Below are 56282 nucleotides of genomic sequence, written 5' to 3'. Positions count from 1 at the left end.
CGGCATCTCTTTTTGTTCGAGTGCGTCAGCCGTATCGAGGGATTCGCTATCCTGCTTTTCCTGGGTATCAATTTCGTCGTGAAGATCGGTTTGCTCGAGCAGTGGGTTACTTTCCAGCGCTTGCTGAAGTTCTTGCTGAAGTTCCAGCGTGGACAACTGCAACAGACGGATAGCCTGTTGTAGCTGAGGCGTCATCGCCAGTTGTTGGCTAAGCCTGAGTTGCAAACCTTGCTTCATGTTCAGAGTTGTTGTCTCCTGCGGTGACGTGAAGTCTACTACCCTATCAGAGTCTGAAGTCTTCCCCAAGGTATACGCGTTTAACGTGCTCGTCCTGCAGGATTTCTGTCGGCGTACCGTGTGCGATCAGGTGTCCCTGGCTCACAATGTAGGCGCGCTCACAAACAGCCAGCGTTTCGCGCACGTTATGGTCGGTAATCAGCACGCCAAGCCCGCTGTCGCGCAGGTGTTCAATAATACGTTTGATGTCAATGACGGAAATCGGGTCAACACCGGCAAAGGGCTCATCCAACAGGATAAATTTGGGATTAGCTGCCAGTGCGCGGGCGATCTCCACACGGCGGCGTTCCCCACCGGAGAGTGCCTGTCCAAGGCTGTCACGCAGATGTTCGATATGGAATTCTTCCATCAGCTCATTGGCGCGATCTTCACGCTGCTCGCTGGAAAGATCGTCACGAATTTGCAGAACCGCCATCAGGTTATCAAATACACTCAGGCGACGAAAAATAGAGGCTTCCTGCGGTAAGTACCCGATACCGCGACGGGCACGCGCATGCAGAGGTAACAGACTGATATCTTCGTCATCAATGATAATGTTGCCAGCATCGCGCGGCACAATGCCGACTACCATGTAAAAGGTTGTGGTTTTGCCCGCACCGTTAGGACCGAGCAGACCGACGATCTCCCCGGAGTTGACGGTCAGGCTGACATCTTCCACCACACGACGGCCTTTGTAGGCTTTTGCAAGATTCTTTGCAGTTAATGTTGCCATAACGAATCAGTTACCTTTTTTCTCTGCCGGAGCCTTGGTCTTGTTTTTGTCCTGCAATTGCGACGGAACCAGAACGGTGGTGACGCGTTTGCCTTTCTCACTGAAGGCCTGCATTTTCTGTTCTTTTACCAGATAGGTGATCTTATCGCCCGTAATGTTGCTATCGAGCTGTTCCAGATAAGCCTTACCGGTAAGGACGACGAAATCTTTTGCCAGCTCATAGTGCATCTGTGAGGCGTGGCCTTTAACCGGTTTACCATTGTCCTGCATCTGGTAAAAGGTCGCCGGATTGCCATATCCATCAATCACTTCTTTACCGTCTTCACCGCCCGGACGCGTGACGACGACCTTATCGGCATTAATTTTGATCGTGCCCTGAGTCACGATGACATTGCCGGTAAACGTCACCACGTTGCCCTGCATATCCAGAGACTGCTGGTCCGATTCAATGTGAATCGGCTGCTCGGTATCGCCAGTGACGGCAAATGCCGGAATGCTGGCGGCCAGAAGTGAGCTGGCAAGCACAAGATTAAGGCTGAGTTTGTTTGTTTTGGATTTCATATGAGGTTCTAACCTTTTCAATCAGCTCGGCGTTCTTGCTGCGTAAGTTGCCGCGCATCTTCAGTCCGCTGGAGTTAAATGTTGTTCCATACAACGTGACCAGATCATCGGAAGTGACATCTTGCGTCACAAGGTTGATCTGCGCGTTATCGGTAGTAATTCTGCGTAGTTGAGAGTCAGGCACCAGCGCGTTAACCTCAACATGGCCATACAGGTACAGCATCCGATCGTTGGTCAACTTGGCCTTATCGGCCTTGATCGACCAGGTCGGTACTTTGTCCTTATCAAACGTGGTTAACACCGGTTGGGTGAACCACGAAACTGCTTGATCTGAATAATATTCAACGTGTTGCGCGATCAAATGATAGCTCAGCGCGCCCTCAGGGCTGTACACGACGGTGTCGGTATGCTCGCTCTTATAGGTTGGCTCGTTGTTATTAACGACAACCTGGGCGGTGTCGTCTTTGTCTGCCAGGTTAATACCAATCATCACAAGGACAGCCAGCGACAGTAGAATGATAACCCAACGTCTGGTTTTGCTCATATCGATTGCCCTTTGGCCTCATCCAGTTTGCCCTGCGCCAGGAGTAATAAGTCGCAGACTTCGCGCACTGCGCCGCGCCCCCCGTCGATACGGGTGACGTAATCGGCCCGCGGGATCAGCAACGGATGAGCATCCGCTACCGCGACGCTTAATCCCACTTTTGCCATCACCGGCCAGTCGATCAGGTCATCGCCGACATACGCCACATTCTCAGGCGCGATTGCCAGTTTGCTAAGCAGATCGCCAAAGGCAACCAGTTTGTCCGACTGCCCCTGATACAGATGTGTGATCCCTAATGTGGCACAGCGATCTTCTACAAGTTTAGCCTTTCGTCCGGTAATAATGGCAACCTCAATACCGGAAGTGAGCGCGCAGCGAATTCCGTAGCCATCGCGGACGTTAAACGCCTTCAGCTCTTCACCGTTGTTGCCCATATAAATCAGACCATCAGACAGCACGCCATCCACATCAAGGATCAGCAGACGGATGTTTTCTGCCCTGGTGATGACGTCAGTGCTGACGGGTCCATAACAGGTCGCAAGCGACGCACCTGCTTTACTCATTTTCTTTATCCTTGAGTTTCTTACACTACACCTGCACGCAGCAGATCATGCATATGTAACACACCCAGTAACTGGTCGCCATCAGCAACCATTACCGAGGTGATATGGCGGGACTGCATTAAGTTCAGGGCATCAACGGCAAGAATCCCTGGACGCACGCGAATGCCCCCTGGGGTCATCACATCGGCAATGCCTAACTGGCGTACATCAACGCCCATATCGAAGACACGACGTAAATCGCCATCCGTAAAGATGCCGTCAATCTTCATCGCGTCATCGCAAATGACGGTCATGCCGAGATTTTTCCGCGTGATCTCCAATAAGGCATCACGCAGACTGGCGCTTTTAGTCACATGCGGGATTTCGTCTCCCGTATGCATAATATCGTTTACGCGCAACAAAAGCTTACGCCCCAGTGCGCCACCAGGATGAGATAACGCAAAATCTTCTGCGGTGAAGCCGCGTGCTTTGAGTAACGCAACGGCAAGCGCATCGCCCATGACCAGCGTTGCGGTCGTACTGCTGGTCGGTGCCAGACCTAATGGGCAGGCTTCTTTGGGCACTTTAACACACAGATGGACATCTGCTGCACGCGCCATACTGCTTTCCGGACGACCCGTCATGCAAATAAGGGGGACGTGCAGGCGTTTTAACACCGGAATTAACGCTGCAATCTCATTAGATTCACCTGAGTTAGAAATGGCAATCACGACGTCCTGCGGTGACACCATACCCAGATCGCCGTGTGCGGCTTCGCCAGGATGCACAAAAAATGAGGGCGTGCCGGTACTGGCAAACGTGGCGGCCATCTTGCGCCCGATATGCCCTGATTTTCCCATTCCCATCACCACGACTTTACCCGGGCAACTGAAAATCTTTTCACAGGCGAGGGTAAAGTTCTGGTTGATGTACTGATCAAGCTCCGCCAGGCCTTCACGTTCAATTGTCAGGACTTCCTTGCCTGCTTGCTGAAAGTCAAAACCCGGTTGCAACTCTAAGTGCGACATAATGCGTTTCCAGTTATCCAACGAGAAGTGGCGATAACCAATACAGCATCGCCAGCCATATGATAAAACCGCTGGTCAGAAGCGCACCCGCGCCACGACCAATCTGGCGCGGACGTAGCCAGCAGAGTAATGCAAAAATAACGCTCACCAGCAGCATGACGCTATAGTCACGGATGAAGGCCATCGGGTTGACCTCGCCCGGTGTAATCAGTGCAGGTAACCCAAGAACGATAACTATATTAAAAATGTTCGCGCCGATGATGTTACCGACGGCAATATCGTTTTCACCTTTACGCAAACCTGCAATGGCGGTTGCCAGTTCTGGCAGGCTGGTACCAATGGCGACCACCGTCAGCCCGATGGTGAGTTCGCTCATGGCAAAGTAATTTGCCAGTACAGTGGCGTTATCAACCACCATACGCGTTGCCATTGGCATAATGATCAGCGCTATCCCCAACCATAAAAATGCGACAGGCAATCCGCCTTCGCGAGGCAGTTCCGCTACTTGCTCCCGGGTCAGGCTGTCATTGCCCTGGCGTTCTGCCAGACGGGCGATTTTAACAATGAATAGCAGCCATAGCACGGCCAGAAGCAGAAGAAAGAGGCCATCACTGCGGCTTAACTGCCCGTCATACAGCACGGACGCGGCCAAAATGCTTACCAGCAACATTAACGGTAATTCACGACGCAGAACATCGGAATGCACGGTAAAAGGATGAATGAGTGCTGACAGGCCTAAAATAAGAAGAATATTGGTGATGTTGGAGCCGATGGCGGTACCGACGGCTAAATCGAGCTGCCCATTCATTGATGCTGCAACAGAGACAATAATCTCTGGTAGGGATGTGCCGATGCTGACGACCGTCATTCCAATAATGATGGGGGGGATACCGAAGGTGCGGCATAAAATGGATGCAGCAAATACCAGACGGTCGGCACCGTAGACCACCAGAAGTAAACCAATTATTAACAGTGCCGTCGCTAAAAGCATCTAAAGTCCTTTCTTCAGGTATACTCGCCGGTCCACGTGAAGGATCTTCTGGAAGCCGTAACGAATTCTTAATTTTGACTTTATGCGGCTAAAAAGTAAAACAAATGCCAGCTTTCGCTAACCAGGACAGGCAATAATCTGTAAATATGTCGAGTTCAGGGCTAAATTGAGCGCCAACTCTTCGATCAACGAGGCAATAGTAAAGGATGAATCAATGGGTCAGTCTGTGGCGAATCTAGTCGATATGCGCGATGTCAGCTTTTCCCGAGGTGACCGCTGCATCTTTGATAATATTTCCCTGACGGTGCCGCGCGGTAAGGTGACGGCGATCATGGGGCCATCAGGCATCGGCAAAACGACGCTGTTACGTCTGATTGGCGGGCAGATCCCGCCAGATAAGGGCGAAATCCTGTTTGACGGCGAAAACGTCCCAGCCATGTCTCGTTCACGTTTGTACACCGTGCGTAAGCGCATGAGTATGCTGTTTCAGTCCGGGGCGCTGTTTACCGACATGAACGTGTTTGACAACGTCGCTTATCCACTGCGTGAGCATACGACGCTGCCCAAGGCGTTGCTCAAGAGCACGGTGATGATGAAACTGGAAGCTGTCGGCCTGCGTGGTGCGGCAAAACTCATGCCTTCTGAATTATCCGGTGGGATGGCGCGACGTGCGGCATTAGCACGCGCCATTGCGCTGGAGCCAGATCTCATCATGTTTGATGAACCGTTCGTCGGGCAGGATCCTATCACCATGGGCGTGCTGGTGAAGCTGATTTCAGAGCTGAATAACGCGCTGGGCGTCACCTGCGTGGTGGTCTCTCACGATGTGCCAGAGGTACTGAGTATTGCGGATTACGCCTATATTATGGCGGACAAAAAGATAGTGGCCTACGGTAGTGCTCAGGCACTACAAGAAAATGCCGATCCGCGCGTGCGTCAGTTCCTCGATGGTATTGCCGATGGGCCGGTTCCGTTTCGCTACCCGGCGGGCGATTACCATACCGATTTACTTAAAACAGGGAGTTAAGCCACCCATGTTGTTAAATGCGCTGGCATCACTCGGACATCGAGGGATAAAAACCCTCAGGACGTTCGGGCGAGCCGGATTAATGTTGTTCAATGCGGTAGTCGGCAAGCCGGAGTTTCGCAAACATGCGCCGCTGCTGATCCGCCAGCTCTATAATGTCGGTGTCCTGTCGATGCTGATCATTATCGTTTCTGGCGTGTTCATCGGGATGGTGCTGGGATTGCAGGGATACTTGGTCCTGACAACCTACAGCGCAGAAACCAGTCTCGGTATGCTGGTGGCGCTGTCTTTGCTGCGAGAACTGGGGCCGGTTGTTGCGGCGCTGCTGTTCGCCGGGCGAGCCGGATCGGCGTTAACCGCTGAAATCGGCCTGATGCGGGCAACCGAGCAGCTTTCCAGCCTGGAAATGATGGCGGTTGATCCTCTGCGTCGCGTGGTCTCTCCGCGTTTTTGGGCGGGTGTCATTTCATTACCGCTGCTGACGATTATTTTTGTCGCGGTTGGGATTTGGGGTGGCTCGCTGGTCGGCGTTAGCTGGAAGGGGATTGATGCAGGCTTTTTCTGGTCGGCTATGCAAAATGCCGTCGACTGGCGTCTGGATCTGGTCAACTGTTTGATTAAGAGCGTGGTGTTCGCCATTACGGTCACATGGATTGCATTGTTCAATGGTTATGATGCGATTCCGACCTCCGCCGGAATTAGCCGGGCTACGACACGCACCGTTGTGCACGCATCTCTTGCCGTTCTGGGGCTGGATTTTGTGCTGACCGCACTGATGTTTGGGAATTGAGTTCATGCAAACGAAAAAAAATGAAATTTGGGTCGGGGTATTCCTGCTGGTTGCGCTGCTGGCGGCGCTATTTGTCTGCCTGAAAGCGGCTAATGTGACCTCCATGCGTACTGAACCAACCTACACGGTTTATGCGACCTTTGATAATATCGGCGGCCTGAGAGAGCGCTCTCCAGTGCGGATTGGTGGGGTTGTTGTGGGGCGAGTTTCGGATATCTCGTTAGATCCCAAAACGTACCTGCCACGCGTAACGCTGGACATCGAATCGCGCTTTAACCATATCCCGGACACCAGCTCGCTGAGCATCCGCACCTCTGGTCTGCTGGGTGAGCAGTATCTGGCATTAAACGTGGGTTTTGAAGATCCTGAGCTGGGAACGTCTATCCTCAAAGATGGCAGTACGATTCAGGACACGAAATCCGCGATGGTGCTGGAAGATATGATTGGTCAATTCCTCTACAACAGTAACAGTAAAGGTGATGACAATAAGAATTCTGGCGATGCGCCAGCCGCAACTGAAGGCAATAATGAAGCCACTACGCCTGCAGGCGCAACGAAATAATCTCAGGAGAATCGACGTATGTTTAAACGATTGATGATGGTGGCTATGCTGGTCATTGCCCCCCTTAGCGCGGCAACCGCAGCGGACCAGACTAACCCGTATAAACTGATGAATGAGGCGGCGCAGAAAACTTTCGATCGTCTGAAAAACGAACAGCCGAAGATCCGTTCTAACCCGGATTATCTGCGTCAGGTGGTTGATCAGGAACTGCTGCCATATGTGCAGGTTAAGTATGCCGGTGCGCTGGTGCTGGGCCGTTACTACAAAGATGCGACACCGGCCCAGCGTGACGCCTATTTTGCCGCATTCCGCGAATATCTGAAGCAGGCTTACGGTCAGGCGCTGGCGATGTACCACGGTCAGACCTATCAGATTGCCCCTGAACAGCCGCTGGGTGATGCGACCATCGTTCCTATCCGCGTGACGATTATCGATCCAAACGGCCGTCCGCCAGTACGTCTGGATTTCCAGTGGCGTAAAAACTCCCAAACCGGTAACTGGCAGGCATATGACATGATTGCCGAAGGCGTAAGTATGATCACCACCAAACAGAATGAGTGGAGCGACCTGCTGCGCACGAAAGGTATCGATGGCCTGACGGCACAGCTGAAATCTATCTCTCAGCAGAAAATCACTCTGGAAGAGAAGAAATAATGACGCAGTCACTCACCTGGACGCGTGAAGGTGACAAGCTGATGCTCGCGGGAGAGCTGGATCAGGACGTGTTAAATCCGTTATGGGATGCACGCGTTGAGGCGATGAAAGGGGTAACCTGCATCGATCTGAGCCAGGTTTCCCGGGTTGATACCGGTGGTCTGGCATTGCTGTTGCACCTGGTTGACCAGGGCAAGCAACAGGGGAATCGCGTTTCGCTTACCGGTGTTAACGATAAGGTTTATACCCTGGCACAGCTTTACAATTTGCCTGACGACGTCCTTCCGCGTTAATTTTTCCAGGCTGGATAAGGCCTTGTGCCGCCATCCGGCAAAACTCCTGAAGGGGATCTGCCACCAAAGCCTTGTCTGATTTATCAGCGAGGCTTTTTGCTTATTTATGACAGCGCCACTTTGCTCTAAGATGTTGGGCTGTTTTCACTATCTGACGAATGAAGAGCCCATGGAAAATAATGAAATTCAGAGCGTGCTGATGAACGCACTCTCCCTCCAGGAAGTCCACGTTTCTGGTGACGGCAGTCACTTTCAGGTTATTGCCGTGGGTGAGATGTTTGACGGCATGAGCCGGGTCAAGAAGCAGCAATCGGTCTATGGCCCATTGATGGAGTATATTGCGGATAACCGCATTCATGCTGTATCGATTAAAGCGTTTACCCCAGCGGAATGGGCGCGCGATCGCAAACTTAACGGTTTTTGAGCTACGGGTGATATGCCGGTAGCGAAGATGAATTCTTAACAGAGAACAGAATAATGGATAAATTCCGTGTTCAGGGGCCAACCAAGCTCCAGGGCGAAGTCACTATTTCAGGCGCTAAAAACGCCGCACTGCCGATCCTTTTTGCGGCGCTGCTGGCTGAAGAACCTGTAGAAATTCAAAACGTCCCAAAACTGAAGGACGTAGATACCTCCATGAAGCTGCTGAGCCAGTTGGGGGCGAAAGTCGAGCGTAATGGGTCTGTGCACATTGATGCGCGTGACGTTAACGTCTTCTGTGCGCCGTACGATCTGGTGAAAACCATGCGTGCGTCTATCTGGGCATTGGGGCCACTGGTCGCTCGTTTTGGTCAGGGTCAGGTTTCTCTGCCGGGCGGCTGTACTATCGGCGCGCGCCCGGTTGACCTGCATATTACCGGTCTGGAGCAGTTAGGTGCCACCATCAAGCTGGAAGAAGGCTATGTGAAGGCGTCCGTAGAGGGACGTCTGAAAGGCGCACACATTGTCATGGACAAAGTGAGTGTCGGTGCGACGGTCACTATCATGTGCGCGGCAACGCTTGCAGAAGGTACCACCATCATCGAAAACGCCGCTCGTGAACCGGAAATTGTGGATACCGCTAATTTCCTGATTGCGCTGGGTGCGAAGATCACCGGGCAGGGTACCGATCGTATCACTATTGAAGGCGTTGAACGTCTCGGTGGCGGTGTGTATCGCGTTCTGCCTGATCGTATTGAAACCGGGACGTTCCTGGTGGCGGCGGCGATTTCTCGCGGCAAAATTATCTGCCGTAATGCGCAACCAGACACACTGGATGCTGTTCTGGCGAAGCTGCGTGATGCCGGTGCGGATATCGAAGTCGGTGAAGACTGGATTAGCCTCGACATGCACGGCAAACGTCCTAAAGCAGTGAATGTGCGCACTGCGCCACATCCGGCTTTCCCGACTGACATGCAGGCCCAGTTCACGCTGTTGAACCTGGTGGCCGAAGGGACAGGTTTCATTACGGAAACCGTGTTTGAGAACCGCTTTATGCACGTGCCTGAACTGAGCCGTATGGGGGCTCACGCGGAAATCGAAAGCAATACTGTGATTTGTCACGGCGTTGAAACGCTCTCCGGTGCACAGGTCATGGCGACCGATCTGCGCGCGTCAGCAAGTTTGGTATTAGCGGGATGTATCGCTGAAGGCACAACGGTCGTTGACCGTATTTATCACATCGATCGCGGCTATGAGCGCATCGAGGATAAATTGCGTGCGCTGGGCGCAAACATTGAGCGCATTAAAGGCGAGTAATCGCCAACGCGTCTTGTAACCCCCAGGATCGTTGATCCGGGGGTTGCTGCTTTACCGTTACTCAAGACTCTCTTTTTCTTTCCGTACTCTCATCATTCGCGTTCTGTCGATGAATTCATGCGTCCTGGCGTCATGGTAGCGTGACGGCCAAATTACCCACGGGTCTGTTCCCAGTGCTTTCGCGATAATCAATTCACCTTTCGGCCACGGTCGGGTTAACGCATTTGCCAGCGTTGATGAACTCAAGCCATTCTTACGTGACTCAGCGGCCATTGACGTGCCTTTCTTACGTAGCCCCGCGATGATGTCAGCCGGATGCCAGTCAATGAATTTGCTTTCCATAGTTCCACATCTCCTTTGGTTAACCAGTTACGGTTTCACAATCAGCCTGTGGAGTTACTATACGCCTCAAGAACAAATGTTCTAAAACGTTCTCGTAAGGTGCTTATATATTCAGAATATGCCAAGATTATGCGAGTGGGTTTGCTATTTTGTAGATCTTATTGGAATATATAAGAGCACCCCATGTACTGCACGGGGTGCTGGGAAGTGAGATGAGGGAAATTAACGGTCGCGCTGTACGGCGATATGCGCCAGGCCAATCAGGGCTTCTTTCCACGGAGTATCTGGAAGTACCTGAAGTGCCTCGATGGCTTTGTCAGCCTCTTCTTCGGCGCGTTGACGGGTCCATTCCAGTGACCCGCAAGCATTCATCGCTTCCAGAACCGGCTCCAGCAGGTGGCGACCATTACCTTGCTCAATCGCCTGGCGAATCATTTGCGCCTGCTCAGGGGTGCCGTGGCGCATCGCATGCAGCAGCGGTAGCGTAGGTTTACCTTCGTTGAGGTCATCACCCACGTTTTTACCCAACTGCTCGCCATCTGCGCTGTAATCCAGTAAATCGTCGATAAGCTGGAAAGCGGTACCGAGGTAACGGCCATAATCCTGCAGGCCTTTCTCTTGCTCATCGCTACAACCTGCAAGGATACCTGAGCATTGGGCCGCGGCTTCAAACAGACGAGCCGTCTTGCTGTAGATGACACGCATATAGTTTTCTTCGGTGATATCCGGGTCGTTGACGTTCATTAACTGCAGGACTTCGCCTTCAGCAATAACGTTGACCGCTTTAGACATCACTTCCAGCACTTTCAGGGAGCCGAGGCTGGTCATCATCTGAAAGGCGCGGGTATAGATAAAATCGCCGACCAGAACGCTGGCAGCATTGCCAAACGCTGCGTTTGCCGTGGCTTTCCCTCGGCGCATATCGGATTCATCCACTACATCGTCATGAAGCAGGGTCGCGGTGTGGATAAACTCGATTAAGGCAGCGATCGTGACGTGGGCATTTTCCTGATAACCAACGGCACGCGCCGCGAGTACGGCGATCATTGGGCGAATGCGTTTTCCGCCGCCGCTCACGATGTAGTACCCCAATTGATTGATCAACTGGACGTCGGAATTGAGCTGTTCAAGGATTGTCGCATTGACCCCCGCCATATCTTGCGCGGTTAACTCATTGATTTTTTCTAAATTCATCGCAAAAGCCGGGCTTCTCGCCCCGATTACCTCACTATTTGAGAAGGTAACGTCGGGTTTAGGGTTAGAAATATATGCTGATTGTACTGAAAAAACGCCGCAGATAAACGTTACGGTACACGTTGTGTTTTTTTTCTTCATGTATTGACGGTAGCACTTGTCAAAGGCTCGCGTTTTGCGTAATATTCGCGCCCTATTGTGAATATTTATAGCGCACTCTGAATCATCAAAAAGGTGTGCGCGGAAGCGGAGTTTTTTATGTACGCGGTTTTCCAAAGTGGTGGTAAACAACACCGAGTAAGCGAAGGTCAGACCGTTCGCCTGGAAAAGCTGGACATCGCAACTGGCGAATCTGTTGAATTCGCTGAAGTTCTGATGATCGCAAACGGTGAAGAAGTCAAAATCGGCGTTCCTTTCGTTGATGGCGGCGTTATCAAAGCTGAAGTCGTTGCTCACGGTCGTGGCGAGAAAGTTAAAATTGTTAAGTTTCGTCGTCGTAAACACTACCGTAAGCAGCAGGGCCATCGTCAGTGGTTCACTGATGTGAAAATCACTGGCATCAGCGCTTAAGTTAAGGGGAGCAGATTAAATGGCACATAAAAAGGCTGGCGGCTCGACTCGTAACGGTCGCGATTCAGAAGCTAAACGTCTGGGCGTAAAACGCTTCGGCGGTGAAACAGTTCTGGCTGGTAGCATCATCGTTCGTCAACGTGGTACTAAATTCCACGCTGGCTCCAACGTTGGTTGCGGCAAAGACCACACTCTGTTTGCTAAAGCAGACGGTAAAGTGAAATTTGAAGTGAAAGGCCCGAAAAACCGTAAATTCATCAGCATTGTTGCTGAATAAGTTTTTCGCGTCCCGGTAACGGATAAAAGCCCCGCAACACGTTGCGGGGCTTTTTACATTCGACGACCGGTAAATATGCTCGTCGCGCCGTGATAACCCGGAAACGAGCCCTTGCAGGGAATACGGCATGAAGCAGCAGGCAGGTATTGGTATTCTTTTAGCACTCACGACAGCTGTCTGTTGGGGGGCTTTACCAATAGCGATGAAGCAAGTGCTGGAGGTGATGGAACCTCCTACCGTCGTGTTCTACCGTTTTTTAATGGCAAGCATTGGCCTTGGCGCTATTCTTGCGGTTAAAAAAAAGCTCCCTCCATTGCGTATTTTTCGCAAAGCGCGTTGGCTGGTGCTGTTGGCTATTGCCACGGGTGGACTGTTCGGTAACTTCATTCTGTTTAGTTCGTCTTTGCAATATTTGAGCCCAACGGCTTCGCAGGTTATCGGTCAACTGTCACCTGTTGGCATGATGATCGCCAGCGTCTTTATCCTGAAGGAGAAGATGCGCGGCACGCAGATTATTGGCGCTATTATGCTTCTGAGCGGATTGGTGTTGTTTTTTAATACCAGTCTGATCGAAATTTTTACCCGGCTGACCGATTACACCTGGGGCGTGATCTTTGGTGTCGGTGCCGCGACGGTTTGGGTGTGTTATGGGGTCGCGCAAAAGGTGTTATTGCGCCGCCTGGCATCACCGCAGATCCTGTTTTTACTGTACACTTTATGTACGATAGCGTTGTTGCCGCTGGCTAAACCCGGTGTAATAACGCAACTCAGCGACTGGCAGCTTGCCTGCCTCGTGTTCTGCGGCCTGAATACACTGGTAGGATACGGTGCCCTTGCGGAAGCAATGGCTCGCTGGCAGGCGGCACAGGTGAGCGCCATAATTACGCTCACACCGCTGTTTACGTTGTTATTTTCAGATTTATTATCACTGGCCTGGCCCGATTTCTTCGCCAGACCGATGCTAAACCTTTTAGGTTATCTCGGTGCGTTTATCGTGGTTGCGGGCGCGATGTATTCCGCCATTGGTCATCGAATTTGGGGCGGTTTACGTAAGCATGAAACGGTGGTTTCGCAACCCCGCTCAGGCGAATGATTTACGGAGAGTAAAATGAAGTTTGTTGATGAAGCATCGATTCTGGTCGTTGCAGGCGATGGCGGTAACGGTTGTGTCAGCTTCCGCCGCGAAAAATACATCCCGAAAGGCGGTCCGGACGGTGGTGACGGTGGTGATGGCGGTGACGTCTGGCTGGAAGCCGACGAAAACCTGAACACGCTGATCGATTACCGTTTTGAAAAGTCATTCCGTGCGGAACGTGGTCAGAATGGCGCAAGCCGTGATTGCACCGGCAAGCGTGGTAAAGACGTTACCATCAAAGTGCCAGTAGGGACACGCGTCATCGACCAGGGTACGGGCGAAACGATGGGCGACATGACCAAACACGGTCAGCGTCTGATGGTCGCTAAAGGTGGTTGGCACGGCCTGGGTAACACCCGTTTTAAATCGTCGGTCAACCGTACCCCGCGTCAGAAAACGATGGGTACACCTGGCGATAAGCGTGACCTGATGCTGGAGCTGATGCTGTTAGCCGATGTCGGTATGCTGGGTATGCCAAACGCCGGTAAATCGACGTTTATCCGCGCGGTATCTGCGGCGAAACCGAAAGTGGCGGATTATCCGTTCACCACGCTGGTACCGAGCCTCGGCGTTGTGCGTATGGACAACGAAAAGAGCTTCGTGGTTGCTGACATCCCAGGTCTGATTGAAGGCGCTGCTGAAGGCGCTGGTCTCGGTATTCGCTTCCTGAAGCATCTGGAACGTTGCCGCGTACTGCTGCACCTCATTGATATCGATCCGATTGACGGTTCCGATCCGGTAGAAAACGCCCGTATCATTATTGGCGAACTGGAAAAATACAGTCAGGATCTGGCGTCTAAACCGCGCTGGTTAGTGTTCAACAAAATTGATTTGATGGACAAAGCTGAAGCGGAAGAAAAAGCGAAAGCCATCGCTGAAGCGCTGGGCTGGGAAGGTAAATATTACCTGATCTCTGCCGCCAGCCAGCTGGGTGTGAAGGATCTTTGCTGGGATGTGATGACCTTTATCATTGAGAACCCAATCGTTCAGGCTGAAGAAGCGAAACAGCCGGAGAAAGTTGAGTTCATGTGGGATGATTATCACCGTCAGCAGCTCGCTGAAGTCGAAGACGAAGCGGAAGATGACTGGGATGACGATTGGGACGAAGACGACGAAGAAGGCGTTGAGTTCATCTACAAGCGTTAATCTCGTAGCCGGATGGCGCTTACGCTTATCCGGCCTACAAAAGCCAACGGGCCGCATTTGCGGCCCGTTTTGTTATGTTCTTTGTAGGCCGGATAAGACGCGTTAGCGTCGCCATCCGGCAATAATGCACTCAGTTATTCTGATATATATCTTTGTACAACCGACTCTCGAAGCGTACCAGTGGAATACGGCGGTTGCGCTGGTCTGCAGGCTCTACCGCATAGCCAGACAGGTACTGCACGAAGGCCATGCGTTGCCCGCTGGCGGTGGTGATGAACCCCGCGAGGTTATATACCCCTTGCAGTGAGCCTGTTTTCGCGGAAACCTTGCCATCAACACCAGCCTGATGCAGGCCTGCACGGTATTGCAGGGAGCCATCGTGGCCAGCCAGTGGCAGCATCGTGATAAAGTTGAGCTCATTGTCATGCTGCGCGATGTATTGCAGCACCTGCATCATGGTGGCGGGGGCAATCAGGTTATGGCGAGAGAGGCCAGAGCCATCGGCAATAATCGTGTTGCCGATATCGACGCCCGCCTGCTGACGCAGGATCTGACGTACGGCATCTGAACCTGCCCGCCAGGTGCCAGGTACGTTAAATCGCGCATGGCCAATCATGCGAAAAACGGTGTCGGCAATCATGTTGTCTGATTTTTTCAGCATAATCTTAAGCAGATCATGCAATGGTGCTGATTGTTTGCTGGCGACGACGGTACCCGGCTCGTTGACCTGAGTCTGACGCAGCAGTGTGCCGCTGTAGGTAATACCCGCTTGTTTTAGCTCATCTTTAAGAATGGCTCCGGCATAGCTGGCACCGTCCTGAATAGCAAACGCCAGTGGCAACGGTTCGGCGCGCTGCGGCAGACACCCGGTCAGCGTAAAGCGGTTCAAATCACCGGGTACCACGTCCAGTTCACAATATTGCGCTTCCGCAGAACCACGTGCGAGGGTGCGAACCTGGCTGAACATAGTCACCGGGTAGTAAGAGGCCACGCGAATATACGCCAAATCGTTGGCTTTTTGTGCGCTGTAGAGCGATACAGAGAAGCAATTTCGGTCGACAATCGCCGCTGCTGGCGGAGCGCTAAAACATTGCGTCATGTCGTTCCAGGGCCAGCCGGGCGCTTTATCATGGCTGGCAAAAATGGAGGTGTCTATCAGGACATTTCCGGCAATTTGCGTCACCCCTGATTTTTTCAGAGTTGCTACCATATTGCGAATATCCTGACGTTTTAACGTCGGATCGGCACCAAATCTCGCAACTAAGTCACCTTTCAATATCCCATTTTCTACGTTGCCTTTTGTCTCAAGCGTCGTGGTGAAACGGAAATCAGGTCCGAGTTGAATCAATGCCGCCAGAGCGGTGATCACTTTCTGGGTACTGGCTGGGAGCGCCATCTGCTGGCTATGGTAATCAATCGTGGGCGCAGGCGCGCCAACCTTCTGTACCATAAGGGCGAGGTTGGCCCCGGCAGGAAGCTGGTTGATGTACTCGTCGACATTCGCAGCCTGAACGCTGAACGCTATACTGGCAGTTAATCCAATGGCAAATCTGGGAAATCGCATAATCTCGCGCTAACAACCTGGAAACAGGCCGTCATACTACGGCGCAACGCCCTAAAAAGTAAACGATGACCCATAGGGAACTCCAGGGTAAAATGAACATCAAATAGAGAATTGTAGCTGACCTGGGACCTCGTGCCCCGGGTCGGTATTTTTTTGCTTCTGACTCTGGCATGGCGTATGCCAGGGTGGGCTTAGCAGCCGGGGTGAGGACAACCACCCCCTACAGGAATGTTCAAGAGGTATAACAAATGCAAGCTATCCCGATGACCTTACGCGGTGCTGAAAAACTGCGCGAAGAACTGGATTTTCTCAAATCTGTGCGTCGCCCTGAAATTATTGCCGCGATCGCGGAAGCGCGTGAACACGGTGACCTGAAAGAGAACGCGGAGTATCACGCGGCTCGTGAACAGCAGGGATTCTGCGAAGGTCGCATTAAAGATATTGAAGCCAAACTGTCTAACGCGCAGGTTATTGACGTCACTAAAATGCCAAATAACGGCCGCGTTGTGTTCGGTGCGACGGTTACCGTTCTGAATCTTGATAACGATGAAGAGCAGACCTGGCGCATTGTGGGCGATGATGAGGCCGATTTTAAACAAAACCTGATTTCGGTGAACTCACCTATTGCTCGCGGCCTGATTGGTAAAGAGCAGGATGACGTGGTGGTTATCAAAACGCCGGGCGGTGAAGTTGAGTATGAAGTGACGAAGGTCGAATACCTGTAAGAATTTCCCAATACACACATCCTGGTTCACGTTGCATACGCGTTGGCTGTGCTCGAATTATTTAGTGTATCTGTAAGATGTTGATGTATTGTAAAGAAAGGAAAAAGGCCGCATAGCGGCCTTTTATCAACGAAGAGAGCGTGGCATTTTGCTCTCCTGCTAGCGGAAATTCCCGCGTTTTACACAAACTTCGTGTTCAACTTTGGGATATTCTTAGCGTGGCAGCGAGATTTTACGTTCTTTAGTCGGGCGATACAGTACCAGCGTTTTGCCGATGACCTGTACATTACAGGCGCCGGTTTCGCGTACGATAGCTTCCACGATCAAGGTTTTAGTATCGCGATCTTCCGAGGCGATTTTCACCTTGATAAGCTCATGGTGCTCTAACGCTTGTTCAATCTCGGCCAGTACCCCTTCGGTCAAACCATTATTGCCAAGCATAACTACAGGCTTGAGCGGATGTGCCAGACCTTTCAGGTGCTGTTTTTGTTTAGTACTCAGATTCATCGTATATTTTTGCTTACGTTGGGATTGAAAACGGGTCATTCTACCGCCATCTCCCATATATCGCCAAATAGCTGTGTAGATATTTACACCATTGGTTACGATGAACTGCCCGATGGGAAAGTGAAATGACAGGTAAAAAGCGTTCTGCCAGCTCGAGTCGCTGGCTTCAGGAACACTTTAGCGATAAATATGTTCAACAGGCACAGAAAAAGGGGTTACGTTCCCGCGCCTGGTTTAAACTTGATGAAATACAGCAAAGTGACAAAATTTTTAAACCGGGGATGACGATTGTTGACCTCGGCGCTGCACCCGGTGGCTGGTCGCAATATGCGGTTACGCAGATCGGAAACAGCGGCCGCATTATCGCTTGCGATCTTTTACCTATGGATCCAATCGTTGGTGTGGACTTCCTTCAGGGCGACTTTCGTGATGAATTAGTCCTGAAAGCGTTACTTGAGCGTGTAGGTGACAGTAAAGTACAAGTTGTCATGTCTGATATGGCGCCAAATATGTGTGGAACACCGGCGGTGGATATTCCCCGGGCCATGTATCTGGTTGAACTGGCACTTGGAATGGCTCGTGATGTATTAGCACCAGGTGGTAGTTTTGTAGTGAAGGTGTTCCAGGGCGAAGGCTTCGATGAGTATCTAAGAGACATTCGCTCCCTGTTTACGAAGGTCAAAGTTCGTAAGCCGGACTCTTCTCGCGCCCGTTCGCGTGAAGTGTACATTGTAGCGACCGGGCGTAAACCATAACCGGTAGATTTCAAACGAAAGTTTGAAAGACACTGGATATAGAGTATCCTGACGCTGTTTTTAACACAGTTGTAATATGAGGTTAATCCCTTGAGTGACATGGCGAAAAACCTAATACTCTGGCTGGTCATTGCCGTTGTGCTGATGTCAGTATTCCAGAGCTTTGGGCCCAGCGAGTCTAATGGCCGTAAGGTTGATTACTCTACCTTCCTGCAAGAGGTCAATCAGGACCAGGTTCGTGAAGCGCGTATCAACGGACGTGAGATTAACGTTACCAAGAAAGATAGTAACCGTTACACGACCTACATTCCGGTTAACGATCCGAAGCTGCTTGATAACCTGCTGACCAAAAACGTCAAGGTTGTTGGCGAGCCGCCTGAAGAGCCGAGCCTGCTGGCTTCTATCTTCATTTCCTGGTTCCCAATGCTGCTGCTGATTGGTGTCTGGATCTTCTTTATGCGTCAAATGCAGGGCGGTGGTGGCAAAGGTGCCATGTCGTTCGGTAAGAGCAAAGCGCGCATGTTGACCGAAGATCAGATCAAAACCACTTTTGCTGATGTCGCGGGTTGTGACGAAGCGAAAGAAGAGGTCGCTGAACTGGTTGAATACCTGCGCGAACCGAGCCGTTTCCAGAAACTGGGCGGTAAGATCCCGAAAGGCGTCCTGATGGTTGGTCCTCCGGGTACAGGTAAAACCCTGCTGGCAAAAGCTATCGCAGGTGAAGCGAAGGTTCCATTCTTCACAATTTCCGGTTCTGATTTCGTGGAAATGTTCGTCGGTGTGGGCGCATCTCGTGTGCGTGACATGTTCGAACAAGCCAAGAAAGCGGCACCGTGCATCATCTTCATCGATGAAATCGACGCCGTAGGTCGCCAGCGTGGCGCTGGTCTGGGTGGCGGTCACGATGAACGTGAACAGACGCTGAACCAGATGCTGGTTGAGATGGACGGCTTCGAAGGTAACGAAGGTATTATCGTTATCGCGGCAACTAACCGTCCTGACGTTCTTGACCCTGCGCTGCTGCGTCCAGGCCGTTTTGACCGTCAGGTTGTTGTTGGTCTGCCGGACGTTCGCGGTCGTGAACAGATTCTGAAAGTGCATATGCGTCGCGTACCGCTGTCTCCGGATATCGATGCGGCAATCATTGCTCGTGGTACGCCTGGTTTCTCAGGTGCGGACCTGGCGAACCTGGTGAACGAAGCGGCACTGTTTGCAGCGCGTGGCAACAAGCGTGTTGTATCGATGGTTGAGTTCGAGAAAGCGAAAGACAAAATCATGATGGGTGCGGAACGTCGCTCCATGGTGATGACGGAAGCGCAGAAAGAATCCACCGCGTACCACGAAGCTGGCCACGCGATTATCGGTCGCCTGGTACCGGAGCACGATCCGGTGCACAAAGTGACGATTATTCCGCGCGGTCGTGCGCTGGGTGTCACCTTCTTCCTGCCTGAAGGCGACGCAATTAGCGCCAGTCGTCAGAAACTGGAAAGTCAGATCTCCACGCTGTACGGCGGTCGTCTGGCAGAAGAGATCATCTACGGTGCTGAACATGTTTCTACCGGTGCGTCCAACGACATTAAAGTCGCGACGAACCTGGCGCGTAACATGGTCACTCAGTGGGGCTTCTCTGACAAACTGGGGCCGTTGCTGTACGCGGAAGAAGAAGGTGAAGTGTTCCTCGGTCGTTCTGTGGCGAAAGCTAAACATATGTCCGATGAAACCGCGCGTATTATCGATCAGGAAGTGAAATTGCTGATTGAACGCAACTATGACCGTGCTCGCCGTCTGTTGAACGACAACCTGGACATTCTGCACTCGATGAAAGATGCGCTCATGAAATATGAGACCATCGATGCACCGCAGATTGATGATCTGATGGCTCGCCGCGATGTACGTCCGCCAGCGGGTTGGGAAGAGTCTGGTTCATCTAACAACTCTGGCAACAATGGCACCCCGAGTGCTCCGCGTCCGGCTGAAGAGCCGCGTACGCCGAACCCGGGCAACATGTCAGAGCAGTTAGGCGACAAATAAGTTATCGTCATCTGATGACCATGTTTTAATTGAAAACCCTGGGGCTTGCTCCGGGGTTTTTCTTATCTGCTTACTCACGATTTTACCAGGGATAACACTATGAAACTCTTTGCTCAGGGATCTTCGCTGGATCTCAGCCATCCCCACGTCATGGGGATTTTAAACGTCACACCAGACTCTTTTTCTGATGGTGGAGCGCACAACTCCCTGGTTGAGGCGGTAAAACACGCAAATCTGATGATTAACGCAGGGGCGACTATCATTGATGTGGGTGGTGAGTCTACGCGACCGGGAGCGGCGGATGTTAGCGTGGAAGAAGAACTGCAGCGTGTAATCCCGGTTGTTGAGGCAATTGCTCAACGTTTTGAAGTATGGATTTCCGTCGATACCTCAAAACCAGAGGTCATTCGTGAGTGCGCCAGAGTAGGGGCGCATATCATTAACGATATACGTTCGCTCTCGGAGCCGGGCGCGCTGGAAGCTGCGGCTGAAACTGGATTACCGGTTTGCCTGATGCACATGCAGGGACAGCCGAAAACTATGCAGGAAGCGCCGAAGTATGAGGATGTGTTTGCTGAGGTAAATCGTTACTTTGTTGAGCAAATAGCACGTTGTGAACGGGCCGGAATCACAAAAGATAAATTGCTACTCGACCCAGGATTCGGATTCGGTAAAAATCTTACTCACAACTACACATTGCTGGCACGTCTGGCGGAATTTCATCATTTTAATCTGCCGCTGCTGGTAGGGATGTCACGAAAATCAATGGTTGGCCAATTGCTCAATGTGGGTCCATCTGAGCGTTTGAGCGGCAGCCTTGCATGCGCGGTCATTGCCGCAATGCAGGGGGCGCAGATTATTCGTGTCCATGACGTCAAAGAAACCGTAGAAGCGATGCGTGTGGTGGAAGCCACATTGTCTGCAAAGGAAAACAAACGCTATGAGTAATCGTAAATATTTTGGCACCGATGGGATTCGTGGTCGTGTAGGCGACGCTCCAATCACCCCTGACTTTGTGCTCAAGCTGGGTTGGGCGGCAGGAAAAGTGCTGGCACGTCATGGTTCACGTAAAATCATTATCGGTAAAGATACACGTATTTCCGGCTATATGCTGGAATCTGCGCTGGAAGCGGGCTTGGCTGCCGCGGGGTTGTCAGCTTCTTTCACAGGCCCCATGCCAACACCTGCCGTCGCTTATCTGACGCGTGCTTTCCGTGCTGAAGCCGGGATTGTTATCTCCGCTTCGCACAACCCATTTTATGACAACGGGATTAAATTCTTCTCCATCGACGGAACCAAACTGCCGGATGCAGTTGAAGAAGCCATTGAAGCGGAGATGGAAAAAGCAATCACCTGCGTGGATTCGGCTGAGCTGGGTAAAGCCAGTCGTATTGTCGATGCTGCCGGGCGCTATATTGAGTTCTGCAAAGGCACATTCCCGAATGAACTGAGCCTGAACGAGCTTAAAATTGTGGTGGACTGCGCTAACGGTGCAACGTACCACATTGCGCCAAATGTACTGCGCGAGCTGGGTGCTAACGTCATTGCGATTGGCTGTGAGCCAAACGGTGTAAACATCAATGAAGAAGTCGGCGCGACCGATGTTCGTGCGCTGCAGGCGCGCGTCATCGCGGAAAAAGCCGATTTGGGGATTGCGCTGGACGGTGACGGCGACCGCGTCATTATGGTTGATCACGAAGGTAATAAAGTCGACGGCGACCAGATCATGTACATCATCGCTCGTGAAGCGCTGCGCCAGGGGCAACTGCGCGGTGGCGCGGTGGGTACTCTGATGAGCAACATGGGACTGGAGCTGGCGCTGAAACAACTGGGCATTCCGTTTGCCCGTGCGAAAGTAGGCGACCGTTATGTGCTGGAAAAAATGCAGGAAAAAGGCTGGCGTATTGGTGCGGAAAACTCAGGTCATGTGATCCTGCTGGATAAAACGACCACGGGCGACGGTATTGTGGCGGGTCTGCAGGTATTGGCAGCGATGGTGCGTAACCATATGAGTTTGCACGATCTGTGCAGCGGCATGAAAATGTTCCCGCAACTGCTGGTTAACGTACGTTACACCGCAGGCAGTGGCGATCCGCTGGAACATGAAAGCGTGAAAGCGGTGATGGCAGAGGTTGAAGCGGCACTGGGTAACCGTGGACGCGTACTGCTGCGTAAGTCGGGCACAGAGCCATTAATCCGTGTGATGGTTGAAGGTGAAGACGAAGCACAGGTTACGGAGTTTGCGCACCGCATTGCGGATGCAGTGAAAGCCGTTTAACCCTATCCATAAGTGCAAAAGCCGGAGTCTGAGAGACTCCGGCTTTTTTTTACTGTACTGCAAGCGGTTGTTTACGTTGGCGCTGCCAGAAGTAGCCACTGATCATCAATAGGACGAGGACGGCCAGCCACGGGAGAACCGCCAACAAGTGCCCGGATCGGGCGAATGTCAGTGCAATCATCAGCAACCATCCTCCCAGCATCGGAATTGCGGTGCGTTTAACGATATCCACCGGTGATACACCTGCGATCCCGGCGATGGCGATAATCACGCCGGCAATAGGCGACAACGTCCGTCCAATGCCCGCTGAGATCTGAATCGGCAGCATCATAACCGCCACGTCGCTGCCAATATGGCGGCTGATATCCGGCACCATCGGGGCGAAGGAGAAAAATGCTGCATTCCCAGAGCCCATTAACGCTGAAATCGCAAAGGTGATTAGCGTCATCAGCAAGATTATGGACGCTGCGCTGAGGCCAAATTCTCCTGAGAGTGACAGCAGCGCATCAACCGCGCCAATCGCTTTCAGACCGGCGGAGAAAACTTCACCGGCGATAATCAGCGTGACTACCGTGGCAAACACACTGCCCATACTGTCGAAAACTTTTTGTACGCCAGCCATCACTTCGCGAGCTTTACGATGGCGGCAATATTCGCATATCAGAGTAATGGCCAGGCTTATCAGTACGGCGGTATCCAGCGTAATTTTGAGTGAGCTGAACAGCAAATCACTGCACGCCAGCATTAAAACCAGCGGTAACATTGGCAGGAACAGCCAGGCAACCGGCGCTTCGGCTTCTTCGGTTGAGGTTAATGTCTGCATTTGCTGCGCGGCATTGTCACCACTCTCCCGGCGATCGAAAAAGCGTTGTACAACGATATGAAGCAGAGCGATGAAAAGAATAACCGGAACGACAATCGGTAACTGATCCTGAACAAAATAGTTAACTACCTCGATACCTGCCGTTTTGGCGGCGAGAACCGAGTTCCCGGAGCCCGGGCCAAATTCAACGGCACAGGTACTGGCGATAACCGCAGCGACGGCGGCGCGGCTGCAGCCAAGACGGGTCAGCAGGGGGTAAAGTGTTGCCATCAAAAGCAGACCCAGTCCGGTGGCGCTACTGATAAACAGCGACAGAAATTGGCCCAGCAGCAGGGCCAGCCCGAGCAGTAGATAAGGGGAGTTCAGACGTTGCAAGGGGCGGGATGTGACGCGCACCAGCACCTGACTTGCGCCAATAGCCGACATATAGGTGGCAAAGCCACCTATCAGCATGATTTGTAGTCCAAGACCGCCAAGACGTACGCTCAGGGTATCGCGAATAAACTCAAAGGCGTCAAAGGGACCAAATCCGGTGCTTTTTTTTACCAGGCTACTGAGAGTAGCCATCCCGCTAAAATGCGCGATAAGCAGGAGTACGATCCCGGTTAAGAGCAACACCGACTGAGGGTGATACTTTTTCAGGATCAGACGCCCGGCAAAAATAATGGCGACCAGCGCCAGTAATAATGACATTCTCAACTCCTCACTCAAAGTTGCCGGTGACCAGACACTCACCATCACGCAGCAACGGCTTTCCGGCGGCAAACAAGTGGGCCAGTGAGAGGTCGTCATTGAGCACGCAAATATCAGCTCGTTCTCCTGCGCAAAGTACGCCGCCAGAAATACCCAGTGAGCGTGCGACGTTCGCCGTCAACATCGCGATCGCCTGAGACACCGGAATACCGACATCAATCAGGCGAGGCAACAGGTTGAGGTTGCCGGCTACCGGCGCGGCACTTAGTCCTTCCACGATGCCTTGCGCATTAAAGCGCGGCACGCTGCCATTACCATCAGAGCTAATGGTGATGCGATCGGCAGGAACCTGTGATTCCAGTGCGTGGAGAATCGCTTGTTCCTGGGGCATAAATCGGCTGCCGCCAGACGTTACGTCGATATGGCCACCGCGATGTGCGAAAGCGATAGCCTGTTCGAACAATGCTTCTGTCCTCGCGACATGCGTCGGCGAAATGTGGTGAATCGGAATACCGGCATCACACAGTTCCATCAGCTGTGACATCCCTTCCGGTAGATTGCCCAGGTGTACGTGCAGCAGCCCTTTTTTTCCGGCCAGAAGTGAGGATACGCGGATGTCACTGATTATTCTTAATAACTCCTGGAAAGAGGGGTAGGAGCCACGGTGATCGGCGAGTGCGATTTTGACACCCAGGATTGCCGGGATAAATGCCATATCATCGCGAATAGATTGTGTAATTGTCGGGCTGGGTACCGCGTAGGCTCCGGTATGCATATACGCACGCAGGCCCTCCAGGTTGAGAGACTGCATTTTGGCGTACAGATCTTTCGGGGAGCGGGATATCGCATCAGTGCCCAGCACGCCGACGACCGTCGTAATACCGGCCTGAATCAGATCGCGCAGTTTGACGGCTGGCGTCCGGCTGGCAAAGCCGGCTTCACCGCCGCCGCCGGTAAGATGGACATGCTGATCGATAATTCCGGGAATTACCCACTTACCGCGGCAATCGATGACTTCTTTGACGCCATCAAAGAGTGCAATATCTTTTTCAACAGCCACAATGCGATCGGCATGTATGAGCAGGGAGCAGAGGCCTAAATCCTCTGGGGAAAATACGCGGGCATTGGTCAGTAAAGTAAACATATCGGTCCTGTCAAACGTCGAGGGTGAGAGTCGGCAGGTGAAACGGAATATTGTTGTTATGATGTCCACATTAAAGCCATTACTATAACTGTGACTATTGCCGATTTGTTATCGGTGGATACGGTTATGGCATGATGGGGAATGAGACGTGGATTCGAAGTGGTTAGAAGATTTTCTGGCGTTGAGTCAGTATGGGAATTACTCCCAGGCAGCGATACAGCGGCATATCACCCAGCCCGCGCTAAGCCGACGTATAAAGGCGCTGGAAGAGATGTTGGGGGTCCCGTTGTTTGACCGCACCACGACGCCCGTTACGCTAACCTGTTATGGCGAACGTTTTGAACCTTATGCCCGGCAAGTCCTCAGCACACTCACGGAGGCGCGCCATGACCTGTGTGCGATGATGCCAGCGACGGATAATACGTTGGTGATGGTGAGTCTGCATACGCTGTCAGTCAATATCCTGCCTGATATGATCAACTATCTGCGCCAGAGTGAACCGCAATTAAACTTCACGGTAAATGCCAGCATTCAGGGGATTGATAATCACTTTAATGCCCTGATAAACCGGCAAATTGATATGCTGGTGACGTACGATTTACCCTCTTCACAACCGGGGCTGGAGATTGCCGGAGGGCTGAAGCGTTCTTTATGGCGATATGAGCGTTTTATCCCGGTGATTTCTGCGCAACTCGCAGACAGACTGGATGATCCGCATACCCCGATCCCCTGGCTATGCTACAGCGACTACACCTTTGTCAGACGTATTATTGATCCGGCAGAACAACGAGTGCGCCCACGGTTGAAAAAAGTATTTGAGACTGGGCTAAGCGAAACAATACGAGAAATGGTACTGCGCCATATGGGAATGGCATGGTTACCCGAATCAATGGTGGCTGAGGAGTTGGTGAATCAGGAAATCATTCACTGTTGGCCAGAAAATTCGGATCTGATTTGTGAAATCCCTATTGTTGTTTGGGCAAACCTTGACGATCAGCGGTCAGTAATGCAGCGATGCTGGGATAAGTTGCTGCGTTTTTGATTGATGTGGCGATTTTTTCCGCACTTGATACAATGCTAACAAATTGCCCTTGCGAAGGTTATTCGCTTTGGTTAGTATTCACACCCGCTTCAGTGGGAAACAGTTGAAATTCCCGCTTTATTGGTCGAAGCATTGGTACGCGGCAACTCCGCAAGGAACAGGTTGATTATGCACGAAGCTCTTTTGGTAGTTTTCCTTATTGTAGCAATTGGCCTTGTTGGCTTGATCATGCTGCAGCAAGGTAAAGGCGCTGATATGGGAGCCTCTTTTGGCGCAGGCGCTTCTGGTACACTGTTTGGTTCAAGTGGTTCTGGTAACTTCATGACCCGTATGACAGCTGTGTTAGGGACTCTGTTCTTCATTATCAGTCTGGTGCTGGGTAACATGAACAGCAATAAGACCAATAAAGGAAGTGAGTGGGAAAATCTGAGTGCACCGGCGAAAACCGAGCAAACTCAGCCAGCTGCTCCGGCTCAGCCGACCAGCGATATCCCACATTAATAGTTGTATCTGTGCTGAGGTGGTGGAATTGGTAGACACGCTACCTTGAGGTGGTAGTGCCCTAACGGGCTTGTGGGTTCGAGTCCCATCCTCAGTACCAATATTCCAAAGAAAAGACGCTGCAAAGCGTCTTTTTTTTCGTCTGTTATTTGTGGCTGCTCCGTAGGCCTGATAAGCGTAGTGCCATCAGGCGATGTAATAATGTCGGATGGCGGTGTAAACACCTTATCCGACCTACGGGGACAACAGAGCATCCCTATATTCTGCGCATAAAAAAGACCGCTTTCGCGGCCTTAAGATGGTGAATATTTACTTCGCCTTGTTTTCCAGATTCTCAACCTGTGGCAGACCTGTTGCGGAAGAGGCTGTCAGCAGACCAGACTGCGCATAGCCGAACAGCTTCTCACGAGTATCGGTAATATCCAGGTTACGCATGGTCAGCTGACCGATACGATCGTCTGGCGAGAATACGGAATCACCTTTCTCCATGGTCAAACGTTCTGGCTTGTAGGTCAGGTTGTCAGACACGGTGTTAAGGATTGAATAGTCGTTACCGCGACGCAGTTCCAGCGTGACTTCGCCGGTAATCTGGCTGGCTACCCAACGTTGCAGACCATCACGCAGCATCAGCGCCTGTGAGTCGAACCAGCGGCCCTGATACAGCAGACGACCGAGCTGGCGACCGTGAGCGTGATATTGCTCAATGGTGTCTTCATTATGAATACCGGTCAGTAGACGTTCGTAAGCGATGTGCAGCAGCGCCATCCCTGGGGCTTCATAGATGCCACGGCTTTTCGCTTCAATAATACGGTTTTCGATCTGATCGCTCATGCCCAGACCGTGACGACCGCCGATGCGGTTGGCTTCCAGCATCATTTCAACATCGTCACTGAAGGTCTTACCGTTTAGCGCAACCGGATGGCCCTGTTCAAAACGTACGGTCACTTCTTCAGCCGGGATCTTCACGCTCTCATCCCAGAACTTCACACCCATAATCGGGTTGACGATTTTGACGCTGGAGTTCAGGAATTCCAGATCTTTTGCTTCGTGAGTCGCGCCGAGCATATTGGAGTCAGTGGAATACGCCTTTTCGACAGACATCTTGTAGTCGAAGCCGCAGGCGATCATAAATTCGGACATCTCATGGCGACCACCGAGTTCGTCGATAAAATCGGTATCCAGCCAGGGTTTGTAAATCTGCAATTCGGCGTTGGTTAACAGGCCATAACGATAGAAACGTTCAATATCGTTACCTTTATAGGTACTACCGTCACCCCAAATGTTTACGCCATCTTCTTTCATGGCGGCAACCAGCATAGTGCCTGTCACTGCGCGGCCCAGTGGGGTGGTATTGAAATAGGTCAGTCCGCCGGTGGTGTTGTGGAACGCACCACACTGAATAGCGGCGATCCCTTCGGCAACCAACTGCTTGCGGCAATCAACCAGGCGAGCATTCTCAGCACCATATTCCATTGCACGGCGAGGAATAGCGTCATAGTCATCCTCATCCGGCTGACCCAAATTCGCAGTATATGCATATGGGACAGCCCCTTTTTGTCGCATCCACAGCAGTGCTGCACTGGTGTCCAGGCCGCCGGAAAAAGCGATACCAATACGTTGACCTACCGGGAGATGCTTGAGAATCGTCGTCATAAAATAAAACCCTGCTTGATAGACTGGTGAAGAGGTCGGCTTTTTATGTTAATTGCATTTTTATGCAAAATAAATGAGTTTTCATTTAATCATCTTTTAAGGATGACAGGAAGAGTTTAGTGATAATTTCGTTAAATAACGCTGTGGATGGCGGATTTATCTCTCTTGTCTTCCGTTGTATTTGTGCTGGTTTGCATTCATTCATTTGCATAGTAGTAACAAGGTTGACATAACGTATAGAGGATCAATATACTGTGCGCAGATTTTACGTCCCGTCCTCGGTACCAAATCCCAGCAGTATTTGCATTTTTTACCCAAAACGAGTAAAATTTGCCACGTTTCAGGCGCGGGGTGGAGCAGCCTGGTAGCTCGTCGGGCTCATAACCCGAAGGTCGTCGGTTCAAATCCGGCCCCCGCAACCACTTTCCCTTAGAGTTCTTTTTCAAATATACTGTGAAGACTTAGGCCTTCGTAGCTGGATTTGAAAAAAATTCTTTCGGAAGGTTCTCCGAACCGCAGGTGCGGTTATAGGGTTCAGTTATCTAAAGCCCCGATTTATCGGGGTTTTTTGTTATCTGACTACAGAATAACTGGGCTTTAGGCCCTTTTTTTATGTCTTGGGGGTGGGCTTGTCCACATTAGAGCAAAAATTAACAGAGATGATTACAGCGCCAGTTGAAGCCTTGGGGTACGAGCTGGTCGGCATCGAATTTATTCGCGGTCGCACATCCACACTGCGCATCTATATTGATAGTGAAGATGGCATCAATGTTGATGATTGTGCTGATGTGAGCCATCAGGTAAGCGCGGTGATGGATGTCGAAGACCCAATCACTGTTGCCTACAACCTGGAAGTCTCCTCTCCGGGTCTCGACCGTCCTCTGTTCACGGCTGAACACTACGTGCGTTTCCTGGGTGAAGAAGTCACGCTGGTTCTTCGTATGGCGGTACAAAACCGTCGTAAATGGCAGGGCGTTATCAAAGCGGTGGACGGTGAGATGATCACGGTCACAGTCGAAGGTAAAGATGAAGTGTTCGCGCTGAGTAATATCCAGAAGGCGAACCTGGTTCCCCACTTTTAACAGTCTGGATTGAGGTGAAAAGCCCGCGATGAACAAAGAAATTTTGGCTGTTGTTGAAGCCGTATCCAACGAGAAAGCGCTGCCACGCGAGAAAATTTTTGAAGCGCTGGAAAGTGCGCTGGCTACAGCAACAAAGAAAAAATATGAACAAGAGATCGATGTCCGCGTAGAGATCGATCGTAAAAGCGGTGATTTCGATACCTTCCGTCGTTGGGTTATCGTAGAAGAAGTCACTCAGCCAACTAAAGAAATTACGCTGGAAGCAGCGCGCTTTGAAGACGAAAGTCTGAACGTTGGTGAATACGTTGAAGATCAGATCGAATCTGTCACCTTTGACCGTATCACTACTCAGACCGCGAAACAGGTTATCGTACAGAAAGTACGTGAAGCTGAACGTGCGATGGTTGTCGATCAATTCCGTGAACACGAAGGCGAAATCGTCACTGGCGTGGTGAAGAAAGTCAACCGTGACAACATTTCCCTGGATCTGGGCAGCAATGCTGAAGCTGTGATCCTGCGTGAAGACATGCTGCCGCGTGAAAACTTCCGTCCTGGCGACCGTATTCGTGGTGTTCTGTACTCTGTGCGCCCGGAAGCGCGTGGTGCGCAGCTGTTTGTGACGCGTTCCAAGCCGGAAATGCTGATCGAACTGTTCCGCATTGAAGTGCCAGAAATTGGCGAAGAAGTGATTGAAATTAAAGCGGCGGCTCGCGATCCGGGTTCTCGTGCGAAAATCGCCGTTAAGACCAACGACAAGCGTATCGATCCGGTCGGTGCCTGTGTTGGTATGCGCGGTGCGCGTGTTCAGGCAGTTTCTACCGAACTGGGCGGCGAGCGTATTGATATTGTCCTGTGGGATGATAACCCGGCGCAGTTCGTGATCAACGCAATGGCGCCAGCAGACGTCGCTTCTATCGTGGTGGATGAAGACAAACACACCATGGATATTGCGGTTGAAGCCGGTAACCTGGCTCAGGCGATTGGACGTAATGGTCAGAACGTCCGCCTGGCTTCACAACTGAGCGGTTGGGAACTCAACGTCATGACCGTTGATGATCTGCAGGCTAAGCATCAGGCTGAAGCACATGCGGCCATCGATACCTTCACCAAATATCTCGATATCGATGAAGATTTCGCGACAGTTCTGGTGGAAGAAGGTTTTGCGACGCTGGAAGAACTGGCCTACGTGCCAATGAAAGAACTGCTGGAAATTGACGGCCTCGATGAACAGACCGTTGAAGCGCTGCGCGAGCGTGCTAAAAACGCACTGACCACTCTGGCACTGGCCCAGGAAGAAAGCCTCGGTGATAACAAACCGGCTGACGATCTGCTGAATCTGGAAGGATTGGATCGTGATATGGCCTTCAAACTGGCTGCCCGTGGTGTTTGTACGCTGGAAGATCTCGCTGAACAGGGCATTGATGATCTGGCTGATATCGAAGGGTTGACCGACGAGAAAGCCGGTGAGCTGATTATGGCTGCCCGTAATATTTGCTGGTTCGGCGACGAAGCGTAATAAACTGTAGCAGGAAGGAACAGTATGACAGATGTAACCGTAAAAACGCTGGCTGCAGAGATACAGACTTCCGTGGAGCGCCTGGTACAGCAATTTGCTGATGCAGGTATCCCTAAGTCTGCTGATGACTCTGTGTCCGCACAAGAGAAACAAACCTTGCTGGCGCACCTGAACCGTGAAAATGGCTCAGCGCCGGATAAGTTGACATTGCAGCGTAAAACGCGCAGTACTCTCAATATTCCAGGTACCGGTGGAAAAAGTAAATCGGTACAAATCGAAGTCCGCAAGACACGCACCTTTGTGAAACGCGATCCGCAAGAGGCTGAACGCCTTGCCGCGGAAGAGCAGGCGCAGCGTGAAGCGGAAGAGCAAGCCCGTCGTGAGGCAGAAGAAGCTGCCAAACGCGAGGCGCAACAAAAAGCCGAACGTGAGGCCGCAGAACAAGCTAAACGTGAAGCCGCTGATAAAGCGAAACGTGAAGCTGCGGAAAAAGACAAAGTGAGCAATCAACAGACCGACGATATGACAAAAACCGCCCAGGCCGAAAAAGCCCGCCGTGAAAACGAAGCCGCAGAACTGAAGCGTAAAGCGGAAGAAGAAGCACGTCGCAAGCTTGAAGAAGAAGCGCGCCGTGTGGCTGAAGAAGCCCGTCGTATGGCAGAAGAAAACGAGAAGAATGGTGTGAATAACGCTGAACCTGTTGAAGATACCAGCGATTATCACGTCACCACCTCTCAACACGCTCGCCAGGCAGAAGACGAAAACGATCGTGAAGTTGAAGGCGGTCGTGGTCGTACTCGCAGTGCGAAAGCTGCGCGTCCGGCGAAGAAAGGCAATAAACACGCCGAATCTAAAGCTGACCGTGAAGAAGCGCGTGCAGCGGTTCGTGGCGGCAAAGGCGGTAAACAGCGTAAAGGTTCCGCGCTGCAGCAGGGCTTCCAGAAGCCGGCTCAGGCCGTTAACCGTGACGTTGTGATCGGCGAAACCATCACCGTTGGCGATCTGGCGAACAAGATGGCAGTTAAAGGTTCTCAGGTCATCAAAGCGATGATGAAACTGGGTGCCATGGCGACCATCAACCAGGTTATCGACCAGGAAACTGCACAGCTGGTTGCCGAAGAGATGGGCCACAAAGTTATCCTGCGTCGTGAAAACGAACTGGAAGAAGCGGTAATGAGCGACCGTGACACTGGTGCGGCGGCTGAACCGCGTGCACCGGTAGTGACCATCATGGGTCACGTTGACCACGGTAAAACGTCTTTGCTGGATTACATTCGTTCTACGAAAGTGGCCTCAGGCGAAGCAGGCGGCATTACTCAGCACATCGGTGCGTATCACGTTGAAACAGGTAACGGTATGATCACCTTCCTGGATACCCCGGGGCACGCCGCATTTACCTCTATGCGTGCTCGTGGTGCTCAGGCAACGGATATCGTTGTTCTGGTTGTTGCTGCAGACGACGGCGTGATGCCGCAGACCATCGAAGCTATCCAGCACGCGAAAGCGGCAGGTGTGCCAGTAGTGGTTGCAGTGAACAAGATCGATAAACCAGAAGCAGACCCAGATCGCGTTAAAAATGAACTGTCCCAGTATGGCATCATGCCGGAAGAGTGGGGCGGCGAGAGCCAGTTCGTTCACGTTTCTGCAAAAGCCGGTACCGGTATCGACGAGCTGCTGGATGCTATCCTGCTGCAGGCCGAAGTACTGGAACTGAAAGCAGTACGTAAAGGTATGGCGAGCGGTGCGGTTATCGAATCCTTCCTGGATAAAGGACGTGGTCCGGTTGCTACTGTCCTGGTTCGCGAGGGTACCCTGAACAAAGGCGATATCGTACTGTGTGGCTTCGAATACGGTCGCGTTCGTGCGATGCGTAACGAACTGGGCCAGGAAGTGCTGGAAGCAGGTCCGTCCATTCCGGTGGAAATCCTGGGTCTGTCCGGTGTTCCGGCTGCAGGTGATGAAGTGACCGTCGTTCGTGACGAGAAGAAAGCACGTGAAGTTGCGCTGTATCGTCAGGGCAAATTCCGTGAAGTTAAACTGGCCCGTCAGCAGAAATCTAAACTCGAGAACATGTTCGCTAACATGACCGAAGGCGAAGTTCACGAAGTGAACATCGTACTGAAGGCTGACGTTCAGGGTTCTGTAGAAGCGATCTCCGACTCTTTACTGAAACTGTCTACCGACGAAGTCAAAGTGAAGATCATCGGTTCTGGCGTGGGTGGTATCACCGAAACCGACGCGACGCTGGCTGCGGCATCCAACGCGATTCTGGTTGGCTTCAACGTCCGTGCTGATGCTTCTGCACGTAAAGTGATCGAATCTGAAAGCCTGGATCTGCGTTACTACTCCGTCATCTACCATCTGATCGACGAAGTGAAAGCGGCGATGAGCGGCATGCTGTCTCCGGAACTGAAACAGCAGATCATCGGTCTGGCTGAAGTTCGTGATGTGTTCAAATCACCGAAATTCGGTGCCATCGCAGGCTGTATGGTTACCGAAGGTACGATTAAGCGTCACAACCCAATCCGCGTTCTGCGCGACAACGTAGTTATCTATGAAGGTGAGCTGGAATCCCTGCGCCGCTTCAAAGATGACGTCAACGAAGTCCGTAACGGTATGGAATGTGGTATCGGCGTTAAGAACTACAATGACGTTCGCGTTGGCGATATGATCGAAGTGTTCGAGATCATCGAGATCAAACGTACAATTGCTTAAGGTTGTTCGGGTGTAGGCCGGATAAGGCGTTTACGCCGACATCCGGCAATGTAATGCCTGATGGCGCTACGCTTATCAGGCCTACAGCCTAATCACCGAATTATTTTCAAAAGGGGCTGAATGCCCCTTTTTTGTCTGGAGAATTTATTATGGCGAAAGAATTTGGTCGCCCGCAGCGTGTCGCGCAGGAGATGCAGAAAGAAATCGCACTTATCCTGCAACGCGAAATCAAAGACCCGCGTGTTGGCATGATGACCACCGTATCGGGCGTTGAGATGTCCCGTGACCTGGCCTATGCCAAAGTATTCGTGACGTTCCTGAACGACCAGGACGAAGCGGCCGTGAAAAATGGTATTAAGGCACTGCAGGAAGCTTCTGGCTTCATCCGCTCTCTGCTGGGGAAAGCGATGCGCCTGCGTATCGTGCCTGAGCTGACCTTCTTCTACGACAACTCACTGGTCGAAGGGATGCGCATGTCCAACCTGGTGACCAGCGTGGTGAAGCATGACGATGAACGTCGTGTGAACCCAGCGGACGACAGCAAGGAGGACTGATGAGTCGTCCTCGTCGTCGTGGTCGCGACATTCATGGTGTTTTGCTGCTGGACAAACCTCAGGGCATGTCCAGCAATGACGTACTGCAAAAAGTAAAGCGCATCTACAATGCCAACCGTGCCGGTCATACTGGCGCGTTGGATCCGCTGGCGACAGGCATGCTGCCTATCTGCCTCGGTGAAGCGACTAAGTTTTCACAGTATTTGCTGGATTCCGACAAGCGTTATCGTGTGATTGCCCGCCTGGGTCAGCGTACGGATACCTCTGATGCTGATGGACAAATCGTGCAGGAACGTCCGGTGACCTTTACGGAGGAACAGCTTGCGAGCGCGCTGGAAACTTTCCGCGGGGATATCGAGCAAATTCCATCGATGTACTCGGCGCTGAAATATCAGGGCAAGAAGCTGTACGAATATGCTCGTCAAGGCATCGAGGTGCCGCGTGAAGCGCGCCCAATTACCGTTTATGAACTGCTGTTTATTCGCCACGAAGGGAATGAACTGGAGCTGGAAGTTCACTGCTCCAAAGGCACCTATATTCGTACTATTATTGACGATCTGGGTGAGAAGCTGGGATGCGGTGCACACGTAACGTATCTGCGCCGTCTGACGGTCAGCAAATACCCGGTTGACCGTATGGTCACGCTGGAACATTTGCGTGAGCTGGTAGAACAAGCTGAACAACAGAACATTCCGTCAGCGCAGTTGCTTGATCCATTGCTGATGCCAATGGACAGTCCTGCATCGGATTATCCAGTGGTTAATCTGCCTTTAACATCGTCGGTTTACTTTAAAAATGGTAATCCGGTTCGTACGACAGGCACTCCACTGGAAGGGCTGGTGCGTGTGACAGAAGGCGATGACAGTAAATTTATCGGCATGGGGGAAATGGATGACGAAGGTCGGGTTGCCCCCCGTCGACTGGTGGTTGAATATCCTGCATAGCGCTCTCTGTCTTGCGATAAGAAGGCGCTGCGAGTAGAATACTGCCGCTTAACGTCGCGTTAATTATTTAACAGTTCGCGCGGCGTGTACACAATATCATTCGAGCTGCATCAAGGCGGCAAGTCTGGGAATCCTCAGGGGCTTACTCAAGTAGGTGACTGAAGTGAGCGGACGCAGCCAACGCAGAGTCAGTTTGAAAGATAAAGTGTATACACTGGGATTGCTGAATTAGAGATCGGCATCCTTTCATTCTTAATACTTTGGAGTTTTAAAATGTCTCTAAGTACTGAAGCTACAGCTAAAATCGTTTCTGAGTTCGGTCGTGATGCAAACGACACCGGTTCTACCGATGTTCAGGTTGCTCTGTTGACTGCACAGATTAACCACCTGCAGGGCCACTTTGCAGAGCACAAAAAAGATCACCACAGCCGTCGTGGTCTGCTGCGCATGGTTTCTCAGCGTCGTAAACTGCTCGACTACCTGAAACGTAAAGATGTTGCACGCTACACCGCGCTGATCGAGCGTCTGGGTCTGCGTCGCTAATTCTTTCGAGTTTCAGAAAGAGGGGGCCTTCATGGCCCCTTTTTTCCAGCAGATGGCAGCAATTCGCTGGAAACTAATGTATTGTTGCTATGAATGATCTTCCGTTGCAGAGGTTCGCGCGGCTAATGAGAGGCTTTACCCAATACGCATGGGTTAGGGTTGTCATTAGTCGCGAGGATGCGCAGAAGATCGGGTATTAACGATGGCACATAAATGTGCCGTCAAAAAAATAGAGAAAGGATATTATTTTGCTTAATCCGATCGTTCGTAAATTCCAGTACGGTCAGCATACCGTTACGCTGGAAACCGGCATGATGGCGCGTCAGGCGACTGCCGCTGTTATGGTTAGCATGGATGACACTGCGGTATTCGTTACCGTTGTTGGCCAGAAAAAAGCGAAACCAGGCCAGGACTTTTTCCCGCTGACCGTTAACTATCAGGAGCGTACCTACGCTGCTGGTCGTATCCCAGGTAGCTTCTTCCGCCGTGAAGGCCGTCCAAGCGAAGGCGAAACCCTGATCGCGCGTCTGATTGACCGCCCGGTTCGTCCGCTGTTCCCGGAAGGCTTCGTTAACGAAGTTCAGGTTATCGCAACCGTCGTTTCCGTTAACCCACAGGTTAACCCGGATATCGTGGCGATGATTGGTGCATCCGCTGCGCTGTCTCTGTCTGGTATTCCGTTCAACGGCCCGATTGGTGCTGCGCGTGTTGGTTATATCAATGACCAGTATGTACTGAACCCGACTCAGGACGAGCTGAAAGAAAGTAAACTGGATCTGGTTGTTGCCGGTACCGAAGCTGCCGTACTGATGGTTGAATCTGAAGCTGAACTGCTGAGTGAAGACCAGATGCTGGGTGCTGTGGTATTCGGTCACGAACAGCAGCAGGTTGTTATCCAGGCCATCAACGAGCTGGCTAAAGAAGCGGGCAAACCACGTTGGGACTGGCAGCCAGAAGCGGTTAACGAAGCGCTGAACGCGCGCGTTGCTGCACTGGCAGAAGCGCGCCTGAGCGATGCTTACCGTATCACTGACAAACAAGAGCGTTATGCTCAGGTTGACGTGATCAAATCTGAAACCATCGCGCAGCTTACTGCAGAAGATGAAACCCTGGACGCTAACGAGCTGGGTGAAATCCTGCACGCTATCGAGAAAAACGTTGTTCGTAGCCGCGTACTGGCCGGCGAGCCGCGTATCGATGGCCGCGAAAAAGACATGATCCGTGGTCTGGACGTGCGTACTGGCGTGCTGCCGCGTACTCACGGTTCCGCACTGTTCACCCGTGGTGAAACTCAGGCGCTGGTTACCGCAACGCTGGGTACTACCCGTGATGCGCAGAACCTCGACGAACTGATGGGCGAGCGTACCGACAACTTCCTGTTCCACTACAACTTCCCTCCGTACTGTGTTGGTGAAACCGGTATGGTCGGTTCTCCGAAGCGTCGTGAAATTGGTCACGGCCGTCTGGCGAAGCGTGGCGTACTGGCAGTGATGCCGGAACTGGATAAATTCCCGTACACCGTTCGTGTCGTTTCTGAAATTACTGAATCTAACGGTTCTTCTTCCATGGCTTCCGTATGTGGTGCTTCCCTGGCGCTGATGGACGCAGGCGTGCCGATCAAAGCAGCCGTTGCGGGTATCGCGATGGGCCTGGTGAAGGAAGGCGACAACTTTGTTGTTCTGTCTGACATCCTGGGCGACGAAGACCACCTCGGCGATATGGACTTCAAAGTGGCGGGTTCCCGCGACGGTATCTCTGCACTGCAGATGGATATCAAAATTGAAGGTATCACCAAAGAGATCATGCAGGTCGCTTTGAACCAGGCTAAAGGTGCACGTCTGCACATCCTGGGTGTGATGGAACAGGCGATCAACGCGCCGCGCGGCGATATCTCTGAATTTGCTCCGCGTATCCATACCATTAAGATCAGCCCGGACAAGATCAAAGACGTTATCGGTAAAGGCGGTTCTGTTATCCGTGCCCTGACCGAAGAAACCGGCACCACCATTGAAATCGAAGATGATGGTACTGTGAAGATTGCTGCGACTGACGGCGAGAAAGCGAAATACGCTATTCGTCGCATCGAAGAAATCACCGCTGAAATCGAAGTAGGTCGTATCTACAACGGTAAAGTGACCCGTATCGTTGACTTTGGCGCATTCGTTGCCATCGGTGGCGGTAAAGAAGGTCTGGTGCACATCTCTCAGATCGCTGACAAGCGCGTTGAGAAAGTGACTGATTACCTGCAGATGGGCCAGGAAGTACCGGTCAAAGTTCTGGAAGTTGATCGCCAGGGCCGTGTACGTCTGAGCATTAAAGAAGCAACTGAGCAGTCTCAGCCTGCAGGCGAACCGGAAGCTCCGGCAAGCCAGGGCGAGTAAGGTTGCCATTGCCCTCCGTGAGAGCGGAGGGCCTTTAACCCGGCAGGATGCCTTGTTAGCAACCGGGGAACCTGGACGTTCATTCAATCGTTGTCTTCGGGAGTGGGAAATGAAGCCTTTTTTGCGCTGGTGTTTCGTTGCGACAGCACTCACGCTGGCTGGATGCAGTAATTCCGCCTGGCGTAAGAGTGAAGTCCTCGCAGTACCACTGCAACCGACTTTGCAGCAGGAAGTGATTCTGGCACGTATGGAACAAATTCTTGCCAGTCGGGCTTTAACCGATGACGAACGCGCACAGCTTTTATATGAGCGCGGAGTGTTGTATGATAGTCTCGGTCTGAGGGCACTGGCGCGAAATGATTTTTCACAAGCGCTGGCTATCCGACCAGATATGCCTGAAGTATTCAATTACTTAGGTATATATTTAACGCAGGCAGGCAATTTTGATGCTGCCTATGAAGCGTTTGATTCTGTACTTGAGCTTGATCCAACTTACAACTACGCGCACTTGAATCGCGGTATCGCATTGTATTACGGCGGTCGTGACAAGTTAGCGCAAGATGATCTGCTGGCGTTTTATCAAGACGATCCCAATGATCCTTTCCGCAGTCTGTGGCTTTATCTCGCCGAGCAGAAGCTCGATGAGAAGCAGGCTAAAGAAGCGTTAAAGCAACGTTTCGAAAAATCGGATAAAGAGCAATGGGGATGGAACATTGTCGAGTTCTACCTGGGCAACATTAGCGAAGCAACGCTGATGGAACGCCTGAAGGCGGACGCAACGGATAACACCTCGCTCGCTGAGCATCTCAGTGAAACCAACTTCTATTTAGGTAAGTACTACCTAAGTCTGGGGGATTTGGACAACGCTACGGCATTGTTCAAACTGGCGGTGGCTAACAACGTTCATAACTTTGTTGAGCACCGATACGCATTGTTGGAATTATCGCTCCTGGGCCAGGACCAAGATGACCTGGCAGAATCGGACCAGCAATAGCTGACGTACACATCAGCCCGTAATCTTTTTGATTGCCATCACCTTCACGGGTGAGGGCGTTGTTGTTCGTTAATACACCTACTTTGAGCCGGTTCACACTTTTCAATGAAAATTGCAGATCAATTTCATGATGAGTTATGTAGACTGGCCGCCATTAATTTTGAGGCACACGTACTACATGGCTGAATTCGAAACCACTTTTGCAGATCTGGGCCTGAAGGCTCCTATCCTTGAAGCCCTTAACGATCTGGGTTACGAAAAACCATCTCCAATCCAGGCAGAGTGCATTCCGCATCTGCTGGGCGGTCGCGATGTTCTGGGTATGGCCCAGACAGGTAGCGGCAAAACTGCAGCGTTCTCCTTACCGCTGCTCAACAATCTTGATCCTGAGCTGAAGGCACCTCAGATTCTGGTGCTGGCACCGACCCGCGAACTGGCGGTTCAGGTTGCAGAAGCCATGACGGATTTCTCTAAACACATGCGCGGCGTGAACGTGGTTGCCCTGTACGGCGGCCAGCGTTATGACGTGCAATTACGTGCCCTGCGTCAGGGACCACAGATCGTCGTCGGTACGCCGGGCCGTCTGCTGGATCACCTGAAGCGCGGTACTCTGGACCTCTCCAAACTGAGCGGTCTGGTACTGGACGAAGCTGATGAAATGCTGCGTATGGGCTTCATCGAAGACGTCGAAACGATTATGGCGCAGATCCCGGAAGGTCATCAGACTGCTCTGTTCTCTGCTACCATGCCGGAAGCGATTCGTCGTATTACCCGCCGCTTTATGAAAGAGCCGCAGGAAGTCCGTATTCAGTCCAGCGTTACTACACGTCCTGACATCAGCCAGAGCTACTGGACTGTATGGGGCATGCGTAAAAATGAAGCGCTGGTGCGTTTCCTGGAAGCAGAAGACTTTGATGCGGCGATTATCTTCGTTCGTACCAAAAATGCGACCCTGGAAGTGGCAGAAGCGCTGGAGCGTAGCGGTTATAGCAGCGCTGCACTGAACGGCGACATGAACCAGTCCCTGCGTGAGCAGACTCTGGAGCGTCTGAAAGATGGTCGTCTGGATATTCTGATTGCAACCGACGTTGCGGCCCGTGGCCTGGACGTTGAGCGTATCAGCCTGGTTGTTAACTACGACATCCCGATGGACTCTGAGTCTTACGTTCACCGTATCGGTCGTACCGGTCGTGCGGGTCGTGCTGGCCGTGCGCTGCTGTTCGTTGAGAACCGCGAGCGTCGTCTGCTGCGTAACATCGAACGCACCATGAAGCTGACCATTCCGGAAGTCGAGCTGCCGAATGCAGACCTGCTGGGCAAACGCCGTCTGGAAAAATTCGCCGCGAAAGTACAGCAGCAGCTGGAAAGCAGCGATCTGGATCAGTACCGCGCTCTGCTGGCGAAAATGCAGCCGGAAGAAGAGCTGGATATCGAAACACTGGCCGCAGCACTGCTGAAAATGGCTCAGGGCGAACGTCCGCTGATCCTGCCGCCAGATGCGCCGATGCGTCCGAAACGCGAATTCCGCGACCGTGATGACCGTGGTCCGCGCGACCGCAACGATCGTGGCCCGCGTGACCGCAATGACCGTGGTGGTGAAGACCGTCCGCGTCGTGAACGTCGTGACGTTGGCGATATGCAGCTGTATCGTATTGAAGTGGGTCGTGATGACGGTGTTGAAGTTCGTCATATCGTTGGCGCGATTGCTAACGAAGGTGATATCAGCAGCCGTTATATCGGTAACATCAAGCTGTTTGCTTCCCACTCCACCATCGAACTGCCGAAAGGTATGCCGGGTGACGTGCTGCAACACTTTACTCGTACCCGCATCCTGAACAAGCCGATGAACATGCAGCTGGTTGGCGATGCAGTACCGCACACCGGTGGTGAGCGTCGTGGCGGTGGTCGTTTCAGCGGTGAGCGTCGTGAAGGCGGTCGTGGTGAAGGTCGTGGCTTTAGCGGCGAACGTCGTGAAGGCGGTCGTGGCGATGGTCGTCGTTTCAGCGGCGAACGTCGTGAAGGCAACCGTGGCCCGCGTCGTGATGATTCTTCTGCTCCGCGCCGTGATGACTCCGCTGGTCGTCGTCGTTTCGGCGGTGACGCATAAGCTTCTTAGCTTATACTCTAAATAATTCGAGTTGCAGGAAGGCGGCAAGAGAGTGAGTTCCCAGGAGCATAGAAAACTATGTGACTGGGGTGAATGAACGTAGCCAACGTACATGCAACTTGAAGTATGACGAGTATAAAAGCGTAAAGTAATATATACAGCCCTGATCGAAATGATTGGGGTTTTTTTTATTTCATTTGTACTCGTGTACTGGTACAGTGCAGCGCATTGAGATGTAGTCACAATACAAATGACTGGAGAGATGGCTGAATGGCAACACTAACCACCACCCAAACATCACCTTCGCTGCTTGGCGGCGTGGTGATCATCGGCGGCACCATTATTGGCGCGGGGATGTTTTCTCTGCCTGTGGTCATGTCCGGGGCGTGGTTCTTCTGGTCAATGGCGGCACTGATCTTCACCTGGTTCTGCATGCTGCACTCCGGGCTGATGATCCTCGAAGCTAACCTCAATTACCGCATTGGCTCGAGCTTCGATACCATCACCAAAGATCTGCTGGGTAAAGGCTGGAACGTTGTGAACGGCATCTCGATCGCCTTCGTTCTCTATATCCTGACCTACGCGTATATCTCGGCGAGTGGTTCGATTCTGCACCACACTTTCTCTGAGATGTCGCTGAACGTTCCGGCGCGTGCGGCAGGTTTTGGCTTTGCTCTGCTGGTAGCATTTGTGGTGTGGTTAAGCACCAAAGCGGTCAGTCGCATGACGGCGATTGTGCTGGGTGCGAAGGTGATTACCTTTTTCCTGACTTTCGGTAGCCTGTTAGGGCACGTCACGCCGACCACGTTGTTTAACGTGGCAGAGAGCAATGCTTCATATACGCCGTATCTGTTGATGACGCTGCCGTTTTGTCTGGCGTCGTTCGGCTACCACGGTAACGTCCCGAGCCTGATGAAGTACTACGGTAAAGATCCGAAGACCATCGTTAAGTGCCTGGTCTACGGTACGCTGCTGGCGCTGGTGCTGTATACCGTATGGTTGTTGGGGACGATGGGCAATATCCCACGCCCAGAGTTTATCGGTATTGCACAGCAGGGCGGTAATATTGATGTGCTGGTCCAGGCGTTGAGCGGCGTGCTGAACAGCCGTAGTTTGGATCTGCTGTTGGTGGTGTTCTCCAACTTTGCCGTGGCGAGTTCGTTCCTCGGAGTGACGCTGGGTCTGTTCGACTATCTGGCAGATCTGTTCAAATTTGATGACTCTGGTATAGGACGTTTTAAAACCGCGCTGCTGACCTTCCTGCCGCCGATTGTCAGTGGCCTGCTGTGGCCGAACGGTTTCCTGTACGCCATTGGTTATGCAGGACTCGCAGCAACCATCTGGGCCGCAATTGTCCCGGCGTTGCTGGCACGTAAATCCCGTGAGCGTTTCGGTAGCCCGAAATTCCGTGTCTGGGGCGGCAAGCCGATGATTGCGCTGATTCTGGTATTCGGTATCGGCAACGCAGTTATCCACATTCTGTCGAGCTTTAATCTGTTGCCTGTGTACCAGTAATGTTGTTGTGCCGGATGGCGGCTGCGCCTTATCCGGCCTACTTATCCCGTAGGCCCGGTAAGCGAAGCGCCACCGGGCAAAACAACGCACTACCCCAACAATTCCTGCTTCACATCCATCGCCAAATCAAACGAATGCAGCCGTGCCTGATGATCAAAGATCTGGCCGTTAACCATAATTTCATCGGCCTGGGTTTCACGCAAAATCGCGTCGAGACCGTGCCGCACTTTCGCTTTATCACCGACCAGCGACATACTCAGCGCCTGCTGAACGCCGTACTGTTCAGAAGCAGACCACAGTTGATGCATATTCTCTACCGGCGGCGGTAACTGGCCGGTTTCGCCCCGGCGCAGTTTCACAAATGCCTGCTGCATTGAGGTGAAAAGAAACTCTGCATCGCGGTTACTGTCAGCGGCAATGATATTGATACACACCATTGCATACGGTTTTTCCAGGCGTGCTGAAGGCTTGAACTGTGTCCGGTACAAGTGCAGTGCCTGATGCAGCATATCTGGTGCGAAATGCGAGGCGAAAGCAAATGGCAGGCCAAGCTGTGCTGCCAGCTGTGCGCTGTACAGGCTGGAACCTAATAACCAAACCGGGATTTGCTCGCCGTAGCCTGGAACCGGGCGAACGTGAGGATTAGGATCGCGGGCGTCAAACCAGTCCACCAGTTCTGCTACATCACGTGGGAAGTTGTCGACATCGCCGCTCATATGGCGACGCAAGGCGCGCATTGTGGGTTGATCGCTCCCTGGCGCGCGGCCAAGCCCGAGATCAATCCGCCCCGGATACAGTGTGTTTAGCGTGCCGAATTGCTCAGCGATCACCAGCGGCGAATGGTTGGGTAGCATCACGCCGCCAGAACCCAGATGTAGCGTGGTGGTATGGGCAGCCAGATAGCCAATCAGTACTGACGTTGCGGCGCTGGCGATACCGGTCATGTTGTGATGTTCTGCCAGCCAGTAGCGGCGGTAGCCGCGTTTTTCAGCAAGCTGTGCGAGTTCGAGCGAATGGGAGAAGGCTTCTCGCGCGGAGGAACCCTGAGGGATCGGCGCCAGATCCAGCACCGAGAACGGAATAGTTTTGTTAGTCATAACGGCTCACTTTGTTACCGGTTAATCTTTTAATACTGCATTAAAGATTAGTGAATGTTGTTAACAAAGTGAGCTTTATACGGATCGCGCCGAACATAAAATGCCCGATGGCGCTGCGCTTATCGGGCCTACGGGAGCACTATTTTGTAGGCCGGATAAGGCACTTTTGCCGCCATCCGGCTAGGCCTGCAGCTCCAGACCTGCCAGTCGCTTCCAGTAACCGTTGCAGTCGCTGTGGGCGGCAAGTGGTAGTGGGGCGTTGCCGTTTTCATTCGCGCGGAAAGCATCAAGCACCGCGATTGTTTCCGTCCCCAACGGTGATAGACGAACAATATCAACCAGCCCCTGCATTGATGTTAGCTCGTTGCCGAGATTGTAGACATAGCCGCTCATGGTCTGGATCCCATTGAGGACAAATACCTGCTGATTTTCCTGCGACAGAACATCACGCCCGTTGGGGTATTTGATGCAGCAGGTTTCACATTCGTCTTTTGGCCGATCTTCGGAACGCGCGGTAAAGCAGCGGGCTGAGTACGCCAGCGGCAGATGCCCGTAGCTGAGGACTTCGGTTTCAAACTGATTGCGAATACCCAGTTCCTCGCACTGATTGAGCAGATTTACCAACCAGTCACGGGACAGTTCAACAGGCATACACCAGCGCACCATGCCCTGTTTAAGCAGCATACGCAGCGTGACCGCGTTGTAGCAGTTGAGCGCATGTCCTGCGACAAACGGTAGTTTGCGCTCGGCGCACATGTTAACCACACCGAGGTCGCTGGCTTCCACCAGGAAGTCGCCGTTTTCCACATAGCGCTTCAGTTCTCCCAGTTCAGAGGAGGCCTGCACCAGCGCCAGTGTAGATAGCACCACCTGTTTGCCGCTGCCGGCGAGTGATTTCGCCATATCTATCCAGTCACCCACTTTAGTAGCACGGCGCTTGCTGCACACGGCTTCACCCAGATAGATAACGTCGGCCTGGCTGGTTGCGGCCTGCTGATAAAAATCTTCCAGCGTCTCTTTCGGCCAGTAGTAAAGCACGGGCCCTAAGGAATATTTCATTGCTTTTCTCACTGCCATTTACGGTGATACGCACCAAGCGTGGTCTGCGTGCCTTCGGACATGGAGCCCAGTGTTTCCATCCATTCAGGCTGTGGAACGAAGTTCTGCGGGGAGGCTTTGCAGCGGTCGATCGCCTGACGCCATACTTTTGCGACCTGGCTGACATAGGCCGGGCTACGTTGACGGCCCTCTATTTTGACCGACGCAATATTGGCGGCCAGTAAGTCGGGCAGCAGCTCCAGTGTGTTCAGACTGGTTGGCTCTTCCAGTGCATGGTAGCGTTCACCATCGACCAGATAGCGGCCTTTACACAGCGTTGGGTAACCTGCGTTTTCGCCGTCCTGATAGCGGTCGATCAGTACTTCGTTTAAGCGTGACTCCAGTCCCTGCGGGGTCTGCTGCCAGCGCACAAAGCGAGCAGGGGAGCAGGCGCCCACGGTGTTTGGCGATTCCCCTGTCAGATAAGAAGATAAGTAACAACGACCTTCCGCCATAATGCACAGACTACCGAAGGCAAATACCTCTAACGGAACTGGGGTGACGCGGGCTAATTGCTTCACCTGATGAATCGACAGCACACGTGGCAGTACGACCCGCGCAACGTCAAAGTTGCGATGGTAGAAATTAATTGCCTCTTCGTTAGTCGCAGATGCCTGAACGGAGACATGGCGCTCAATATGGGGATAGCGCTCTGCGGCATACTCAAGCATGGCGAGATCGGCGAGGATCAGGGCATCCGCACCCAGTTGTGCCGCCATATCCACGGCACGTTGCCAGCGTACATACCCATCCGGATGGGCAAAAGTGTTAATCGCAATGTGCAGCTTACGGCGATGTTGATGAACGAAACTCACCGCTTCCTGCAATTTTTTCTCGGTAAAATTAAGGCCGGCGAAATGACGGGCGTTGGTATCATCTTTCAGCCCGATGTAGACAGCATCAGCGCCGTTCTCGATGGCCGCCTTAAGCGCCGGGAGATTTCCGGCAGGGCAGAGCAGCTCCATAATTTATCCTGAAAGTTGCGCCTGAGGACGCAAAAATGTTAACGAAGAGGGATTTTAGTTAACCTTGCTGAGACAATTTTTGATTTGAGGCAGTTAAAGTCGTATTGGTGACACCAATAAAGAGGTAACAATTTCGCATCGAATTGTTGATTTATGCCGCTATGTCGTTTATTTGATATGGCAAAATAGCAGGACTATTGAAACAGGGAGTAAAGCTCGTGTTGGATAAACTGCGTTCACGCTTAGTACATTTAGGTCCTTCTCTGATGAGTGTACCGGTTAAACTGACGCCCTTTGCGCTGAAGCGCCAGGTTCTGGAACAGGTCCTGAGCTGGCAGTTTAGTCAGGCGCTGGCCGATGGGGAGCTGGAGTTTCTCAACGGCCGCTGGCTGAGCATTCATGTGCGCGATATTGGTCTCAGATGGTATACCTCAGTAGAGAACGACAAGCTTATCGTCAGTGAGAGCGCAGATGCTGATGTGAGTTTTAGCGCCGATGCCAGCGATCTCCTGATGATCGTGGCGCGTAAGCAGGATCCAGATACGCTTTTCTTCCAGCGTCGCCTGGTGATCGAAGGCGATACAGAATTAGGGCTGTATGTTAAAAATCTGATGGACGCCATCGAACTGGAGCAGATGCCGAAAGCGTTACGTGTCATGCTGCTGCAGTTGGCGGATTTTGTTGAGGCGGGTATGAAAACGTCGCCAGAAACCAAACAGACCTCGGTAGGTGAAGCATGCTGATTCGAGTTGAAATTCCCATTGATGCCCCAGGCATTGATGCGCTGCTGCGTCGTTCATTTGAAAGCGATGCGGAAGCGAAGTTAGTGCACGACCTGCGCGAAGACGGTTTCTTAACGCTGGGTCTGGTTGCTACCGATGATGAAGGTCAGGTAGTGGGCTACGTCGCATTCAGCCCTGTTGATGTGCAGGGTGAAGATCTGCAGTGGGTCGGCATGGCACCGTTAGCGGTAGATGAAAATTACCGTGGGCAAGGCCTGGCGCGTCAGTTGGTTTATGAAGGGCTGGATTCTCTTAACGAGTTTGGCTACGCCGCGGTGGTCACCCTGGGCGATCCGGCATTGTACAGTCGCTTGGGCTTCGAACTGGCGGCCCATCACGACCTGCGTTGCCGCTGGCCGGGTACAGAAAGTGCATTCCAGGTGCATCGCCTGGCGGAAGATGCGCTGGAGGGCGTATCTGGCCTGGTGGAATATCACGACCATTTCAATCGCTTTTAAGTGTCGGGGGTTTGCAGACTGCTCAGCAGAGTCTCAAACCCTTCACCTTCCACAAGGCGCTCTTTCTGGCGTTTTGTAAGCTGCTTGACCCGATACTCTATGCGCAGGGCCAGCGAGCGATCGCCGACTTGCGCCGCAAATGCCAGAGTGAGCTCTCCCTTCCCGCGTAGCGCTTTCGCACCTTTTCCGCTCTGATGCTGCTGATAGCGGCGTTGTACATCGGTGGTTATTCCGGTGTACAGAGCATTGTCTGCGGTACGGATCAGATACAGATACCAGGGTGTCATTGTTACCATCGACATGATAATTTTCAGTCCTACAGTATAAAAGAGAACAGAAATGGAAACACTGACTGCGGTGACTCGTTGGTTGGCAAAGCAGCACGTTGTGACCTGGTGTGTACACCATGACGGTGAATTGTGGTGCGCCAATGCGTTTTATCTGTTTGATGCGCAAAAGGTTGCGTTCTATGTGCTCACCGAAGAGAAGACCCGCCATGCACAGATGTCTGGCCCGCGTGCGTGCGTCGCCGGAACGGTAAACGGTCAGCCTAAAACGGTCGCGTTGATTCGCGGCGTTCAGTTTAAAGGGGAAATCCGCCGCCTGGAGGGAGAAGAGAGCGAAGCTGCGCGTAAAGCGTATAACCATCGTTTCCCTGTCGCCAGGATGCTGTCAGCGCCCGTGTGGGAGATTCGGCTGGATGAAATCAAGTTCACTGACAATACGCTGGGCTTTGGCAAGAAGATGCTCTGGCTGCGTGATCTATAGTTAGAAGATCGATTGAGGATGCGGGGATGGAAAAGCAATGAGCCAGGTGTTAATAACAGGTGCCACAGGGCTGGTGGGCGGAAATTTGCTGCGGATGTTGCTGAATGAACCCCGAATCCACGCTATCACCGCACCGACACGACGACCATTGGCAGATACGGTCGGGGTCTATAATCCTCACGATCCACAGTTAAGCGATGCGCTGGCGCAAGTTACTGACCCGGTCGATATTGTGTTTTGCTGCCTGGGTACGACCCAACGTGAAGCGGGTAGCAAAGAGGCGTTTATCCACGCGGATTATACGCTGGTGGTGGACACCGCTCTGACGGGCCGCCGGCTTGGTGCCCAGCATATGCTGGTGGTGAGTTCGATGGGAGCCAATGCACATTCGCCATTTTTTTATAACCGGGTGAAAGGGGAAATGGAGCAGGCGCTGATCGCTCAGAAATGGCCACGGCTAACGATTGTCCGGCCTTCGATGTTGCTGGGGGAACGGGAGAAGCAACGCGCAAATGAAATGTTTTTGGCACCGTTGTTCCGGTTGCTGCCAGGAAACTGGAAATCGATTAAGGCACGTGATGTCGCGCAAGCCATGCTGATGGAGGCGCTGGCACCTGAACATGAAGGGGTTTCGATCCTGACCTCTTCCGAGCTACGCGAAAGGGCGAAATAACATGCCGGATGTCGGCTGAGCTTATCCGACCTACAAACGATTACGTCCTGTAGGCCGGATAAGACGCCTATGCGTCGCTATCCGGCATCTGTATTACTTAATAAAGGTAAAGGCGGTAGTGACGCGTTTCACGCCGCTTACCCGGCTGGCGATATCCGCCGCAGCCTTCGCTTCGCGTTCAGTGACCAGGCCCAGCAGGAATACTTCCCCATTTTCGGTCGTCACTTTCACGTTGGAGGATTTCACCTGATCGCTGGTCAGGAGCTGAGAGCGCACTTTGGTGGTGATCCAGGTATCGTTGGACGCATCGCCCAGGCCGATAGGTTGGCCCTGACGGATCTCATTAAAGACCTCCGTTGTGCCCTCTACACCCATCGCAATTTGTTTTGCTCGTGCAGAAAGTTCGCTATTCGGCGACTGGCCGACCAGCAGGACTTTACCCTGATATGCGCTCACGTTGATGCGTGCTTCTTTCTTTATCTGGGCATCTTTCGACAACGCCGTATTGACGCGTAATTCCAGGGTCCCATCATCTACCTGGGTGCCGACACTGCGAGGATCCGTTGCTGCTTTCGTCCCGACAGCTGCTGTTCCGACAACGGCGGCAGCGACACAGCCTTGCAACAGCAACGCTGAGAGAACGACGGCGAGCGGCGAAAATGCCTTCATGTGTACTCCTTAATCATCCTGGTGAGGGAAAAGCGTGTTATCAATGAGATCGCAAAGGCAATTGACCGTCAGCATATGCATTTCCTGAACGCGGGCGCTGTGGTGTGAAGGGATGCGGATTTCAACGTCCTGTGGCCCCAACAATCCGGCCAGTTCCCCTCCGTCATAACCGGTCAACGCAACGATCGTCATGTCGCGCGTAACGGCTGCTTCAACGGCTTTTACGATATCGCGGCTATTACCACGCGTAGAAATTGCCAACAGAACATCACCTGCATGTCCCAGCGCACGGACTTGTTTTGCATAAACTTCGTCGTGCAGGCGATCGTTGGCAATCGCAGTTAAGACCACATTATCAGTATTTAGTGCAATCGCAGGTAAACTGGGTCGCTCTGTTTCAAAACGGTTGATCATGCTGGCAGCAAAATGCTGTGCGTTGGCAGCGGATGTCCCATTACCACAACAGAGAATTTTGTTGCCATTGAGCAGGGACTGAACCAGCGTCATGGCTGCACGGGAGATCGCATCCGGGAGTGCTTCAGCCGCAGCTATCTGAGTTTGAATGCTTTCTGTAAAGCAGACTTTGATTCTGTCTAACACGCTAATCCTTAAGTACCAGGCACGTCAGGTTATTTTATTTGCCTGATGGGCAGGTTCTGATTCAACTATATGAGCGGTCGTTGAACGCGTTCTTAAACCACTCAACATCATTTCCGGTGAAGGCTAACACATCGAACCGGCAATCCACAGTATCAAAACTCCCATTGTGGCGCGCAAGCCACAAGCGGGCGGTCTGTAATAATTTGTGTTGTTTGCTCCGGGTCACACTCGCCGCCGCGCCACCAAATTGGGCGGAGCGCCGGTAGCGGACCTCGACAAAGACGGTGGTCCTGCCTTCACGCATTATCAGGTCGATTTCGCCGCCACGTTCACGTACGTTGGCGGCGAGAAAACGCAGTCCTTTGCTTTCCAGCCAGTGACGCGCAGTCGTTTCCCACGAATCACCGGTCTGTTTGCTCGTTAACTGGCGGGGACGACCTGTCCTTGCTGGTATTTGAGCCATGATAACTTCCTGTTAATCACGCAATCCTGCGTTGCGGTCAACGCGCCGGTGTTGCCGTTAATTTCGAAGCCCTGCACCTGACGCATTTGCGAGAAATGATTAGCGAGCGACCAGGCATCAACACCCATTGCATACATGCGCGCAAGCGAGTAGTCATTGCGTACTGCACTCAGCGCTTGCTGCATGAGCGGCTCGTTGCCGCCCGCCAGCATGGGAATTTCGCTGTACTGCAGACCTTCCATCTCCAGACGGAAATCAGGACCAGCGGTACCCTGCGCGCTGCGGGAGCTGGCGTACAGCGTCGCACCGCTCTGGCTGCCGTTACGCATGGCGATCATCGGTTTAATAAACGCAATTTCTTCCGGCGTTGCCAGAATATACACGGCATCAACACGACCGCTGCCGCCAGTGATTTGGGCATCGGTAGGTGCTGCCGGTATCGTCAGACCGCCAATCGTCACGCCAGGTTGCGCAGGTACAGAGGATGCTACCGGGCTACCCGTCAGGGAAATCCCCGACCCGCCGTTGACACCCATTTTAAGCTCAGCGGTCGACCCGAACTTCTGCTGCAGCACTGTACCACCACCCAGTTTTTGCCATTCCTGCGCAAAGGCATTGGCAACACGATCGCCTAACGCGCTACGCGGGATTAACAGCAGTGGTGCTTGCTTGCCTTGTTCACGGATGTGGCGTGCGGCATCGCGCGCTTCATCTTCTGGTGATAGTGCGAAGTAGCAAACATTCGCCAGATTCTTCACCGACTCTGGCTGGTTTAGCGCCAGTACGTTGAGCGGTGTATTGCTTTTCATCAGCTCTTCGACATTGTTCTTCAACAGCGGGCCGACAACGATGCTGGCGCCATCCTGCTGTACCTGAGCCAGGATCTGATTCAGCGGCTGTGATGACGTGTCGTAGATTTTCAGCTCTGCGGACGGATTCGCCGGCGCGCTGGCCGTCGTTGCCGGTTGTACTGGCGCAGTCTGAGGCACTGCGGCCGCTGGCTGTACTGGCGTATCGTTGGTCAGATCGCTGACAGAAGCCTGAGCGGGACTGGCGACGCCGTTAGTCGTCTGTGGTTGTGCCGTTGTTGCATCAGCACCAGTGTTAGCTGCAGGTGCGGCGGCAACAGGTGCAGAGACCGGTTGAGTACCCATATTTTTTGCCGCTTCAAAGCCCTGCTGAATGGTTCGCCCAAAAACAGCGGCCTGGCCATTCAGAGGCAGTAGCAGTGCGATTTTGCTGGTGGAGGCGGGCTTAAAGCTCTGGACGTTGACGAGCTGCGTAGGCAACAGTTTCGCCCCAGGATTTTGCGGGTAACGTTTTTGCCAGTCGGCAATACCCGCTTTCATCATGTTTGGATCGTTACGGTTATCGAACCAGACGCGCTGGAGATCCAGCCAGCCTTGTAGAACGTTTTCATCAGCGTTGATGACCAGCGTTTGCGCTTGTTCTGGCGTCATTGACGACAGGGCCTGCCAGGTTGCATCAATATTTTTCTGCTTATCGTTGGCGGTCAACAGCGGTTCCTGCGCGATCAGCGCGCGTAGCAGCGTGAGCGACGGGCGTCCCTGGTTGGCGTCAATTTGCGCCTGCCAGTAACGTGCTTGCTGGTTTTGCGAGAAATCGGCTGGTTTTAACTGGCCCAGTAGAGCCTGTGCGCCAGCGATATCTTTCTGCGCAAGTTTGATTTCGACAGCCAGCAGCGACTGTTCAAGACGCTGGGTATCGTTCAGTTGCTGCGGCAACTGGTTGAACAACTCGACCGCCTGCTGGCTCTTGCCTTCTTTCAGCAGTGCACGAATGGCGAGTAATTGCCAGTTGGTCTTGCTATCATCTGAGCTTTGCTGCATTTGCTGCAGATAAAAGCCGGAATCAGCCTGTGCTGTGCCCTGCATATGGGCAGCACTCTGGTCTGGCGCCTGGGTGCCACAGCCTGCGAAAATCAATGCTGCCAGAATGACAGGCAGCGCGCGTGCAGCTTTCAAACGAGAAAATGTTGAGGGTACCATACTGTATCCAGTGATATTTTTTACGCAATGCTCAATATTAAATCGGCAATACGGACGACACAATGAAACAACACGAATCGGCGGATAATTCTCAAGGCCAACTCTTTATTGTACCTACTCCTATCGGAAATTTGGCTGATATTACCCAACGAGCGCTCGAAGTTTTACAAGCCGTTGATTTAATTGCCGCTGAAGATACCCGCCATACAGGATTGTTGTTGCAACACTTCGCGATAAACGCCCGTTTGTTTGCGTTGCATGACCATAATGAGCAGCAAAAAGCCGAAACGCTGGTATTGAAACTGAAAGAAGGGCAAAACATTGCGCTGGTTTCCGATGCCGGAACACCGTTGATTAACGATCCTGGTTATCACCTGGTGCGCACCTGTCGCGAAGCGGGGATCCGCGTGGTACCTCTGCCAGGCCCTTGTGCGGCGATTGCCGCGTTGAGTGCTGCAGGTTTGCCATCAGATCGTTTTTGCTATGAGGGTTTCCTGCCAGCCAAATCTAAAGGGCGTCGTGATGCGATGAAAGCCATCGAAGCAGAACCACGTACGCTTATTTTTTATGAATCCACTCACCGCTTGCTGGACAGCCTGGAAGATATGGTAGCGGTCTGGGGCGAATCTCGTTATGTCGTGCTGGCGCGTGAACTGACCAAAACCTGGGAAACCATTCATGGTGCGCCAGTAGGTGAGTTGCTGGCGTGGGTCAAAGAAGACGAAAATCGCCGTAAAGGTGAAATGGTGTTGATTGTCGAAGGGCATAAAGCACAAGAAGACGACCTTCCGGCTGATGCGCTGCGTACGCTGGCCTTATTGCAGGCAGAATTGCCGCTGAAAAAGGCTGCTGCGCTGGCCGCAGAAATCCACGGCGTGAAAAAGAATGCGCTGTATAAGTATGCGCTGGACCAGCAGGGAGAGTAAAAGTGGGTGGATATCAGCCTCCATTCGTTGTCACTCCATTGATACTCAATCAGGTGATTGAGATCGGTGAGCTTATGGGGCATTGGGCGGCGATGGTGGGTAGAACATCTCCTCTTTTACGCAAAGAGAATCGCATTCGTACAATCCAGGCTTCTTTGGCGATTGAACATAATTCGTTGACGACAGAGCAGGTCACCGCTCTGATGGAAGGTAAGCGAATTCTGGCGCCAGCTAAAGATATACAGGAAGTCAGAAATGCCATTCTGGCCTATGAAAAAATGTCGGAGTGGAAAAGTGAACGGTTATCCGATCTCCTTCAGGCCCATCAGGTCCTGATGTTAGGACTGGTCGACAATCCTGGCCAATTGCGTTCTGGGAATGTCGGTGTCTACAGGGAAAAACATCTTATCCATATGGCCCCTCCTGCCTCACAAGTTCCGCGCTTGGTTAATGACTTGTTGGGTTGGTTAAAAACGACAGAACATCACCCTCTTATTGCTGGGGCTGTTTTCCACTATGAATTTGAATTTATTCATCCTTTTTCTGATGGTAATGGGCGAATGGGGCGGTTGTGGCAAACATTAATTCTGCGGGAGTGGCGCGCCGAATTGGCTTGGCTGCCGGTAGAAACGCTGATCCATTACCAGCAGGATCGGTATTATCAGGTATTAGGGCAATGCGATCGGCAAAGTAGTTGTACGCCATTCATAGAATTTATTTTGGGAAATATCATCTCTGCTTTGAAAGAGGGATTAGGGCAAGCACCGACGATGTCGGAAGAAATGTCGGAAGAAATGTCGGAAGAAATGTCGCCTGATTTACTGGATATAGAAAAACGTATTCTACAAATCTTGTCGAATCAGCCGGGCAGATCTGCCAAAAGTATCGCTGATGAGTGTGAAATCTCATCCCGTACCGTTGAGCGATATCTGAAAGCGTTGCAGCAAAAAGGAAAGTTGCAACGCGTTGGCGCGAAGAAAGGCGGGATGTGGCGGGTAAAAAACTAAACGATCAGTAACTCAACGCCTGTTTTAGCGAGCGCTGATTTGTCCTGCTTGCTGATGCTATCGTCGGTTATCACGCAATTAATCTTCTCCATCGGCAATACCTGATTAAAGCCACGGCGATTGAACTTTGTCGCGTCCAGCACAGCGATGACCTTATGCGCAGCAGCTGCCATGACGCTGCTAATGGAGTAGCCTTCGTTAAATGTCGTAATACCATTTGTGGCATCAATCCCATCGGCACCAACGAACATCAGGTCAGCACTGATCCCTTGTAGAGAACGCTCTGCTATGGTGCCATGCATCGAATGGGTTTTATGGCGTACTGTTCCACCGCAGACGACCAGCGTAATGTCTTTGTTTTCCGACAACGTGAATGCGGCGGGTAGGCTATTGGTAATAACGGTGATATTACTTTTTCGGTTTAACGCCTCCGCGATAAGCAAGGTGGTGCTTCCACTATCCAGAATGACGGTCATACCTTCTTCGACCATTGCGGTTGCGGCTTGGGCGATCCTTTTTTTCGGATCGCTGGCAAGTTGATACCGCTCTTCCAATATCACTTCCTGATTGTCGCCTTCAGCCAGGTGGCTTCCCGGTTTTGCCGCTCCGCCGTGAAAACGGGTGACAAGACCTTTCTCCTCTAATAACCGCAGGTCAGCGCGAATGGTCACTTCAGAAATACCAAAGGTATTCGAAAGGTCCATTACCAGTACGCTGCCTTGCGTATTAATCAGGTCGACAATTTTGTTCCTTCTCTCAAATGAGTTCATATTGATTTACCTGATAATTTAACTATCACTAGTTTAATCGAAGGATTGCGAAAGGTGAACGCTAAATTTCGAAAGGAAATGTGAGCCAGCGCAGGTTGCTGGCTCGTGAGGTCAGGCAAATTTGAGCAGAATTTTTCCCTGCATCGGTGCGCCATTGAGTGATGTTACCGCTTTGGCAAAACTGTCCGCGTCGCCGCTATGGGCAATTAACGGCTCCAGTTGCAAACGTTTTTCGGTCAGCAAGCGTGCAGCGGTTTCCCACTCCTCTCCTGGCCATGGGCTGGAGTAGTTCATCCAACTGCCGAGAATCGTTAATTCCTTACGCAGTATTTGGCCAAATACACTGGAAGTCAGCGTCAGGTCCTGGTGCAATGTACCCACTAACGCCACCTGTGCGCGAGGGCCTGCAATTTCTACAGACAGGGCTACGGTTTGTGGTGTTCCTGCTGTCTCCAGTACCAACTGATCGAACTGCATATCTGCCAGTGCGGAATAGATTTCCGCCGCACTCATCTCCCGGCTATTAAATACGTGAGTGGCTCCCAACTCTTTCGCTAACGTCAATTTTTGTGGGTTGATATCAATTGCCGTGACACTTTTTGCACCGAGTTCGCGGGCACATTGCATCGCCAGCAAACCGATAGTCCCTGCGCCAACGATAATCACGTTTTTACCTTCGCAGCCCTGAGCCAGGTGGAAGGCATGCAAACCGACGGTAATGGGTTCGATGAATGCCCCGTCATCAATCGGCATATCTGATGGCAGTCGGAACAGATTGGCGCGTTTTACGACCACATATTCCGCATTGCCCCCTTCGCTACGCGAACCGACAAACTGATATTGCTTACATAACGAAAAGTAACCACGTTCACACTGAGGGCAGTGGAAGCAGGGGAGTAGCGGCACACAGGCAACGGCGTCGCCAGGTTGCATATCAGTCACACCGGTGCCGTAGGATTCAACATAACCGCTAAATTCATGACCCAGCGTTATTGGGTAGTAATGCGCACCATGAGAAAAAATACGCGGAATATCAGAACCGCAAAGCCCTGAACTAACCACCCTGACCAATACATCGTTATCGGCTTGCAGTTGGGGCATGGGACGTTCTTCAACGCGTACGTCTCCCTCAGCGTGAATAACCACTGATTTCATAAGAGTCTCCAGAAATGTGAAGGGGAGCAAATGCTCCCCAGAAGTTAAGATGTGGGCTGGCTTTCTGAGATAGCGGCTGCTTTTTCGGCGGCGACAAAACGACGTGCCCGGCGCCAGGTCAATAGCACACCGGCGAAGTAAATGACGGCAATCACGGCAAACGCCACGACGTTTTGCCAGGTAAAGAGCTGAATCAGTAACCAGGTGATCGGCGAGCCCCCCTGGTCCAGAGAGGCGACCATTCCACCTGCTTTCAGTGCCCCGGCGTTGGCGGCAAGCTGGGTGTGTAAGCCGATAGTCTGGGTGGCGATCCACAAGGTGATGCCCATGATGATGACACCAGAGATCAGCGTGCGGAACAGGTTCCCCTGAT

60 protein-coding genes and 2 tRNA genes (2 of these 62 cut by a window edge) are annotated in these 56282 nt (G+C 52.3%); 37 read left to right on the top strand and 25 right to left on the bottom strand.

Going from position 1 to position 56282, the window contains the following annotated elements:
* The 7 genes in view from rpoN to NNO08_RS04910 are tightly spaced (at most 46 nt apart) and all read right to left on the bottom strand, a layout consistent with a single transcriptional unit that may run on beyond the window.
* A protein-coding gene (gene rpoN / locus NNO08_RS04940; RefSeq protein WP_271440747.1) for an RNA polymerase factor sigma-54 crosses the window boundary here: on the bottom strand, positions 1–237 show its beginning. Its footprint begins 1197 nt before the window's first position; only the first 237 of its 1434 coding nucleotides appear in the window; its start codon is at positions 235–237; the stop codon falls past the left edge of the window.
* A gap of 46 nt (positions 238–283) precedes the next feature.
* The gene (gene lptB, locus NNO08_RS04935; protein ID WP_048213425.1) at positions 284–1009 is read right to left on the bottom strand and encodes an LPS export ABC transporter ATP-binding protein; all 726 of its coding nucleotides are present in this window, start codon (positions 1007–1009) and stop codon (positions 284–286) included.
* A gap of 6 nt (positions 1010–1015) precedes the next feature.
* Positions 1016–1570, bottom strand: a complete 555-nt coding sequence (gene lptA / locus NNO08_RS04930) for a lipopolysaccharide ABC transporter substrate-binding protein LptA (protein WP_040234136.1) — start codon at positions 1568–1570, stop codon at positions 1016–1018.
* Entirely contained in the window at positions 1539–2114 is a 576-nt protein-coding gene (lptC, locus tag NNO08_RS04925; RefSeq protein WP_048213423.1) for an LPS export ABC transporter periplasmic protein LptC, read from the bottom strand. The genes lptA and lptC overlap by 32 nt, the downstream gene beginning before the upstream one ends.
* Entirely contained in the window at positions 2111–2677 is a 567-nt protein-coding gene (gene kdsC, locus NNO08_RS04920) for a 3-deoxy-manno-octulosonate-8-phosphatase KdsC (RefSeq protein WP_005121322.1), read from the bottom strand. The genes lptC and kdsC overlap by 4 nt, the downstream gene beginning before the upstream one ends.
* 20 nt (positions 2678–2697) lie before the next feature.
* Positions 2698–3684, bottom strand: coding sequence for an arabinose-5-phosphate isomerase KdsD (kdsD, locus tag NNO08_RS04915; protein WP_048213422.1), 987 nt, complete (start codon positions 3682–3684; stop codon positions 2698–2700).
* Positions 3685–3697: 13 nt separating this feature from the next.
* The gene (locus NNO08_RS04910; RefSeq protein WP_271456280.1) at positions 3698–4675 is read right to left on the bottom strand and encodes a calcium/sodium antiporter; all 978 of its coding nucleotides are present in this window, start codon (positions 4673–4675) and stop codon (positions 3698–3700) included.
* Positions 4676–4889: 214 nt separating this feature from the next.
* Here NNO08_RS04910 and mlaF point away from each other — a divergent pair, with 214 nt between their 5' ends.
* The 7 genes from mlaF to murA all read left to right on the top strand — a co-directional run bounded on the left by mlaF (position 4890) and on the right by murA (position 9738).
* Positions 4890–5702, top strand: coding sequence for a phospholipid ABC transporter ATP-binding protein MlaF (gene mlaF / locus NNO08_RS04905; RefSeq protein ID WP_048213420.1), 813 nt, complete (start codon positions 4890–4892; stop codon positions 5700–5702).
* A gap of 7 nt (positions 5703–5709) precedes the next feature.
* On the top strand, positions 5710–6492 hold the full coding sequence (gene mlaE, locus NNO08_RS04900; protein WP_048213419.1) for a lipid asymmetry maintenance ABC transporter permease subunit MlaE: 783 nt from the start codon (positions 5710–5712) through the stop codon (positions 6490–6492).
* Between the two features lie 4 nt (positions 6493–6496).
* On the top strand, positions 6497–7054 hold the full coding sequence (gene mlaD / locus NNO08_RS04895) for an outer membrane lipid asymmetry maintenance protein MlaD (RefSeq protein WP_048213507.1): 558 nt from the start codon (positions 6497–6499) through the stop codon (positions 7052–7054).
* An 18-nt stretch (positions 7055–7072) separates the two neighbouring features.
* A complete protein-coding gene (mlaC, locus tag NNO08_RS04890) occupies positions 7073–7708 on the top strand; it encodes a phospholipid-binding protein MlaC (protein ID WP_043017796.1) in 636 nt (211 codons plus the stop codon).
* Positions 7708–8001, top strand: coding sequence for a lipid asymmetry maintenance protein MlaB (gene mlaB, locus NNO08_RS04885; RefSeq protein ID WP_137382434.1), 294 nt, complete (start codon positions 7708–7710; stop codon positions 7999–8001). The genes mlaC and mlaB overlap by 1 nt, the downstream gene beginning before the upstream one ends.
* Positions 8002–8170: 169 nt before the next feature.
* On the top strand, positions 8171–8425 hold the full coding sequence (gene ibaG / locus NNO08_RS04880) for a BolA family iron metabolism protein IbaG (protein WP_005121314.1): 255 nt from the start codon (positions 8171–8173) through the stop codon (positions 8423–8425).
* Positions 8426–8478: 53 nt separating this feature from the next.
* On the top strand, positions 8479–9738 hold the full coding sequence (murA, locus tag NNO08_RS04875) for a UDP-N-acetylglucosamine 1-carboxyvinyltransferase (RefSeq protein ID WP_040234132.1): 1260 nt from the start codon (positions 8479–8481) through the stop codon (positions 9736–9738).
* 57 nt (positions 9739–9795) lie between these two features.
* Here the strand turns inward: murA and sfsB are convergent, their stop codons facing one another.
* Positions 9796–10080 (bottom strand): DNA-binding transcriptional regulator SfsB, encoded by a 285-nt coding sequence (gene sfsB / locus NNO08_RS04870; RefSeq protein ID WP_271454097.1) that lies wholly within the window; start codon positions 10078–10080, stop codon positions 9796–9798.
* 222 nt (positions 10081–10302) lie between these two features.
* Positions 10303–11274 (bottom strand): octaprenyl diphosphate synthase, encoded by a 972-nt coding sequence (gene ispB / locus NNO08_RS04865; protein ID WP_271449025.1) that lies wholly within the window; start codon positions 11272–11274, stop codon positions 10303–10305.
* Between the two features lie 258 nt (positions 11275–11532).
* On the opposite strand from ispB, the gene rplU reads away from it, so the two are divergent.
* From rplU to cgtA, 4 genes are all read left to right on the top strand, one after another.
* Positions 11533–11844: a 50S ribosomal protein L21 gene (gene rplU / locus NNO08_RS04860; RefSeq protein ID WP_003025032.1), complete on the top strand. Its 312-nt coding sequence runs from the start codon at positions 11533–11535 to the stop codon at positions 11842–11844.
* 19 nt (positions 11845–11863) lie between these two features.
* Positions 11864–12121 (top strand): 50S ribosomal protein L27, encoded by a 258-nt coding sequence (gene rpmA / locus NNO08_RS04855; RefSeq protein WP_003025030.1) that lies wholly within the window; start codon positions 11864–11866, stop codon positions 12119–12121.
* A gap of 127 nt (positions 12122–12248) precedes the next feature.
* Positions 12249–13214: a DMT family transporter gene (locus tag NNO08_RS04850; protein ID WP_199970411.1), complete on the top strand. Its 966-nt coding sequence runs from the start codon at positions 12249–12251 to the stop codon at positions 13212–13214.
* A 15-nt stretch (positions 13215–13229) separates the two neighbouring features.
* Complete coding sequence (cgtA, locus tag NNO08_RS04845; RefSeq protein ID WP_003828732.1) at positions 13230–14402, top strand: Obg family GTPase CgtA; 1173 nt, start codon at positions 13230–13232, stop codon at positions 14400–14402.
* A gap of 130 nt (positions 14403–14532) precedes the next feature.
* Here the strand turns inward: cgtA and dacB are convergent, their stop codons facing one another.
* Positions 14533–15966 (bottom strand): serine-type D-Ala-D-Ala carboxypeptidase, encoded by a 1434-nt coding sequence (dacB, locus tag NNO08_RS04840; RefSeq protein WP_271449026.1) that lies wholly within the window; start codon positions 15964–15966, stop codon positions 14533–14535.
* 248 nt (positions 15967–16214) lie between these two features.
* Here dacB and greA point away from each other — a divergent pair, with 248 nt between their 5' ends.
* The gene (gene greA / locus NNO08_RS04835) at positions 16215–16691 is read left to right on the top strand and encodes a transcription elongation factor GreA (RefSeq protein WP_003025019.1); all 477 of its coding nucleotides are present in this window, start codon (positions 16215–16217) and stop codon (positions 16689–16691) included.
* A 213-nt stretch (positions 16692–16904) separates the two neighbouring features.
* On the opposite strand, the gene yhbY is transcribed toward greA, so the two are convergent.
* Positions 16905–17198: a ribosome assembly RNA-binding protein YhbY gene (gene yhbY / locus NNO08_RS04830; protein WP_003025016.1), complete on the bottom strand. Its 294-nt coding sequence runs from the start codon at positions 17196–17198 to the stop codon at positions 16905–16907.
* A 125-nt stretch (positions 17199–17323) separates the two neighbouring features.
* Here yhbY and rlmE point away from each other — a divergent pair, with 125 nt between their 5' ends.
* The 4 genes from rlmE (at position 17324) to glmM (ending at position 22262) form a co-directional block, all read left to right on the top strand.
* A complete protein-coding gene (gene rlmE / locus NNO08_RS04825) occupies positions 17324–17953 on the top strand; it encodes a 23S rRNA (uridine(2552)-2'-O)-methyltransferase RlmE (protein ID WP_137382431.1) in 630 nt (209 codons plus the stop codon).
* A gap of 99 nt (positions 17954–18052) precedes the next feature.
* Positions 18053–19984 carry an ATP-dependent zinc metalloprotease FtsH gene (gene ftsH / locus NNO08_RS04820; protein WP_271449027.1) on the top strand — a complete coding sequence of 644 codons (1932 nt, stop codon included), beginning with the start codon at positions 18053–18055 and terminating at the stop codon, positions 19982–19984.
* 99 nt (positions 19985–20083) lie between these two features.
* A complete protein-coding gene (folP, locus tag NNO08_RS04815; protein WP_048213410.1) occupies positions 20084–20932 on the top strand; it encodes a dihydropteroate synthase in 849 nt (282 codons plus the stop codon).
* Positions 20925–22262 (top strand): phosphoglucosamine mutase, encoded by a 1338-nt coding sequence (glmM, locus tag NNO08_RS04810; protein ID WP_101741911.1) that lies wholly within the window; start codon positions 20925–20927, stop codon positions 22260–22262. Before folP ends, glmM begins: the two co-directional genes overlap by 8 nt.
* Positions 22263–22311: 49 nt before the next feature.
* Here glmM and dcuC read toward each other — a convergent pair whose 3' ends face one another.
* Together dcuC and iadA are read right to left on the bottom strand one after the other, a co-directional pair.
* On the bottom strand, positions 22312–23778 hold the full coding sequence (gene dcuC, locus NNO08_RS04805) for a C4-dicarboxylate transporter DcuC (RefSeq protein WP_271456279.1): 1467 nt from the start codon (positions 23776–23778) through the stop codon (positions 22312–22314).
* A 10-nt stretch (positions 23779–23788) separates the two neighbouring features.
* Positions 23789–24922, bottom strand: coding sequence for a beta-aspartyl-peptidase (iadA, locus tag NNO08_RS04800; protein WP_271440742.1), 1134 nt, complete (start codon positions 24920–24922; stop codon positions 23789–23791).
* A 148-nt stretch (positions 24923–25070) separates the two neighbouring features.
* On the opposite strand from iadA, the gene NNO08_RS04795 reads away from it, so the two are divergent.
* From NNO08_RS04795 to NNO08_RS04785, 3 genes are all read left to right on the top strand, one after another.
* Positions 25071–25964: a LysR family transcriptional regulator gene (locus tag NNO08_RS04795; RefSeq protein ID WP_271454101.1), complete on the top strand. Its 894-nt coding sequence runs from the start codon at positions 25071–25073 to the stop codon at positions 25962–25964.
* A gap of 168 nt (positions 25965–26132) precedes the next feature.
* Positions 26133–26465 (top strand): preprotein translocase subunit SecG, encoded by a 333-nt coding sequence (gene secG / locus NNO08_RS04790; RefSeq protein WP_006687886.1) that lies wholly within the window; start codon positions 26133–26135, stop codon positions 26463–26465.
* Between the two features lie 13 nt (positions 26466–26478).
* A tRNA-Leu gene (locus NNO08_RS04785) sits at positions 26479–26565 on the top strand.
* 209 nt (positions 26566–26774) lie between these two features.
* Here the strand turns inward: NNO08_RS04785 and argG are convergent.
* On the bottom strand, positions 26775–28118 hold the full coding sequence (gene argG / locus NNO08_RS04780; protein ID WP_005131837.1) for an argininosuccinate synthase: 1344 nt from the start codon (positions 28116–28118) through the stop codon (positions 26775–26777).
* 345 nt (positions 28119–28463) lie between these two features.
* On the opposite strand from argG, the gene NNO08_RS04775 reads away from it, so the two are divergent.
* The 12 genes from NNO08_RS04775 (at position 28464) to mtr (ending at position 42469) form a co-directional block, all read left to right on the top strand.
* Positions 28464–28540: transfer RNA gene (locus tag NNO08_RS04775), tRNA-Met, on the top strand.
* A gap of 207 nt (positions 28541–28747) precedes the next feature.
* Positions 28748–29200 carry a ribosome maturation factor RimP gene (gene rimP / locus NNO08_RS04770; protein ID WP_003024996.1) on the top strand — a complete coding sequence of 151 codons (453 nt, stop codon included), beginning with the start codon at positions 28748–28750 and terminating at the stop codon, positions 29198–29200.
* 28 nt (positions 29201–29228) lie between these two features.
* Positions 29229–30716 carry a transcription termination factor NusA gene (nusA, locus tag NNO08_RS04765; protein ID WP_260861734.1) on the top strand — a complete coding sequence of 496 codons (1488 nt, stop codon included), beginning with the start codon at positions 29229–29231 and terminating at the stop codon, positions 30714–30716.
* A 24-nt stretch (positions 30717–30740) separates the two neighbouring features.
* Positions 30741–33431 (top strand): translation initiation factor IF-2, encoded by a 2691-nt coding sequence (gene infB / locus NNO08_RS04760; protein ID WP_271440740.1) that lies wholly within the window; start codon positions 30741–30743, stop codon positions 33429–33431.
* A 149-nt stretch (positions 33432–33580) separates the two neighbouring features.
* A complete protein-coding gene (gene rbfA, locus NNO08_RS04755) occupies positions 33581–33985 on the top strand; it encodes a 30S ribosome-binding factor RbfA (protein ID WP_003024988.1) in 405 nt (134 codons plus the stop codon).
* Positions 33985–34929, top strand: coding sequence for a tRNA pseudouridine(55) synthase TruB (gene truB, locus NNO08_RS04750; protein WP_271449031.1), 945 nt, complete (start codon positions 33985–33987; stop codon positions 34927–34929). The genes rbfA and truB overlap by 1 nt, the downstream gene beginning before the upstream one ends.
* A 273-nt stretch (positions 34930–35202) precedes the next feature.
* Complete coding sequence (rpsO, locus tag NNO08_RS04745; protein ID WP_000059465.1) at positions 35203–35472, top strand: 30S ribosomal protein S15; 270 nt, start codon at positions 35203–35205, stop codon at positions 35470–35472.
* Between the two features lie 248 nt (positions 35473–35720).
* Positions 35721–37853: a polyribonucleotide nucleotidyltransferase gene (gene pnp / locus NNO08_RS04740; RefSeq protein ID WP_271440738.1), complete on the top strand. Its 2133-nt coding sequence runs from the start codon at positions 35721–35723 to the stop codon at positions 37851–37853.
* Between the two features lie 109 nt (positions 37854–37962).
* Positions 37963–38847, top strand: a complete 885-nt coding sequence (gene nlpI / locus NNO08_RS04735; RefSeq protein ID WP_003024982.1) for a lipoprotein NlpI — start codon at positions 37963–37965, stop codon at positions 38845–38847.
* A gap of 105 nt (positions 38848–38952) precedes the next feature.
* Positions 38953–39033 carry a protein YrbN gene (gene yrbN / locus NNO08_RS04730; protein WP_010723222.1) on the top strand — a complete coding sequence of 27 codons (81 nt, stop codon included), beginning with the start codon at positions 38953–38955 and terminating at the stop codon, positions 39031–39033.
* Entirely contained in the window at positions 39026–40954 is a 1929-nt protein-coding gene (locus NNO08_RS04725; protein WP_137382414.1) for a DEAD/DEAH family ATP-dependent RNA helicase, read from the top strand. Before yrbN ends, NNO08_RS04725 begins: the two co-directional genes overlap by 8 nt.
* Before the next feature lie 270 nt (positions 40955–41224).
* Positions 41225–42469, top strand: a complete 1245-nt coding sequence (gene mtr, locus NNO08_RS04720) for a tryptophan permease (RefSeq protein WP_271456278.1) — start codon at positions 41225–41227, stop codon at positions 42467–42469.
* 89 nt (positions 42470–42558) lie between these two features.
* Here the strand turns inward: mtr and NNO08_RS04715 are convergent, their stop codons facing one another.
* From NNO08_RS04715 to ubiU, 3 genes are all read right to left on the bottom strand, one after another.
* Positions 42559–43566: a luciferase-like monooxygenase gene (locus NNO08_RS04715; protein ID WP_271454104.1), complete on the bottom strand. Its 1008-nt coding sequence runs from the start codon at positions 43564–43566 to the stop codon at positions 42559–42561.
* 180 nt (positions 43567–43746) lie between these two features.
* Positions 43747–44625 (bottom strand): U32 family peptidase, encoded by an 879-nt coding sequence (locus tag NNO08_RS04710; RefSeq protein WP_271454105.1) that lies wholly within the window; start codon positions 44623–44625, stop codon positions 43747–43749.
* Between the two features lie 8 nt (positions 44626–44633).
* The gene (ubiU, locus tag NNO08_RS04705; protein ID WP_137382410.1) at positions 44634–45629 is read right to left on the bottom strand and encodes a ubiquinone anaerobic biosynthesis protein UbiU; all 996 of its coding nucleotides are present in this window, start codon (positions 45627–45629) and stop codon (positions 44634–44636) included.
* A gap of 218 nt (positions 45630–45847) precedes the next feature.
* Here ubiU and ubiT point away from each other — a divergent pair, with 218 nt between their 5' ends.
* Positions 45848–46372, top strand: coding sequence for a ubiquinone anaerobic biosynthesis accessory factor UbiT (gene ubiT / locus NNO08_RS04700; protein WP_271440734.1), 525 nt, complete (start codon positions 45848–45850; stop codon positions 46370–46372).
* Complete coding sequence (locus tag NNO08_RS04695) at positions 46366–46869, top strand: GNAT family N-acetyltransferase (RefSeq protein WP_137382408.1); 504 nt, start codon at positions 46366–46368, stop codon at positions 46867–46869. Before ubiT ends, NNO08_RS04695 begins: the two co-directional genes overlap by 7 nt.
* Here NNO08_RS04695 and NNO08_RS04690 read toward each other — a convergent pair.
* On the bottom strand, positions 46866–47171 hold the full coding sequence (locus NNO08_RS04690; RefSeq protein ID WP_271440733.1) for a GIY-YIG nuclease family protein: 306 nt from the start codon (positions 47169–47171) through the stop codon (positions 46866–46868). The two genes, NNO08_RS04695 and NNO08_RS04690, sit on opposite strands and share 4 nt — an antisense overlap.
* A 37-nt stretch (positions 47172–47208) precedes the next feature.
* Here NNO08_RS04690 and NNO08_RS04685 point away from each other — a divergent pair, with 37 nt between their 5' ends.
* On the top strand, positions 47209–47637 hold the full coding sequence (locus NNO08_RS04685; protein WP_271440732.1) for a YhbP family protein: 429 nt from the start codon (positions 47209–47211) through the stop codon (positions 47635–47637).
* A gap of 37 nt (positions 47638–47674) precedes the next feature.
* On the top strand, positions 47675–48310 hold the full coding sequence (locus tag NNO08_RS04680; RefSeq protein ID WP_271456277.1) for an NAD(P)H-binding protein: 636 nt from the start codon (positions 47675–47677) through the stop codon (positions 48308–48310).
* Positions 48311–48403: 93 nt separating this feature from the next.
* Here NNO08_RS04680 and dolP read toward each other — a convergent pair whose 3' ends face one another.
* The 4 genes from dolP to NNO08_RS04660 form a co-directional block, all read right to left on the bottom strand.
* Positions 48404–48979, bottom strand: coding sequence for a division/outer membrane stress-associated lipid-binding lipoprotein (gene dolP, locus NNO08_RS04675; protein ID WP_048213381.1), 576 nt, complete (start codon positions 48977–48979; stop codon positions 48404–48406).
* Positions 48980–48988: 9 nt separating this feature from the next.
* Positions 48989–49579: a DnaA initiator-associating protein DiaA gene (gene diaA, locus NNO08_RS04670; protein WP_003024948.1), complete on the bottom strand. Its 591-nt coding sequence runs from the start codon at positions 49577–49579 to the stop codon at positions 48989–48991.
* Between the two features lie 61 nt (positions 49580–49640).
* Entirely contained in the window at positions 49641–50042 is a 402-nt protein-coding gene (locus NNO08_RS04665) for a YraN family protein (protein ID WP_271440730.1), read from the bottom strand.
* Entirely contained in the window at positions 50000–52051 is a 2052-nt protein-coding gene (locus NNO08_RS04660; RefSeq protein WP_271456276.1) for a penicillin-binding protein activator, read from the bottom strand. The genes NNO08_RS04665 and NNO08_RS04660 overlap by 43 nt, the downstream gene beginning before the upstream one ends.
* A gap of 62 nt (positions 52052–52113) precedes the next feature.
* Here NNO08_RS04660 and rsmI point away from each other — a divergent pair, with 62 nt between their 5' ends.
* On the top strand, positions 52114–52977 hold the full coding sequence (gene rsmI, locus NNO08_RS04655; RefSeq protein WP_202037656.1) for a 16S rRNA (cytidine(1402)-2'-O)-methyltransferase: 864 nt from the start codon (positions 52114–52116) through the stop codon (positions 52975–52977).
* A 2-nt stretch (positions 52978–52979) separates the two neighbouring features.
* Entirely contained in the window at positions 52980–53984 is a 1005-nt protein-coding gene (locus NNO08_RS04650) for a Fic family protein (protein ID WP_271456275.1), read from the top strand.
* On the opposite strand, the gene NNO08_RS04645 is transcribed toward NNO08_RS04650, so the two are convergent.
* The 3 genes from NNO08_RS04645 to NNO08_RS04635 form a co-directional block, all read right to left on the bottom strand.
* On the bottom strand, positions 53981–54754 hold the full coding sequence (locus NNO08_RS04645; protein WP_048213375.1) for a DeoR/GlpR family DNA-binding transcription regulator: 774 nt from the start codon (positions 54752–54754) through the stop codon (positions 53981–53983). The genes NNO08_RS04650 and NNO08_RS04645 overlap by 4 nt on opposite strands.
* 111 nt (positions 54755–54865) lie before the next feature.
* Positions 54866–55909 (bottom strand): galactitol-1-phosphate 5-dehydrogenase, encoded by a 1044-nt coding sequence (gene gatD / locus NNO08_RS04640; RefSeq protein ID WP_271440726.1) that lies wholly within the window; start codon positions 55907–55909, stop codon positions 54866–54868.
* A gap of 44 nt (positions 55910–55953) precedes the next feature.
* Positions 55954–56282, bottom strand: partial view of a PTS galactitol transporter subunit IIC gene (locus tag NNO08_RS04635; RefSeq protein ID WP_271456274.1) — the final stretch only. 1045 nt of this gene lie beyond the right edge of the window; the window shows 329 of its 1374 coding nt (coding positions 1046–1374); the start codon falls outside the window, past its right edge — the gene reads right to left on this strand; its stop codon occupies positions 55954–55956.

This window comes from Citrobacter sp. Igbk 17 (genome assembly GCF_028069775.1).
In the GTDB taxonomy this organism is placed as follows: domain Bacteria; phylum Pseudomonadota; class Gammaproteobacteria; order Enterobacterales; family Enterobacteriaceae; genus Citrobacter.
Note: the sequence above shows the minus strand (reverse complement) of the source record. Positions and strands in the feature narration are given on the sequence as shown.

Excerpts from the sequence above, each read along its gene's own strand:
- NNO08_RS04665 (WP_271440730.1), bottom strand. The coding sequence starts at position 50,042 with ATGGCTCAAATACCAGCAAGGACAGGTCGTCCCCGCCAGTTAACGAGC.
- folP (WP_048213410.1), top strand. The coding sequence starts at position 20,084 with ATGAAACTCTTTGCTCAGGGATCTTCGCTGGATCTCAGCCATCCCCAC.
- dolP (WP_048213381.1), bottom strand. The coding sequence starts at position 48,979 with ATGAAGGCATTTTCGCCGCTCGCCGTCGTTCTCTCAGCGTTGCTGTTG.
- NNO08_RS04685 (WP_271440732.1), top strand. The coding sequence starts at position 47,209 with ATGGAAACACTGACTGCGGTGACTCGTTGGTTGGCAAAGCAGCACGTT.
- NNO08_RS04645 (WP_048213375.1), bottom strand. The coding sequence starts at position 54,754 with ATGAACTCATTTGAGAGAAGGAACAAAATTGTCGACCTGATTAATACG.
- truB (WP_271449031.1), top strand. The coding sequence starts at position 33,985 with ATGAGTCGTCCTCGTCGTCGTGGTCGCGACATTCATGGTGTTTTGCTG.
- rlmE (WP_137382431.1), top strand. The coding sequence starts at position 17,324 with ATGACAGGTAAAAAGCGTTCTGCCAGCTCGAGTCGCTGGCTTCAGGAA.
- NNO08_RS04680 (WP_271456277.1), top strand. The coding sequence starts at position 47,675 with ATGAGCCAGGTGTTAATAACAGGTGCCACAGGGCTGGTGGGCGGAAAT.
- lptA (WP_040234136.1), bottom strand. The coding sequence starts at position 1,570 with ATGAAATCCAAAACAAACAAACTCAGCCTTAATCTTGTGCTTGCCAGC.
- mlaC (WP_043017796.1), top strand. The coding sequence starts at position 7,073 with ATGTTTAAACGATTGATGATGGTGGCTATGCTGGTCATTGCCCCCCTT.
- sfsB (WP_271454097.1), bottom strand. The coding sequence starts at position 10,080 with ATGGAAAGCAAATTCATTGACTGGCATCCGGCTGACATCATCGCGGGG.
- NNO08_RS04660 (WP_271456276.1), bottom strand. The coding sequence starts at position 52,051 with ATGGTACCCTCAACATTTTCTCGTTTGAAAGCTGCACGCGCGCTGCCT.
- dcuC (WP_271456279.1), bottom strand. The coding sequence starts at position 23,778 with ATGTCATTATTACTGGCGCTGGTCGCCATTATTTTTGCCGGGCGTCTG.
- nusA (WP_260861734.1), top strand. The coding sequence starts at position 29,229 with ATGAACAAAGAAATTTTGGCTGTTGTTGAAGCCGTATCCAACGAGAAA.
- mlaD (WP_048213507.1), top strand. The coding sequence starts at position 6,497 with ATGCAAACGAAAAAAAATGAAATTTGGGTCGGGGTATTCCTGCTGGTT.
- argG (WP_005131837.1), bottom strand. The coding sequence starts at position 28,118 with ATGACGACGATTCTCAAGCATCTCCCGGTAGGTCAACGTATTGGTATC.
- rbfA (WP_003024988.1), top strand. The coding sequence starts at position 33,581 with ATGGCGAAAGAATTTGGTCGCCCGCAGCGTGTCGCGCAGGAGATGCAG.
- rplU (WP_003025032.1), top strand. The coding sequence starts at position 11,533 with ATGTACGCGGTTTTCCAAAGTGGTGGTAAACAACACCGAGTAAGCGAA.
- infB (WP_271440740.1), top strand. The coding sequence starts at position 30,741 with ATGACAGATGTAACCGTAAAAACGCTGGCTGCAGAGATACAGACTTCC.
- ibaG (WP_005121314.1), top strand. The coding sequence starts at position 8,171 with ATGGAAAATAATGAAATTCAGAGCGTGCTGATGAACGCACTCTCCCTC.
- lptB (WP_048213425.1), bottom strand. The coding sequence starts at position 1,009 with ATGGCAACATTAACTGCAAAGAATCTTGCAAAAGCCTACAAAGGCCGT.
- NNO08_RS04690 (WP_271440733.1), bottom strand. The coding sequence starts at position 47,171 with ATGTCGATGGTAACAATGACACCCTGGTATCTGTATCTGATCCGTACC.
- kdsC (WP_005121322.1), bottom strand. The coding sequence starts at position 2,677 with ATGAGTAAAGCAGGTGCGTCGCTTGCGACCTGTTATGGACCCGTCAGC.
- nlpI (WP_003024982.1), top strand. The coding sequence starts at position 37,963 with ATGAAGCCTTTTTTGCGCTGGTGTTTCGTTGCGACAGCACTCACGCTG.
- dacB (WP_271449026.1), bottom strand. The coding sequence starts at position 15,966 with ATGCGATTTCCCAGATTTGCCATTGGATTAACTGCCAGTATAGCGTTC.
- rsmI (WP_202037656.1), top strand. The coding sequence starts at position 52,114 with ATGAAACAACACGAATCGGCGGATAATTCTCAAGGCCAACTCTTTATT.
- murA (WP_040234132.1), top strand. The coding sequence starts at position 8,479 with ATGGATAAATTCCGTGTTCAGGGGCCAACCAAGCTCCAGGGCGAAGTC.
- ubiU (WP_137382410.1), bottom strand. The coding sequence starts at position 45,629 with ATGGAGCTGCTCTGCCCTGCCGGAAATCTCCCGGCGCTTAAGGCGGCC.
- NNO08_RS04695 (WP_137382408.1), top strand. The coding sequence starts at position 46,366 with ATGCTGATTCGAGTTGAAATTCCCATTGATGCCCCAGGCATTGATGCG.
- mlaB (WP_137382434.1), top strand. The coding sequence starts at position 7,708 with ATGACGCAGTCACTCACCTGGACGCGTGAAGGTGACAAGCTGATGCTC.
- greA (WP_003025019.1), top strand. The coding sequence starts at position 16,215 with ATGCAAGCTATCCCGATGACCTTACGCGGTGCTGAAAAACTGCGCGAA.
- mlaF (WP_048213420.1), top strand. The coding sequence starts at position 4,890 with ATGGGTCAGTCTGTGGCGAATCTAGTCGATATGCGCGATGTCAGCTTT.
- mlaE (WP_048213419.1), top strand. The coding sequence starts at position 5,710 with ATGTTGTTAAATGCGCTGGCATCACTCGGACATCGAGGGATAAAAACC.
- NNO08_RS04710 (WP_271454105.1), bottom strand. The coding sequence starts at position 44,625 with ATGAAATATTCCTTAGGGCCCGTGCTTTACTACTGGCCGAAAGAGACG.
- secG (WP_006687886.1), top strand. The coding sequence starts at position 26,133 with ATGCACGAAGCTCTTTTGGTAGTTTTCCTTATTGTAGCAATTGGCCTT.
- gatD (WP_271440726.1), bottom strand. The coding sequence starts at position 55,909 with ATGAAATCAGTGGTTATTCACGCTGAGGGAGACGTACGCGTTGAAGAA.
- NNO08_RS04725 (WP_137382414.1), top strand. The coding sequence starts at position 39,026 with ATGGCTGAATTCGAAACCACTTTTGCAGATCTGGGCCTGAAGGCTCCT.
- NNO08_RS04715 (WP_271454104.1), bottom strand. The coding sequence starts at position 43,566 with ATGACTAACAAAACTATTCCGTTCTCGGTGCTGGATCTGGCGCCGATC.
- yrbN (WP_010723222.1), top strand. The coding sequence starts at position 38,953 with ATGAAAATTGCAGATCAATTTCATGATGAGTTATGTAGACTGGCCGCC.
- glmM (WP_101741911.1), top strand. The coding sequence starts at position 20,925 with ATGAGTAATCGTAAATATTTTGGCACCGATGGGATTCGTGGTCGTGTA.
- ispB (WP_271449025.1), bottom strand. The coding sequence starts at position 11,274 with ATGAATTTAGAAAAAATCAATGAGTTAACCGCGCAAGATATGGCGGGG.
- rpsO (WP_000059465.1), top strand. The coding sequence starts at position 35,203 with ATGTCTCTAAGTACTGAAGCTACAGCTAAAATCGTTTCTGAGTTCGGT.
- iadA (WP_271440742.1), bottom strand. The coding sequence starts at position 24,922 with ATGTTTACTTTACTGACCAATGCCCGCGTATTTTCCCCAGAGGATTTA.
- NNO08_RS04910 (WP_271456280.1), bottom strand. The coding sequence starts at position 4,675 with ATGCTTTTAGCGACGGCACTGTTAATAATTGGTTTACTTCTGGTGGTC.
- kdsD (WP_048213422.1), bottom strand. The coding sequence starts at position 3,684 with ATGTCGCACTTAGAGTTGCAACCGGGTTTTGACTTTCAGCAAGCAGGC.
- NNO08_RS04850 (WP_199970411.1), top strand. The coding sequence starts at position 12,249 with ATGAAGCAGCAGGCAGGTATTGGTATTCTTTTAGCACTCACGACAGCT.
- lptC (WP_048213423.1), bottom strand. The coding sequence starts at position 2,114 with ATGAGCAAAACCAGACGTTGGGTTATCATTCTACTGTCGCTGGCTGTC.
- yhbY (WP_003025016.1), bottom strand. The coding sequence starts at position 17,198 with ATGAATCTGAGTACTAAACAAAAACAGCACCTGAAAGGTCTGGCACAT.
- mtr (WP_271456278.1), top strand. The coding sequence starts at position 41,225 with ATGGCAACACTAACCACCACCCAAACATCACCTTCGCTGCTTGGCGGC.
- rpmA (WP_003025030.1), top strand. The coding sequence starts at position 11,864 with ATGGCACATAAAAAGGCTGGCGGCTCGACTCGTAACGGTCGCGATTCA.
- ftsH (WP_271449027.1), top strand. The coding sequence starts at position 18,053 with ATGGCGAAAAACCTAATACTCTGGCTGGTCATTGCCGTTGTGCTGATG.
- cgtA (WP_003828732.1), top strand. The coding sequence starts at position 13,230 with ATGAAGTTTGTTGATGAAGCATCGATTCTGGTCGTTGCAGGCGATGGC.